Source organism: Citrobacter freundii complex sp. CFNIH9 (genome assembly GCF_002903305.1).
Classification (GTDB): domain Bacteria; phylum Pseudomonadota; class Gammaproteobacteria; order Enterobacterales; family Enterobacteriaceae; genus Citrobacter; species Citrobacter portucalensis.
On sequence record NZ_CP026238.1, the window covers coordinates 4,417,255 to 4,474,925 of the forward strand.

Below are 57,671 nucleotides of genomic sequence, written 5' to 3' on the forward strand. Positions count from 1 at the left end.
GATCACGCGCGTTGGGTAGCAGGCCCCCGGAAAATCACGTCGATTCAATGTCTTCATCACATTTCCCCTCTCAGAACGTGATCACGCCTTTAATCAGTTCACGGTTGTTAATCACATCCCGTTCGTAGATTTCTGCCAGTGTGGCAAACGCGTAACGGTGCGTGAGCATCATGTCGGCGGTAAGTTTGCCTTCCGACATCAGACGGCCCACTTTGGCGAAATCTTCCGGCGTGGCGTTGCGACTGCCCATCATGGTGGTCTCTTTCTTGTGGAACTCAGGGTCAGAGAACTGCAAATCGCCTTTGAACAGCCCAACGAAAACGATGCTGCCGCCATGACGAATCAAATTCACCGTGTTGTTCATCGCATGCTGATTCCCCGTGGCATCAATAACCTTTTGCGCCAACGAACCGCCAAACTGAGCGCGCAGATGCGCATCAAAATCTTCAGCGGATGGGTCGATAACCGGGAGTCCCAACCGGGAAGACACGTGCTCCCGGCGTGCTGGACTGGTATCGGCGACCACCACCTGTGCGCCATCGGCTTTGGCAATCGCTGCCGCCCCCAGACCAATCGGACCCGCGCCGACCACCAGCACCTGCTCACCCGGAGCCACCGCCGCCCGGCGTACCGCATGAGCGCTGATAGCGTAAGGCTCAATCAGCGCCGCCGCCTGCGGGTCAATCCCCTGCGCGTCCAACAGGTTGGTCACCGGAACGGACAGATATTCACTGAAACCGCCATCCTGGTGCACGCCAATCACTGAAATCTTCTCGCAGCAGTTGGTGCGCCCGCTCAGGCATGCCGGACACTGCTGGCAGGCCACGTAAGGAATAACCGCCACCTGCTGACCATTTTTCAGATTCTGTATATTCTTACCCAGACCGACAATTTCCCCACATATTTCATGCCCTAATACACGCGGGTAGCTGAAAAAAGGTTGATTGCCACCCCAGGCATGAATATCAGTACCACAAATTCCTAACGACTTAATTTTAATTAATGCTTCACCCTCACCCGGAATAGGTATTTCGCGCTCTTTCCAGACTAATTTTTTAGGTTCCTGGCAAATCAACGTATTCATCGTAGACATGATTCTGCTCTCCTGTTTTTTTGTTGCCTCAGATATCAACGAAAATAAAAAGGACGGAGAAAGCAGAAACACAATCTGTGAATTCCAGCGCATAAAAATGTTTTAAATCGGGTTTTAATAGATAAAAAGGAGAAGCCATGAGCCGTTCGCAGAACTTACGCCACAATGTGATTAACCAGATAATCGATGATATGGCGCGTGGTCATATCCCTTCCCCACTCCCCTCACAAAGCGCACTGGCGGAGATGTACAACATCAGCCGCACCACCGTGCGCCATATGCTGAGCCACTTAGGCGAGTGCGGCGTGCTGACCCAGGTCGGCAGCCACTATGTCATCGTGCGAAAACCCGACCATGACGACGGTTTTGCCTGCACCACTGCCTCCATGACCGAGCAAAACCGGATTTTTGAGCAGGCGTTTTTCACCATGATCAACCAGCGACAGCTGCGCGCAGGCGAGAGCTTCTCCGAACTACAGCTTGCCAGAGCCGCAGGCGTCAGCCCGGTGGTAGTGCGGGAATATCTTTTAAAATTCGAACGTTACAACCTGATTAAAAACGAAAAACGCGGTCAGTGGAGCATGAAGCAGTTCGATCAGGCCTATGCTGAACAGCTGTTTGAACTCAGAGAGATGCTGGAAACGCATTCTCTGCAGCATTTCCTCAATCTGCCTGACGATGACCCGCGTTGGTTGCAGGCTAAAACGCTACTGGAGCGCCATCGGATCCTGCGCGACAGCATTGGCAGCAGCTTTCGCATGTTCTCGCAGTTAGATCGTGAGTTCCATGCTTTGCTACTCTCTGCTGCCGATAATGTATTTTTTAATCAATCACTTGAAATCATCTCCGTGATTTTCCACTTCCACTATCAGTGGGATGAGAGCGACCTCAAGCAGCGTAACATCATTGCCATTGATGAGCATATGACCATCCTCAGCGCGCTGATATGTCGCAGCGACCTGGATGCCACCCTCGCGCTCTGTAACCATTTGAATTCAGCCAAACAATCGATGATTCGCTCCATCAACCAGGGTTGTAACGTCGCTCATTAAGTACCGATAAAAAACAGCAAATCATTACCGGGAGCACGATTTTATAAAAATAAAAACGCCTGAAAAATACCTCTTGCCTATGCTCACGCTAAGTCGACTGCATTAAAAACTTTTGTGAGCGGTGATGAGCAAATTGATTCATCACTGGTATTTTTTCAATACTGCACAGTCCTGCTGTGTGAAAAATAAATTATTGAGGTTCAGGAGTCCGGCGTGGAAAAAAATAATATTACCCTCGACCCAAGTTCTTCGTTTGGCACGTCGTCATCTGCGGATATTAATGTTCCGCCTGAGGGCATGGTGCAACGCAGTAGCCGAATTAAACGTATCCAGACCACAGCAATGATTTTATTATTTTTTGCTGCGGTGATTAATTACCTCGACCGCAGCTCACTGTCGGTCGCCAACTTAACGATTCGTGAAGAACTGGGGCTGAGCGCCACGCAAATCGGCGTGCTGCTGTCGGTATTCTCTCTCGCTTACGGTATTGCGCAACTGCCCTGTGGTCCGCTGCTGGACCGCAAAGGTCCGCGCATTATGCTGGGACTGGGGATGTTCTTCTGGTCGCTGTTTCAGGCGATGTCCGGCATGGTGCACAGCTTCACCCAGTTTGTGTTGGTGCGTATCGGGATGGGGATCGGCGAAGCGCCAATGAACCCGTGCGGCGTAAAGGTCATCAACGACTGGTTTAACATCAAAGAGCGCGGCCGCCCGATGGGATTATTCAACGCCGCCTCCACCATCGGGGTTGCCATTAGCCCGCCGATTCTGGCTGCCATGATGCTGGTAATGGGCTGGCGCTGGATGTTCATCACCATTGGCGTGCTGGGTATTTTCCTCGCCATCGGCTGGTACATGCTGTATCGCAACCGCGAGCAAATTGAGCTGAGCGCCACGGAACAAGCGTACCTGAACGCCGGTAGCGTCAATGCCCGCCGCGATCCGCTGAGCTTTGCCGAATGGCGCAGCCTGTTCCGCAACCGTACCATGTGGGGCATGATGCTGGGCTTTAGCGGCATCAACTACACTGCATGGTTATACCTGGCCTGGCTGCCGGGCTACCTGCAAACCTCCTACAACCTGGATTTAAAAAGCACCGGATTAATGGCGGCGATCCCATTCCTGTTTGGCGCAGCCGGCATGCTGATTAACGGTTTTGTCACCGACTGGCTGGTGAAAGGCGGTATGGCGCCGATTAAGAGCCGTAAGATTTGTATTATCGCCGGGATGTTCTGCTCCGCGGCCTTCACCTTCGTCGTGCCGCAGGCCACAACTTCAATGGCCGCCGTGTTACTGATCGGTATGGCGCTGTTCTGTATCCACTTCGCAGGTACCTCGTGCTGGGGTCTGATCCACGTCGCCGTCGCCTCACGTATGACCGCTTCCGTGGGCAGTATCCAGAACTTTGCCAGCTTTATCTGCGCCTCGTTCGCACCGATCGTCACCGGTTTTATTGTTGATACCACCAACTCTTTCCGCCTGGCGTTGATCATCTGCGGCTGCGTCACCATGGTGGGTGCCCTCGCCTACATCTTCCTGGTTCGCCAACCCATCAGCGATCCGCGTAAAGATTAATCCTCCAGATGCCCGATAACACCGCGTTTATCGGGCATGTTATGCTCCTCGTATGAACATCACCTTGCGCGCTACTACTCTGGCAGACACTGCCGCTCTTCCCGCCATCGAACGATCTGCGGGACAACGTTTTTTACGCATCCCCGAACTGGCGTGGATTGCTGAAGACCAGATGTTATCCGCTGCTCAGCATCAGGCTTTTGCCGCCGCTGGCATGAGCTGGCTGGCGCAGGTCGATGCGCTTCCGGTCGGTTTTTTGGTTGCCGAAAAGCTGGGGTCATCGCTGTTTATTGCTGAACTGTCGCTGCATCTGGAGTGGCAGGGAAAAGGAATTGGCCGCAGATTGATTGAGTATGTTGCCGAACAGGCGCACGCGAAAGGTTATACGTCGCTCACGCTGACCACCTTCCGCGATGTGCCGTGGAATGCGCCATGGTACGCGCGACTGGGATTTGAAATGCTGGCTGACGAGACGCTACCTGCAAAGTTGCGCCAGAAAAGAGAAGAGGAAGCTGCGCATGGACTGGCATTTGAATCGCGCTGCGCCATGCGCCTGATGTTGCGCTAATTGCCCGATGGCGGCTACGCCTTATCGGGCCTACGTAACATTTCCGGCAACCACGTAACTTTCCCGTAGGCCGGATAAGCGATAGCGCCATCCGGCATCACAGGCTTAGAACGTTTCCCAGTTGTCCCCGGCATCCGTTACCGCGGCTTTGCGCGGCTGGACCGTTGAAACCGGTTTAGCGGCCGCAACGTCACGCGCACGCTGTTGGTCATGCTGAATACGGAACACGGCAACGGCCTGAGTCAGGCGGCTGGCCTGCTCTTCCAGCGCCGCAGCGGCGGCGGCGGATTCTTCCACCAGCGAGGCGTTCTGCTGCGTCACGCGATCCATCTCGGCAACGGCCAGACCCACCTGGTCAATACCGCGGCTCTGTTCATCAGAAGCAGAGGCGATCTCACCCATGATATCGGTCACGCGGGTTACCGCATTGACGATCTCATCCATGGTTTCACCGGCGCTTTCTACCAGCGTTGAACCAACATCCACGCGGCTGACCGAGTCTTCAATCAGGCTCTTAATCTCGCGCGCGGCCTGCGCACTACGCTGGGCCAGGTTACGCACTTCACCCGCAACCACCGCAAATCCACGGCCCTGCTCGCCTGCACGTGCTGCTTCTACCGCGGCGTTGAGCGCCAGAATGTTAGTCTGGAAAGCAATGCCGTCGATGACGCTGATAATGTCGGCGATTTTCTGCGAACTGGACGCGATGTCACGCATGGTTTGCACCACGTTATCCACCACTTTGCCGCCTTTCTGCGCGGTTTCAGAAGCACTCAACGCCAGATGGCTGGCCTGACGCGCGTTTTCGGCGTTCTGCTTCACGGTCGCCGTCAGCTGTTCCATGCTGGCTGCGGTTTCTTCCAGAGATGCAGCCTGCTGCTCGGTACGGGAGGAGAGATCGTTATTGCCCATCGCAATCTCGCTGGCCCCGCTGTAAATCGCGTTGGCGCCGTTACGCACATCACCCACGGTGTTCATCAGCTCACCCTGCATATGGCGCAGGCTTTCCGCCAGCTGTCCAATCTCGTTGGAACCTTCCACCTCAATACGCTTCACCAAATCACCGCTGGCGATATGACGAATGCTGTCGATCAGACGGTTCATTGGGGAGATAAGGGTCAGTTTGATACCAAACCAGACCGCAATAATCGCCGCCAGTACGGTAATCAGCACGCAGATCAGCACCCACATCGCCTGGCTGTAAGAGCTGTTGTTATCTTCCACCGCGATGTCATACAAGCGATCATTCTGCTGCATGTAACTCATGTACTGCTTCTCAAAGCCATCCTGATAGCTCTGCGTCGGTTGATCAAAGAACGCGTTGATCTTCCCGTCACCCAGTAACTGGATCAGCTCCGCCAGCGCGCCGTGGTAGATGTCATAGGTGCGATTGATCTCCTGGAACGCGGCTTCGCTTTGACGCGGATCGCGTGGGAGCGACTCGTAAATCGCCCAGTTTTTTTCCGTCAGCTTCAGCGCCGTACTCGCGACCTGCATCAGCTCGGCAACAGTCGCGCCGCTGCCGATATTGCTCTGATCCATCATGTAGCGAATGCCTGCCCGGTTCAGGGTGTTACGCGTTTGCAGCAGCTCAACCCAGGTGGCGTTCAGCGCAGACTGTTGCTGGCGAATGGTTTGCAGAACGGTAAAGTTCTCTTTGTCATTCTTAAGTGAGTTAAAAAACAAGCCGCCAGAGGCGAGCTGTAAAAGGCCAAATAGCGCCAATACCAGCAGTAAGCTGGTAACAATCTTCATTCGTTTTAACATGTTTTCTCTTTCCGCTAGACAGATGTCAGAATTTTCGGCCTGGAAAGGGAAAACTTTATGAAATTTGTGCTAGTTGAATCGATCTCAGCATCGACGATTCGTCGATCCACGCCGTCTGCCAAAGCGCTAAGCGGGTTTATTAGTGATCTCAATCACATAAATTTCCCCGTTCCCCCCGCAGTTTACCGCTCACTGACACTTGGGACCGCTTAAGCTGACATACAACCGCTCACTTATTTACCTTACTTTACGCGCGTAATTCTCTGGCAAGATCCCCCCAACATAGCAGTCAATTTACCTCCTCAAACACAAGATCAAACCCACGCGGCTTCGGCCAATTATTAATAGGTACCCTAGATAATTCGAGTTGTAAGAAGGCGGCAAATGAGGGAATCGTCAGGAGCTTACAAAAGTAAGTGACTGAGGTGAGCGAATGAAGCCAACGCACATACAACTTGAAGTATGACGGGTAAAAAACCAGGTTTTACTATGGATACGAAAAAGATATTCAAGCACATACCCTGGGTGATTCTCGGAATCATCGGTGCATTCTGCCTCTCGGTAGTGGCATTACGTCGGGGTGAACACATTAGTGCCCTGTGGATCGTGGTCGCCTCAGTTTCTGTTTATCTGGTGGCCTATCGTTACTACAGCCTTTACATCGCCCAAAAGGTGATGAAACTTGACCCAACGCGTGCCACGCCGGCGGTCATCAATAATGACGGTCTGAACTACGTTCCAACCAACCGTAACGTCTTGTTTGGTCACCACTTTGCCGCTATCGCAGGTGCTGGTCCGCTGGTTGGGCCGGTACTGGCTGCTCAGATGGGCTACCTGCCTGGTACGCTGTGGCTGCTGGCAGGCGTCGTGCTGGCCGGTGCGGTGCAGGACTTCATGGTGCTGTTTATCTCTTCCCGCCGTAACGGTGCATCTCTGGGTGAGATGATCAAAGAAGAGATGGGCCCGATCCCGGGAACCATTGCGCTGTTCGGCTGCTTCTTAATCATGATCATCATCCTCGCAGTACTGGCGTTGATCGTGGTAAAAGCGCTGGCAGAAAGCCCGTGGGGTGTGTTCACCGTCTGCTCAACCGTACCTATCGCGTTGTTCATGGGGATCTATATGCGATTCCTGCGACCGGGACGCGTGGGCGAAGTGTCGGTGATTGGTATTGTGCTGCTGGTTGCCTCTATCTACTTCGGCGGCGTGATTGCGCACGACCCGTACTGGGGCCCGGCGCTGACCTTTAAAGACACCACCATTACCTTTACCCTGATCGGCTACGCATTTATCTCTGCGCTGCTGCCGGTATGGCTGATCCTCGCCCCGCGCGACTATCTGGCTACCTTCCTGAAAATCGGCGTTATCGTCGGTCTGGCGGTGGGGATTGTTATCCTCAACCCGGAACTGAAAATGCCGGCAATGACGCAGTACGTTGATGGTACTGGCCCGCTGTGGAAAGGCGCTCTGTTCCCGTTCCTGTTCATCACCATCGCGTGTGGTGCAGTATCTGGCTTCCACGCGCTGATTGCTTCCGGCACCACACCGAAGCTGCTGGCCTGTGAAACCGACGCGCGCTTTATCGGTTACGGCGCGATGCTGATGGAATCCTTTGTCGCAATTATGGCGCTGGTTGCCGCGTCTATCATCGAACCAGGTCTGTACTTCGCGATGAACACCCCGCCTGCGGGCCTTGGCATCACCATGCCGAACCTGCATGAAATGAGCGGCGAAAACGCACCGCTGATTATGGCGCAGTTGAAAGACGTCACCGCACATGCGGCAGCGACCGTCAGCTCCTGGGGCTTCGTCATTTCGCCTGAGCAGATCCTGCAAACCGCGAAAGATATCGGTGAACCGTCCGTTCTGAACCGCGCAGGTGGCGCACCGACGCTGGCTGTTGGTATCGCTCACGTGTTCCACAAAGTGCTGCCGATGGCCGATATGGGCTTCTGGTACCACTTCGGTATTCTGTTCGAAGCGCTGTTCATCCTGACCGCACTGGATGCCGGTACCCGTTCTGGCCGCTTTATGCTGCAGGATTTACTGGGTAACTTCGTGCCGTTCCTGAAGAAAACCGACTCCCTGGTTGCGGGTATCATCGGTACTGCGGGCTGCGTAGGCCTGTGGGGTTACCTGCTGTATCAAGGCGTTGTTGACCCGCTGGGCGGCGTTAAGAGCCTGTGGCCGCTGTTCGGTATCTCTAACCAGATGCTGGCTGCCGTGGCACTGGTTCTCGGCACCGTGGTGCTGGTTAAAATGCAGCGCACCAAATACATCTGGGTTACCGTTGTTCCGGCAGTATGGCTGCTTATCTGCACCACCTGGGCGCTGGGTCTGAAACTGTTCAGCACCAACCCACAGATGGAAGGCTTCTTCTTCATGGCGAATCAGTACAAAGAGAAGATTGCTAACGGCGGCGAACTGACCGCTCAGCAGATTGCCAACATGAACCACATCGTCGTCAACAACTACACCAACGCAGGTCTGAGTATTCTGTTCCTGGTGGTGGTGTACAGCATCATCTTCTACGGGTTCCGTACCTGGCAGAAAGCCCGCGCCATCAACGGTCGCTCTGATAAAGAGACGCCGTATGTACCGGTGCCGGAAGGCGGCGTGAAGACCTCTTCACATCACTAAGATGTATTCAGCCCCGCTCCGGCGGGGCTTTTCGCTTATCAGGATTGTTTATGTTTGGTACTTTAGGGCAAGCTAAAAAATATCTCGGTCAGGCGGCGAAGATGCTGATTGGCATTCCGGACTACGACAACTACGTCGAGCACATGAAGACCAACCATCCCGATAAGCCGTACATGACCTACGAAGAATTCTTCCGCGAGCGCCAGGAAGCCCGCTACGGTAGCGGCGGAAGCAGTTGCTGTTAGAAGGAGAAGTGAATGACCCCGATTGCAGTTACCCTACTCACCGGTTTTCTTGGCGCGGGTAAAACCACCCTGCTGCGCCATATTCTCAACGAGCAGCACGGTTACAAGATTGCCGTTATCGAAAACGAATTCGGCGAAGTCTCGGTGGACGATCAGCTGATTGGCGATCGCGCCACGCAGATCAAAACCCTGACCAACGGCTGTATTTGCTGTACCCGCTCCAGTGAACTGGAAGACGCATTGTTAGATCTGCTCGACAACCTCGACAAAGGCGCCATCAATTTCGACCGTCTGGTGATCGAGTGCACCGGCATGGCCGACCCCGGCCCGATTATTCAGACCTTTTTCTCCCATGAAGTGATTTGCGAACGCTACCTGCTGGACGGCGTAATTGCGCTGGTTGACGCGGTACATGCCGACGAGCAGATGAACCAGTTCACCATCGCCCAGTCGCAGGTAGGCTACGCAGACCGGATCCTGCTGACCAAAACCGACGTCGCAGGTGAAAGCGAAAAACTGCGTGAGCGCCTGGCACGCATCAACGCCCGTGCGCCGATTTACACCGTGACACATGGTGATATCGACCTCTCCCTGCTGTTCGATACCAACGGTTTTATGCTGGAAGAGAACGTAGTCAGCGCCAAACCGCGCTTCCACTTTATCGCCGACAAGCAAAACGATATCTCCTCGATCGTCGTCGAGCTGGATTACCCGGTCAACATTAGCGACGTGTCGCGAGTGATGGAAAACCTGCTGCTGGAATCCGCCGAGAAGCTGCTGCGCTACAAAGGTATGCTGTGGATTGAAGGCGAGCCAAACCGCCTGCTGTTCCAGGGCGTCCAGCGCCTGTACAGCGCCGACTGGGACCGCCCGTGGGGCGACGAAACACCGCACAGCCTGCTGGTGTTTATCGGCATTAACCTGCCGGAAGACGAGATCAGAGCTGCGTTTGCGGGATTGAAGAAGTAATCCCCTGCTGAATTGCCCGGTGGCGCTACGCTTACCGGGCCTGGAAATAGCACTTTCCCGTAGGCTGGATAAGGCGCAGCCGCCATCCGGCACTTGCCCCCACTCATTCGGTAATCACAAACCGCGTCGCGGCAAAGCAGTTCAAAACCCGGTGCACCAGAAATACCATGGTGAGCGTTACCACCAGCGCGACGGTGACGGAGGTGATACGGTACAGATCGCTGAATACCAGGTCCTGATCCGGGTGCAGGTTCTGGCCAAACATAATGCCGATGGTAGTGATACTGGCAAACCCCACGCCTGCCCCGACTTTTTCCATTACGTGCAGGCGGGCACTGAACGCCAGCCCGAGGCCAATCAGCGGCATCATCAGCAGCATATGGTTGCTGAAATCATAGATAAGCAGCTGCACCAGCAGAATATACAGGCAGGCCAGCACCACGCCGACCACGCGCCAAATCGAGCTGATCACCGCGCCGCGGTAGTGCATCGGAAACAGGATCAAAATGCCGGCCATCAGCGCCGACAGCGAATCACTCAAATCGCAGATCTGGAAGACCACAAAAATCATCGTCGCCACCGTGCCGGAAAGCAGCGATTCATGGCGCACCCGGGCGGCATCTTTCTCAATGCGCGGCGGTGGCTGGCGGGGTTCCACGTCCGGAATCAGATAATGCAGCAGCGCGCTCAGCGCCACCGCCATTACGCAGGCTTCCATATTGGAGAACATCAGCGTATGCCAATTGGTGGTGGAATAGCTCATAAAGTTGAGCATCGTACTCTGGCACACCACGCCCATCGAACCGAGCAGAAACAGCGGTCCTTTGCTCATAAAACGAAAACGCATTACATACAGGCCGAACACCACCAGTGTCATAACCAGCGGCCACTGTGAAAGATAACCGACGATCAGCACCATTTCAACGCAGTTCACCGCCGCGCTGAACACGAACTGTGTTGCCACATGGCGGTTGAATACCGGTACCAGCGACAGCAGCATCAGCGGATAAACCACAAAGAACACGCCGTACTGCACGTTGTAGAAGGTCGAAATACTCAGCGCGATTGTCCCGGCAACGGAGATACGCAGGGTCTGGCGAAAATCATTGGCGGTGTAGACAATATTCCCGTGCGGCGTAAAGACGTGGGCCAGTGTGTTAATAGACATAATGCAGCCAGCTAACGAGGTGGATCTGCGCCCCGGCAAAAGTGCGAGCGAACATCCCCTCGCTGTTATACAGCTGTACCGTGGCGCGCGCCCCGGTCGGTAACGGCGTGTCGAGCGGTTCGTTCAGCGCGACGTGAATACGCATACGCTGGGCATCGCGCACCCAGCGGGTGGACTGTTCCGGTTGCGACAACTGGCCATTAACCTGTTCTTGGCCCGCCAGAATACCGGCATCGCTGCTGGTGACGCGGGCAGAGAAAACCTTGCCCGGCAAGGCATCGAACACCACGGCGGCATCGGTATTCACGCGAGTGTGGCGCAGACTTTTCTCGCGAAAGTCGGCCACGATATCGGTCTGATGGCTGACCAGCGCCAGCAGCGGCGTGGCCGCGGTGGCGTAAAGCCCTGGGCTAAGCTGGAGATTACTCACCGTACCGTCGGTCTGGGCATATACTTTGCTCCAGCCGAGGTTCAGTTGCGCCTCTTCCAGCGCGTTACGGTATTTTTGCAGCGTTACGTTACGTTTGTCATCGCGCTCTCCGCGCTGGATCAGGAGGTTCTGAATACTGGCATTCAGCGCCGCCACCGACTGCTCGCTGGTCTGCCAGGCAGTACGCACCTTGTCGAGATCGGATTGCGACACATTTTGCATTGCGCTCAGGCGCTGATAGCGGTCTAAGGTGGTCTTATCGTTGCGGGCGTTGAATTGCGCGGTGCGCAGGTTGGCGCGGGCAGAGACGATCTGCGCATCCAGCTGTTGGTTACTCAGCTTCGCCTGCTCAAGGGCAATTTGCGCAGCCTCGACCTTATTGATAAATGGCGTCGGATCCAGTTCGTACAGCAAATCGCCCTTCTTCACCTGGCTATTATTGTGTACATGCACCTGCGAGACGTAGCCGGAAACGCGTGAGGAAACAGGCGTTACCACGCGCATCACCGTGGAGTCCGGCGTCAGCGGGATCCAGATATCGGCAACGATAAACCAGGCGAATATTACCAGGAAAGCGGCAATACTCACCCTTACCCAACGGGCAAATTTTTGTTCTGGGGTCATCATAGTTTTTTAGATCTTGTTATCTTCTTCGCGGATTGTCCGCAGATTGCAGGCGATTTGATTGAGCGTGGCGCTGAAGGAAGCGAGTTCCGCCTCAGGGATGGTGCAGGTGACGCGATGTTGGTATGTCTCTATCACTCGGTTGAGTTCGTCCAGCCTTGCACGGCCTTGCGCGGTCAGCGCCAGCAGGCGGATGCGTTTGTCATAGGGCGATGTGGAACGCAGCAGATAGCCCTGCTTTTCCAGCTGCGAGAGGGTGCGCATCAGCGGCGGCAGTTCGATGCCCTGCATTTGTGCCAGTTCACTGACTGAGACGTTGTCTCCCAGTTGATACAGTTGCATCAGTACCGTCCAACTGGACTGCGTCAGGCCAGTATCGGTGATGGCAGCATCAATAATGGCCCGCCACTGGCGCACCACCATTGCCATGCGCATCCCCATCGGGCGGCGGGCAAACAGTTCATCTTCAGTCATCTTACTTTCCTCTCATCGCTGAAGAGAAAATAATACTTATCAGGATAAGTATCAAGAAACGGACTAACCAGAAGCATGAATTGATAAATATCGTGAATGTAAAAGAGGCTGGGGCGATAACCCCCAGCCTCTGTCGATGAAAGAAAATCACTCCACCTGATCGCGTCGCAGCCCGACGTCCCGCAGCCGCTCATCGCTCATCTGTTGCAATAGGCGCCGCGTTTGCGCTCGCAGCCGCCACGCCTTGTATGCCCGCCAGATCAGTACAAACCCAATAAACGGCTGTTTTGCTTTATTCTCGTGAAATTCCATACCTTGCCTCCCCACCTTGCCAGAGGCTTTATCTTCACGGATCTGGCCTAAAACAATACAGACTCACAAAGTACTTTTATTTAACATACAGATTGGTTAAAAAGAGTTCTGCATCGCTTTTTTCACGCCAATCTGTACTGATTTTTTAATCTGTATGGTACCCATGAGGGATACAGCATGACGCGTTACCAACATCTGGCCAATCTGCTGGCCGAACGCATTGAGCAAGGGCTGTATCGCCATGGCGAAAAACTGCCCTCGGTTCGCAGCCTGAGCCAGGAGCATGGGGTCAGCATCAGCACCGTCCAGCAGGCGTATCAGACGCTGGAACAGCGCCAGCTGATCACGCCCCAGCCACGTTCCGGTTATTTTGTCGCGCCACAAAAAGCGCAGCCACCCGTGCCACCGATGTCGCGTCCGGTACAGCGTCCGGTCGAAATCACACAGTGGGATCAGGTGCTGGATATGCTAAAGGGCAACGCGGACAAATCGATAATCCCGTTTAGCAGCGGCGTGCCCGATATTAATCAACCCAGCCTGAAGCCGCTGTGGCGCGAACTCAGCCGCGTGGCACAACATAATCTGCGCGCGATACTGGGCTACGATGAAATCTCCGGATGCCGTGAACTTCGTCAGCAGATTGCGCGGCTGATGCTGGACGGCGGTTCGGTGGTCAATGCAGATGATATTGTGATCACCAGCGGCAGTCAGAGCGGAATGTCGCTGGCGCTGCTGACGGTCTGCCAGCCCGGAGATATTGTCGCCGTTGAATCACCGGCCTACTACGGCACGATGCAGCTACTGCGCGGCTTAGGGATCAAGGTGATTGAGATCCCAACCGATCCGGATACCGGGATCAGCATTGAAGCGCTGGAGCTGGCGCTGGATCAGTGGCCGATCAAAGGTGTGCTGCTGGTTCCCAACTGCAACAACCCGCTCGGATTCATTATGCCGGATGCGCGTAAACGGGCGGTGCTCGCCCTCGCCCAGCGTCACGACATCGTCATTTTTGAAGACGATGTGTATGGCGAACTGGCCACAGAGTACCCGCGCCCGCGCACGATCCACTCCTGGGACAGCGACGGCCGCGTAATACTCTGCAGTTCGTTTACCAAATCCGTCGCCCCCGGTCTGCGCGTGGGTTGGGTGGTGCCCGGTCGCTATTACAACAAACTGCTGCACATGAAGTACGCCGTCATTGGAACTAACGTTCCCGCTACGCAACTGGCAGCGGCTTCCTTTGTGCGCGAAGGTCATTATCATCGACATATTCGTCGTATGCGCCAGATTTATCAGCGCAATATGGAGATCTACACCTGCTGGGTACGGGAATACTTCCCCTGCGGGATCTGCGTCACCCGACCGAAAGGCGGCTTTATGCTGTGGGTCGAGCTGCCGCTCCAGGTTGATATGGTCTGTGTCGCTAAGCAGCTCTGTCGCCTCAAAATCCAGGTTGCACCGGGTTCTCTGTTCTCCGCATCGGGTAAGTATCGCAACTGTGTGCGCATCAACTGCGCATTGCCGCCAAACGATAAGCATCGGGAAGTAATGCAGAAGCTCGGAGAGGCGGTAAAAACGGCAATAGAGTAGATCGAGCTGCCCGGCGCTTCCGGGCAGGCAATTAGGCAGTTTAAGCTATATCTAATGGCTTAAACCCTGAATATCTTCAGCGGAAAGTCGGGTGATTTTTTGTACCGTGCTGATATCGATGCCATCTGCCAGCATGGTGCGGGCAATACGCAGTGCCTCATCACGTCGCCCCTCTCGAAGCCCTTCCAGCCTGCCTTTTTGTAGTCCTGCCTCATGTAATCTGTCTGCGATCGTCATCAAATGCTCCTTGTGCTGCGGTGAACGTTCGGCAACCCCGCGAATAAACTCACTGAATCGAGGTGCATCGCCAGTTCGTAAAATATAATTAAACAGCGTCTTTATCTGAGTGTCATTAGTCAGTCCGGTAAGTAGCAGGGAAACAATTTGCTCGATCAATCCCATAAGATCGCGTTGACGGATATGTTTTTGGATTAACTCCAGCAGCGCCATACGTCGATGCTGCACAATTTCGTCATCCGGAATAACCGTAATATCCACCAGCGGAAACGCCGCAGCATACAGCTGACGAGCCAGCTTCGGGTTGGCAAACTCATCCAGCCAGCACAGCGAATAAGGGTACGGGCTTTTAGCGCCGTGATAAAACAGCATCGGCACCACCAGCGGCAACTGCTGATGCCCGGCATCTAAATGTTTCTGCATGGCCGCTACCGCATAGCGCATCAGTCTGAATGCCATATGCGCATCCGGTGTGCTTTGGTGTTCAATCACTACATAAATATATCCATCCCCATCCGTCGTTTTCACCGACCACAGCACATCGGAATAGTACGCACGTAAATTCTCTTCGATAAAACTGTCTGACTCGAGTTTAAGCGTCCGAAGATCGCAAAGCTCGCGCAGCGAAGCGGGAAGATGTATTTGTAGGAAATCCCGTGCAGTCTCAGGGTGACGTAAAAATGTTTTAAAAACCGCATCATGCGGTGTTGAAGTGGAAGCTTTGTTCATGGCGATCCTTCACCTGAAAATAAGATGCCATGACTGTAGCGCCGGAAAACCACATCCTCACCTGCAACTTTCTCTCTTTGCGAGGCGATTTCCGGGATAACAACGCCCTTATGTAACGTCTGCATTTGTCTGGAACACGTCACGCAGAATCGCCATCTCAATGCGCATTCCCACTTTATCACCGCCCGGCCTGTGCTATAACAAATCATCACTTTCATGGAGGACACGATGTGACGCATACCCGAGATATTCCACAATCGTTCTGGCGTGATGAGCAGTTGCCGTGGCTGGAACTGCGCAGCACCTGGCAGAGCCAGCAGGCCTATAAGCGGCATCACCACTCTCAGCTCTCGATTGGGGCAATTCTCGAGGGGGAAACGTGCTGTCTGTGCGATGGCGAGGAATACCATCTGCAGGTGGGCGATCTGATTGTGATACCGCCGCTGGCACCTCACAGCTGTAATCCTGTTAACGGACAGTTTCGCAGCTATCATATGCTTTATCTTGATGCCCAGTGGTGTCTTGCTAATCTGCCTGCACAGAACACCCATCAGCGGCTTTGCACGCCTGCTCCCATTATCCGCGATGCGCAATTATTCCAGCGTTATATGCACCTTGTGACGATCATGCCGCAACGCCAAACCGCGCAAATAACGGATGCCGCACAAGCATTGCTGCACACGCTGCCGTTGCAGTCGGTCACACCAGAAAACCTAAGCGCCACCAGCCAGTATCTGCGCGAACGGTTGCAGTCCAGCCTGCTCGCGCCGCCCTCACTCGATGAGCTGGCACATGAGTGTCATATGCGTAAAGAGACGCTGATCCGTACCTTTAAGCAGGACACCGGGCTGACGCCAGGAAGTTATCTGAACATCATACGGATTGACTATGCTCGCCAGCGGCTGCGGGCCGGAGACGAAATTGCCGATGTCGGCTACCAGAGCGGGTTTGCCGACCAGAGCCATTTCCATCGCACCTTTGTTCGCTACACCGCCGCCACACCGCGCCAGTACGCGTTGGGACGATCAATATCAGACAATAATTAGCGCTGCGTCAGGCGTACGGTGATCTCAGATTCATTCTCTGAGGTCGCTATGTCGCTGCTTTCTGTACTTTTTCCTTCTGCTTTTCCCGCGCTGGCACTGGCGCATTTCGTCGCATTGCTTAGCCCCGGGCCGGACTTCTTTTTACTGGTCGGTTACGCCGCACGATACCGGATGCGCGGCAGCGCCGGGTTGTGCGTGGGGATCGCTTTCGGCAACGGGCTGTATGTTCTGCTGGCAATTATCGGTTGGGGGATCCTGCGCCAGCTTCCCCTGTTGTTTACGGTTATTGAGCTGCTGGGCGCGCTTTATTTATTGTGGATTGGCAGCCTGCTGGTACGCAGCCGCCCGCAAACGCTGACCGGAACAGACGCCCAGTCTACCTGTCCAGGATTTGGCAAACAGCTACTGCTGGGATTGGGTTCGTCACTGCTCAACCCAAAAAATGCGCTGTTCTATCTGGCGCTAATGACCGCCCTGCTCGGCCCGTCGGTGACGCTGCTGCAACAAACCATGAGCGGGATCTGGATGACCAGCGTAGTGCTGTGCTGGGATCTGCTGATCGTGATGTTCATCGGTTTACCGCAGATCCAGAGACGGTTATCCAGAGGGATATTATGGGTAGAACGTATCGCTGGCGGTGTATTGATTATCTTCGGTTGTGCCATCGCTCTGCGGTTTTTGCAGAGCATCGTAGTCTGATTTCCAGGGCGATTTTCTGCACATAAACAGGATAAACTCGTTTAATTATTATCCAATCCGCATTAAACTGCGGATGGTTATTACCCGTTCAACTTACTCTTCCTGAGGTGCGATGTGCTGATTGTTACCTGTAATCGTTACGTTTTCTGACCCCGCGTCAGTGAGCGTATTTTCTGTTTGCGCTTCGCGCAGACAGCGTTTTTGATTACATGAAATTCAGTACATTTGCAGTCTGCTTTTTTTCTGTCATCGGTCTGACGTCTCAAAGACGGTATTGAATTTCGCTATTCCCGTTGAGGGTTTTCTCCCGACAAGGAGCTGTTTTATGCAACGGATTTTCGCGTTTTTCTCCCAACGCGCCACAACGCTATTTTTTCCTGTCGCGTTAATTTTATATGACTTCGCCGCCTATCTGTCGACGGACCTGATCCAGCCTGGCATCATCAATGTGGTACGTGATTTCAACGCCGATGTTAGCCTGGCACCCGCTGCGGTGAGCCTCTATCTGGCGGGCGGCATGGCGCTGCAATGGCTGCTGGGGCCGCTTTCCGACCGAATTGGCCGTCGACCCGTGCTGATTGCGGGGGCGTTAATCTTTACCCTCGCCTGCGCTGCCACGCTGTTCACTACCTCAATGACGCAGTTTCTGGTAGCCCGATTTGTGCAGGGCACCAGCATCTGCTTTATCGCGACCGTTGGCTATGTCACGGTGCAGGAGGCATTTGGGCAAACAAAGGCCATCAAGCTAATGGCGGTAATCACCTCTATTGTGCTGGTGGCACCGGTTATCGGCCCGCTCTCCGGAGCGGCGCTAATGCACTTTGTACACTGGAAGATCCTGTTTGCCATCATTGCCGTCATGGGGTTTATCGCCCTGATTGGGTTAATGTTAGCCATGCCGGAAACCGTCCAGCGCGGCGCGGTGCCGTTCAGTGCCCGCGGCGTAGTGCGTGATTTCCGCGACGTTTTCCGTAACCGGGTGTTCCTGTTTGGCGCAGCCACGCTGTCGTTAAGTTATATCCCGATGATGAGCTGGGTAGCGGTCTCGCCGGTTATTCTGATCGATGCTGGCGGCATGACCACATCGGAGTTTGCCTGGGCACAGGCCCCGGTGTTCGGCGCAGTGATCGTCGCCAATATGGTGGTGGTTCGTTTCGTGAAAGATCCGACCCGACCGCGCTTCATCTGGCGGGCCGCACCTATACAGCTGAGCGGGCTGGCGGTGCTGATTGTCGGCAATTTACTGTGGCCGCACGTCTGGCTGTGGTCGGTGCTGGGGACCAGCCTGTATGCGTTTGGTATTGGGATGATCTTCCCGACGCTGTTCCGCTTTACGCTGTTTTCCAACAACTTACCTAAAGGAACGGTCTCGGCATCGCTGAATATGGTGATCCTGACGGTGATGGCGGTTTCTGTCGAAATTGGGCGTTGGTTATGGTTTAACGGCGGCAGGATTTCGTTTCATCTGCTGGCGGTTGCGGCAGGGATAGCTGTCGTGTTCACGCTGGCAGGCTTACTCAAACGGGTACGCCAGCATGAGGCAACGACGTTAGCCACTGAAAACTAACCTGCCCGCTTATCCGGCCTACGACAACTATGTAGGCCGGATAAGGCGCTTGCGCCGCATCCGGCTACGGTCACCTCACCTTACGCAATGCGTGCAAATCCCGCGTCCAGATCGGCAATCAGGTCGTCGATATCCTCAAGGCCGATATGCACCCTGACCAGCGTGCCGCTGAAATCTACCTCTCCGGCCGGGCGAATGCTGTTCAGCTCTTCCGGCTGGTTCGCCAGAATGAGCGACTCAAATCCGCCCCACGAATAGGCCATATGGAACAGCGAGAAGTTATCGAGGAAATTCGCCATCTGTTCGTCGGTCAGTCTCTTTTTCAGCACAAACGAGAACAGGCCTGAGCTTCCGATAAAATCACGCTGAAAATACTCATGGCCCGGACATTCCGGTAATGCCGGATGATTCACCCGTGCCACTTCCGGCCTTGCCGACAGCCAGCGGGCAATATGGATGCTGCTCTCCTGATGCTGCTTAAGGCGTACCGCCAGGGTGCGCAATCCGCGGCTGCCGTTGTAGGCCGTATCGGCATCCAGCGTTTGCCCCATCAGATAGGAGTTCTCGCGTAAACGATCCCAACAACGGGCGTTCGACACCGCCGTGCCCAGCATGGCGTCCGAATGGCCGATGGTGTACTTCGTTCCCGCCTGAATGGAAATATCCACGCCATAATCCAGCGCTTTGAACAGCACGCCCGCCGCCCAGGTGTTGTCGATCATAATGACAATCTCCGGATTCACCGCGCGGATAGCCTTCACCATCCCCGGCACGTCCTGGACTTCCATGGTGATAGAACTTGGTGACTCAAGGAATACAACCTTTGTTTCCGGACGCAGAAGATCGACGATACCTGCACCAATCAGCGGATCGTAATACGTTGTTTCCACGTTGAATTTACTCAGGATCTTATTGCAAAAATCCTGGGTTGGTTCATAGGCCGCACCCGTCATCAGAATATGATCGCCACCCTGAACAAACGCCAGAATCGCATTGGTCACCGCCGCAGCACCACATGGGTACAGCGCGCAGCCAACGCCGCCCTCCAGTTCGCTCATTGCCTTCTGGAAGGCAAAGTGGGTATAGGTTCCGCGACGACCATAAAACAGCTCGCCGTTCGCGCGATTGGCGGTGGCAAATTTCTTGTCCTTCACGGTATCAAATACCAGTGAAGAGGCGCGTTGGATAACCGGATTCACCGCTCCCTGGGTATAGCGTTTGTCGCGACCAGCAACAACCAGGTGCGTTTCAAGCTTCATTGCGTCTTTCATAACATCTCCTGTTCTTAATCCGTGTGAAACCTATACCACCGCAGCAGTAGAGTTTATTTCAGTGTTGGTCTGCTTTTTTCCAGCGAACCGTTCAACAATCTGCGCCGCATTCAAATCATGGATAACGTTAATCAGTGTGGCCGGCGCATCGGTAATGGTGCCCAGCACCACCAGCATCGGGATTGCTTCCATCGGCAGGTCGAGCGTTGTGACGATAAAGATTTCACCCAGGAACGCCCCGCCCGGCACGCCACCAACGATAATGGCGGAGAGCACCGCAATCAGCATCGTCAGGAAGAAGGTTTCGGTGGTGAATTCTATGCCCAATACGGAATAGATAAAGACAATTTTTAGCGCGGCAATCATCGCCACGCCGCCCTTGTTGAGGTTAACCAGCAGCGGAATGGAGACATCAACGATTTCCGGGTTGATCCCCATCGCCTTACCGGCACGCAGCGTCACCGGGAGCGTCCCCAGTGAAGAGCAGGTACCCAGCGCGGTCGCAGACGGTTCAATTGCGTTACGCCAGAAAGCTTTGACCGCCGGAATACCGCCGCCAATATACGAATAGAGAATCGAGCCAAAGACAAAGTAGACCAGCGTGGCAACCATAAACAGGCCGATGGCGCGGGCAAAGGTTAACAGTAGTGCAGAGTCCTGACTGGCCATGGTGGCGGCGAAGTAGCAGCCCAGACCAATCGGCGCGACCTTCATAATGATCGAAACGATCTTCATGATCACGGTATTGGCGTCTTCCAGCAGCGACGCAATACGTTTACCGGCCTGATCCGACTGGCCAATTGCGACACCGGCGATGATCGCCATTACGATCAGCGCCAGAATATTGGACTTAGAAAACAGCCCGATAAAGTCGCTGGTGGTGATCATACTGACAAAATCCATCTTACCGCTGCCCGCCTGTACCGACTGCGAGAGATCGATAGTGACGCCCTGCGCCGGGTTATACCAGAGCGCCAGCGCGACGATCCCGGCGGCTGGAATAAAGGCCATGGCGATCGAAACAATAAAGATAATCGCCATAATGCGTCCCAGCCTTTTCAGGTCGGTCATACTGGCGATCGAAGACATGACGCTGATACCCACCAGCGGCACAATAATCATAAATAGCAGGTTTAAGAATATCTGACCTATTGGCTGGAGTTTACTTGCAAACGATGGGGCATAAATACCTAATAAGCCGCCAATCACCAGAGCAACTAATAAAATAATCGACGATTTGTAGGGTTCGAGTCGTGACCACATAATCGGTACCTTTAGAATAATAATTAATGAGATTAAATTCACAATGTGATGAGTTTCCGTTTCGCCTCCTTTTATTTTGTGACGTAACTCACCTAAGTTGTTATTTTTTCATTTTGCCAGCAAGTTGTTTCCTGTGATTCAATAGTTGCATGTTTAAAACGCGAATGTAACGGCCTATTCGTACCGTTTTTGCAAATCACTTGTGAATTAAAGGAAACTATGAGTACGCCGATTTCACTCAAGCATCTGGAGTTTTTTACTAAAATCGTCGACTGCGGAGGATTGTCAGAAGCCGCGGCGCAACTCAACGTATCGCCGTCTGCGGTCAGCAAAAGTCTGGCCGCGATGGAAGACACGCTGGGCACGACATTAATTAAACGCACCACACGCAGTATTACCCTGACCGACGCCGGGCAATATCTCTTCAACCGCGCTAATAAGCTTTTGAAAGAATTCGATGAAACGCTGAATACCACTTCCGGTTATTACCACAGCCCGCAGGGTGAATTACGCATAACCTGCTCAATTGCGTTTGGTTATTCCCGGCTGGTGAACCTGGTGGATAAATATCGCTCCCAGTTCCCGGATGTGAATCTGTATATCGATCTCAACGATAACTTTGTGAATCTGAACGAAACAGATTTCGACATCGCCCTGCGCATCTCCACCGCACCGCCGCAAAACTATGCGATGCGCAAGCTGGTGCCTGTTCGCTGGGCGTACTGTGCCTCACCCGGCTACCTCGCCAAAAAAGGCATGCCCCAGCGTCGAAGCGATCTGGTGGATCATGATTGTCTGGTTTATCCCGGCCTCACACCGGTGCTCAAGGTGGCGGATGAACAGGATCGTCTGCATCAGTTGAAACTGCATATGCCGATCCAGGCCAACAGCAGTCTGGTATTGCTGAAGTCAGTGTTAGAAGATCAGGGAGTGGCGTATTTGCCCACCTATCTGATTGGCGATCATATTCAAAAAGAAGAGATAACGCCGCTGATGCTCGACGGCACTATCACCTGTGAAACTCACGCCCTGTATGCGCTGTACTTTCCCAGCAAGTACAGCAATCCGAAGGTGCGATCGTTTATCGATTTTCTGGTGGCGGAACTCGGCCCCTTGCCCGCCTGGGACAACTGGATCCCTGAGTAAGCCCAGCCCAACTGAAAATGGGAGGCGCTCCACATTTTTTGCGCGATCCCCCCGTCTGGCTCTATCCTTAAGCCTATGAATAAAATTGCTGAACTCAAACGCGCCAAGCGACTGGCGCTCTCATTGCTGCTGATTGCCGCTGCCACCTTCGTCATCACGCTTTTTCTGCCGCCTAATTTCTGGGTACTGGGGATCAAAGCGATCGCCGAAGCGGCGATGGTGGGCGCGCTGGCGGACTGGTTTGCCGTGGTGGCGCTTTTTCGCCGGGTGCCGATCCCGTTTATCTCGCAGCACACGGCGATTATCCCGCGCAATAAGGATCGGATCGGCGAAAATCTCGGGCAATTTGTCCAGGAAAAATTTCTCGATACCCAGTCGCTGGTCGCGCTGATCCGCCGCCATGAACCGGCGCTGTTGATCGGCAACTGGTTCAGCCAGCCGGAAAACGCCCAGCGTATTGGCCAGCATCTGCTGCAGATCATGAGCGGTTTTCTCGAACTGACCGACGACTCGCGCATTCAGCGGCTGATCAAGCGGGCGGTGCACAAAGCCATCGACAAGGTCGATCTCTCAGGTACCAGTGCGCTGATGCTGGAAAGCATGACCAAAAACAATCGCCATCAGGTGCTACTCGACACGCTGATCGCCCAACTGATCGCCCTGCTCCAGCGCGACAGCTCGCGAGCGTTTATCGCCAGACAGGTCGTGCACTGGCTGGAAACCGAGCATCCGCTGAAAGCGAAGATCCTGCCAACAGAATGGCTGGGCGAGCACAGCGCCGAGCTGGTGTCTGATGCCGTTAACTCCTTGCTGGATGACATCAGCCACAATCGCGCACATCAGATCCGCCATGCCTTCGATCGCGCCACGTTTAAGCTCATCGATAAGCTCAAACACGATCCGGAGATGGCCGTGCGGGCCGAAAGCCTGAAAAGCTATCTGAAGGAAGATGAAGCCTTCAACCGTTATCTTGGCGAGCTGTGGGCAGATCTGCGTCAGTGGGTGAAAACCGACATTAACGCCGATGATTCCCGCGTGAAGCAGCGCATCGCCAGCGCCGGGCAGTGGTTCGGCGAAACGCTGGTAGCCGACAGCGCCCTGCGCGCCTCACTGAATGGGCATCTGGAGCAGGCCGCACATAAAGTAGCGCCAGAGTTCGCCACCTTCCTGACGCGCCACATTAGCGACACGGTGAAAAGCTGGGATGCACGCGATATGTCGCAGCAAATCGAGCTGAACATCGGTAAAGATTTGCAGTTTATCCGCGTCAACGGCACGTTGGTTGGCGGTTCTATTGGGCTGGTGTTATATCTGTTGTCGCAAATTCCTTCCCTGCTGACGCTGGCGAATTTTTAAGGAGAAAAATTCAATGACGATGAACATCCGCATTTTTTCCCTGCGCGAAACACCGGAAAAACTGCACGAGGTCACCGCTTACTTTCAGCAACAATGGGCCTCAGAAGACTCCATGAGAGTTTACGAGGATGCACTGCATCGTTGTATTGGCGCAAAGAACCCGCTACCGCAGTGGTACTGGATGCAGGACGGCGACAGCATTGTTGGCTGCGCCGGATTGATCACCAATGATTTTATCAGTCGCGGCGAACTGTGGCCGTGGCTATGCGCACTCTATATCGATCCTCGCTATCGTGGTCACGGTCTGGCGTTTCGCCTGATTGAACATATTGCGCAGCAGGCCAGACAGTTAGGCTTTATGCAGCTCCATTTGTGTACTGACCTGGAAGGTTTATACGAGAAAGCGGGATTTTACTTTGACGGGCCGGGCTATCATCCGTGGGGGGAAGTCTCACGGGTCTACAGTCGTAATCTTTGACAGCATTAGGCCTTGCGTTATTTTACTTTTCATTATCATTTGCGCATGTAATATAACAATTATCAACTAACAGCGCGAAATGAGAGTCCGTATGTCCCAGGGAAGCCCAGATTCAAATCGTCATGCCATCAGCGTCGCGCTTTTTGGCATGCTGGTCTTAACACTGGGTATGGGAATTGGGCGCTTTCTGTATACGCCAATGCTGCCGGTGCTGCTGTCGGAAGGTCAATTTACGTTTGACCAACTCTCCTGGATTGCCAGCGCCAACTACGCCGGGTATCTGGCAGGAAGCCTGCTCTTCTCCTTCGGGCTCTTCCATCTTCCCTCTCGCTTACGCCCGATGTTGCTAACGTCCGCGCTCGCTACCGCAGGACTGATACTGGCGATGGCCAGCTTTACGCAGCCCGCGCTGGTGATGCTGATCCGCTTTCTGGCGGGCGTCGCCAGTGCCGGTATGATGATCTTTGGCTCAATGATCGTTCTGCATCATACCCGGCATCCCTTCGTGATCGCGGCGTTGTTCTCCGGCGTTGGTGCAGGTATTTTGCTGGGCAATGAATATGTCATTAGCGGTCTGCATTTTGCGCTTTCATCGCACACGCTCTGGCTGGGCGCAGCGGCAGCCTCGGCTCTGTTCTTTGTGCTACTGGTTATACTCCTGCCATCTCGCGATCACGTGCTCCCCGCTGCGGCCCCGGTAAAAACAGAGCATCAGCCTATGTCCTGGTGGCTGCTGGCTCTACTGTACGGGCTGGCCGGATTTGGCTACATCATTGTCGCCACCTACCTGCCGCTAATGGCGAAAAGTGCCGGTTCGCCGCTGTTGACTGCCCATCTCTGGTCGCTGGTCGGCATATCGATAATTCCGGGGTGTTTCGCCTGGCTGTGGGCCGCCCGACGCTGGGGAGTATTGCAATGCCTGACGGCGAATTTGCTGATTCAAAGCGCCTGCGTGGTCATGACGCTCGCCAGCGGCTCCTTGCCGCTGCTGGTGATAAGCAGCATGGGGTTTGGCGCAACGTTTATGGGAACTACTTCACTGGTGATGCCGCTTGCCCGTCAACTAAGCGTACCGCGCAATATTAATCTGCTGGGCCTGGTCACTCTGACTTACGGCATTGGGCAAATACTTGGTCCGCTATTAACCAGCCTGCTGGGAAGCGGCGCACAGGCAATCTTTAACGCCACGGTGTGCGGCGCGGTCGCGTTGTTTATTGCGGCACTTATCAGCCTCACGCAATTATACAAACAGCGTTTCGCCTCGCCCAAAAGGGTATAACCAGTTAACGTCTAAAGAAGATATATTCGGATTAGTCCGTAATTAAATGTCAGCATTTAATAAACCGCAAATAATCGGCAATTACCCGTCAGACAATTTATAATTCCCGGCTGTTCATTTATAAACTCAATTTAAAATGCGTAAAAATGGACATATTAATTCAACATCAACACCATCTTCGGGAAAGGCACATGTCGTGGTTTAAAAAAATACTACTGGGGTTAATTATTTTGGCGGGTTTAATTGGCACGCTAAAGGATTATAAAGACTTTGGCCTGTTTGGCGCACTGGGATTGTTTATTATCTTCCTGTTATCAACAACATTCTTATGGCAATGGGCCTCTGGCAAGTTACCAGAGATAACAAAGTTACATGCCATACTTATTTTACTGGCCAGCGCGGTAGCCTCTATTTTTGTTATCAATATGGCAATTGCCGGAAATTTGCATGTGGATTTAATGGAAGTCATGCGCATTACCATTACCCATAATCCACTTTTTTATCTGATCCTCTGCGTGGTCGCATGGGTAAAAGTGGGCATCTGGCAATGGCTGTTTAGCGGTGTACAGATGAAAGAAAGTCAGCCGGTTTAAACTCCAACAGATGTAAAAAAGGCGTCTTAACCAAGACGCCTTTTTCGTACTAGTATAACTACTTAGAACTGATAGGTCAGACCCGCAACAACCTGATTGTCGCCGTCTTTGCCATCGAGCAGGTTAATTTTGTAACCCACATCAGCAACCATGTTTTTGTTGAAGTAGTAGTCTGTGCCCAGCGCAACGTATTCGGTCAGATCGTTATTGTTGTTGTCACGCGTATGGACGTAGCCCACGTTCGGACGCAGACCAAAATCAAACACATAGGCCGCCATCGCTTCAAAGTGTTGCGCTTTGTCCGCATCCTGAATCAGGTTGTGAGACTCACCGTACATGGTTGCAACGTAGATAGCGTTAGCATCATATTTCAGGCCAGCACCCCAGAATTCTGCGTTTTCGCCATCCCATTTACCGTCTGTATTGCCTTTCTTTTGGGCCGCTGTAATTGAGCTATTTGTATAGGCCGCAATGGCAGATACGCCAGAATCCGCGATATTGTCATAACCCAGGGAGAAGCCGTAGCCGTTACCGTGCTGTTTGGTCGGATCCGTATTGGTATCATCCTGACCCTGATATTGCGCGCCAACGTTCAGGCCATCAACGGCACCAAACAGATTTTTGGTACGGAGTGTTGCAACGCCAGAAGTGCGTGAAGTAAGGAAGCGGTCAGCATCTTCAAAGGAGTCACCGCCGAACTCTGAGAGAGTGTCAGTGTAAGCTCCCACGTCGTAAGCGATACCGTAGTTACGACCGTAGTCAAAACTAACGTCATGGCCGTAATCCAGGCCAGCAAACGCCAGACGTGTGTTAACGCCATTCTGAGAACCTTCTGCTTTAGAGGCATCAAACTGACTCTCAAAGTGGCCATAACCGGTCAGTTGATCGTTGATTTGTGTCTCACCGCGAAACCCCAGACGCGCATAAGTCTCATCGGCATTAGTGCCGTCAGTCCAGGAATGGACCGCTTTGACTTTGCCGTACAGATCCAGTTTGTTGCCATCTTTATTATAAATTTCCGCTGCCTGAGCGGAGGTTACCCCTAATGCCATTACAGCTAATGCCACTACTGACTTTTTCATATTATTACTCACTTTTAATTGTGAATTTTGCTATCAACTTTGTTATGAAGGCGGAATGCCCACATAAAAAAGTCCCCTCCAGATAAGGGGAAACACCAATAACACACCGAAAAAATATACCAATAAAGGCAATAATGAAGTGGCAAGACCTATTTCAATTTTGGGTTTTAAATAAAACCCGAACAGAGAGTAATTACTTAGATTCTTCGCTTGTGCTCTCATTAATAGAGCGATGCAACATTAATGCCTCGGCAATAATGTCTTGTTTACTTTTACGGGTCTCAAATGCCAGCGTCCGAACATATTCCCATAGAGAAGTATCGACACGGGCACTTAATAGAACCATATCTTTTGATCGGGTTCCCCTGGCTTTTCGGATATCAGGGTAATCTCGAGAGGGCATAGTCATCTCCTGAACGCAAACACGCTTATGGCGATGAAATATGCAGTCAGTGTAAAAACATGTCAACGGCAAAATACAGTCACAATAGTAATGAAACTGTTAATAAACAAAGAAAAACTGGAACGCTATTTCAAATGAAAGATAACTTGATTATAGAATAATGTGTAATGTTAGCTTTACATATATTCGTTTTTATTCATTTGATTAAAAAGGCATGAATCATTCACATGAAAAATGATATGCAGTCAAAACATCATTACAGCCAATAGGTTACATGTCATTATTAATGTCTACTTTTACGCAAACCACGTGTTTTTATACGCTGTTATGCCAGGCGGCCTTGCCCTAACCGCAGCGGAAATCACTTTGATTCTCACTTAATACAGACCCGTTTTGTCTAAAAATACGCACGAAAAGGTAAAAATAAGGTAAATAGCGCATTTTTTCGCAAGCAAAAATAAGTTGTTTTTAATTGATGAAAATCAATTTACATCACACAGGGGCAGCGAAAAAAATGATCATTGAAGACTATGGAAACCATTTTTTACATAAGGTTTAAGACGTAAAAAGAAAGGTTGCTATGCAATGCCGAGCGGGCCGGAACAGCCCGCATGAGAGGTGGTAAAATCAGGCGTTAACTTTATCCAGCGGCCAGGAGTCAAACAGATAGCCATCGAAGTCGATGTCATCAACATTTGAAAACTCCAGCAGGCGCTGTTTGACGTTTTCCAGATGCTGCCACATCGCCAGCTTGGCCGCGCGGGCATCCTTTTTGATTAACGCTGCCAGGATCTGTTTGTGGTCACCCATCCACTCTTTACGATAGTGGGTATCATCGAGATGGCTATGAAGCTGGATCCACATCGGGTTGTTCTCGCGCCACTGCCATGACTGGCGGAACAGCTCCACCAGCATGCTGTTATGCGTGGCCTCGGCGATAGCGAGATGGAACTGCATGTCACCGCTTTCAGAACCGTTCGGTTCGTTGGAGGCCAGCTCCCGCTCTTCCAGTTGCAACGCCTGGCGCATTTTGACGATATCTTCGCGGGTGGCCTGCAGCGCGGCAAATTCGGCGATGTTGCTTTCCAGCAGCTGTCGCGCCTGGAGCAGCTCAAACGGGCCTGCATCATTGCAATGATTCACATCCGAACTGTCGATGGTCTGAGCTTCTGCATTGTCGAGTACGTAGATCCCGGCGCCACGACGCACGTCCACCAGACCTTTAATTTCCAGCATGATTAACGCTTCGCGCACCACCGTGCGAGTGACATTGAGTCTCTCGGCGATTTCACGCTCCGGCGGCAAGCGCTCACCAGGCTGGTACGGCGTCTGGACAATCAGATCGCGGATCATTGCACCCACTTCCTGGTAGGGTCTTTGCTGAGAAGTGTTTGATTTCATCGTGTTATGTCCGTCAGATGCGTCAATTCAGAATCCGGAGGCTGGATGACTGCGCACACCTTATCCGGCCTACCAATAACGTTTTTTCGCCTGAACTATAGCATTTGCGGGAAGCCAAAAACAGAAAACGGGTCAACCAAATTAGTATTTTGATTGACCCGTCATACCTGGGAGGTTATGCGTCAGCGCTTAACGCTGCAACGCACTCGCGTGCGCCGTGTTCACACAACTGTTGATACGCTGCGGTAACCGTCGCAACAAAGTCGGCGTTTTCCGCCAGATCATGACCAAAAATGCCGCTCAACCCCAGCAGCGCCGTCACGCGTTCGGCTCCCTGGAACTGTTGGTTAATGCGCTGGAATTCGGCCTGCATTGGGTCGACAACATCAATGACCTGCCCCTGTTCATCCACACCGTGGGTGTAGCGCATCCAGCCCGCGATGCCCAGTGCCAGATGACGCCAGCCGCTGCCGTTTTGCAGATGCAGACGCACCGGATCCAGCAGGCGCTGCGGCAGCTTCTGGCTGCCGTCCATCGCAATCTGCCAGGTACGGTGGCGCAGAGATGGGTTGCTGAAACGCTCGATCAGCAGCGTCGCGTAGGCGTTGAGATCGGTACCTTCCGGCATCGAAAGCGTCGGCGCTTGCTCCTGCATCATCAGTGCAAACGCCGCTTTGCGGTATGCTGGATTGGTCATGGTGTCAGCGATGGTTTCATAACCGCCGAGATAGCCCAGATAAGCGAGGAAAGAGTGGCTGCCGTTGAGCATGCGCAGTTTCATCATTTCAAACGGTACTACGTCGGCAACAAACTGTGCGCCGACTTTGTCCCAGTCAGGGCGACCGTTAACAAAGTTGTCTTCAATCACCCACTGGCGGAACGGTTCGCAGGCGATAGCGCACGGATCGTAAACGCCCAACTGGTCGGCAATCTCCTGCAACGTTTCTGGCGTTGCCGCCGGAACAATGCGGTCTACCATGGTGCACGGGAAAGTGGCGTTTGCTTCAATCCACTGCGCCAGCTGCGGGTCACGCGCCTGCGCCAGGCCCAGCACCGCGACTTTCGCCACATGCCCATTTTCACGCACGTTATCGCAGGACATCACGGTAAAGGCCGCCAGCCCCTGCTCACGACGCAGATGCAGCGCCTGTACGATGTAACCAATCGCCGATTTCGGCGCGGATGGATTTGCCAGATCGTGTTTAATCAGCGGGTTATTGAGATCTAACTGGCCGCTGGCAGCATCGGTGCAGTAGCCTTTTTCCGTGACCGTCAGCGAGACAATTGCCGTCTGCGGGCGTGCCATTGCCTGTAAAATACCATCACAGCCGTCAAGCTCTGGGTGCAGCGCTTCTTTCATCGAGCCGATCACTTTCAGCACGGTGTTGTCCGCGCCTTTTTCCGCCACGGTATACAGCAATTGTTGCTTGCGCAGGTTTTCAATCAGTATGCAGTCATTACCCGGCATCAGGTTAACTTCACAGATACCCCAGTCGCTGTCGGTGGTTTCCAGCAGATGGTGGGTGTACAGCGCCTGATGCGCGCGGTGAAAAGCGCCGCATCCCAGGTGAACAATGCGGGATTGCAGACGAGAGCTGTCCCATGCGGGGCGCGCAACCGGCAGGTTGCTATTGGCAATTGTCGTTGTCATCGTGAACTCCAGATCCCGTCGGAAAGACCAACGGAGAGAAAAGAAAAAAGCCGGCCAGACAGGCGACCGGCAACACTGCTTTAGCGGCTAAAGAAAGCGCGCTGGATAGCCATCTCAACGCCACGCACTTCCGCCAGGCCTTTCAGGCGACCAATCGCGGAGTAACCTGGGTTGGTTTTCTTTTTCAGGTCGTCAAGCATCTGGTGACCGTGGTCCGGGCGCATAGGGATCAGATCCTCTTTGCCCTCGGCTTTACGGCGCTGTTCTTCCTCAACGATCGCTTTCACCACTTCGTACATGTCAACGTCGCCATTTAGATGCGCCGCTTCATGGAAGGTTTTCGGGTTATCTTCACGCAGCGTGGAGCGCAAATGGGTGAAGTAAATGCGCGGGCCAAACTGTTTGATCATGTCGACCAGGTCGTTATCCGCACGAACGCCGTAGGAGCCGGTACACATGGTGAAACCGTTCGCCATGCTGTTGACCGTATCGACCATCCACTGCATATCTTCCACGGTGGAAACAATGCGTGGCAGGCCAAGGATTGGGCGCGGCGGATCGTCAGGATGTACCGCCATACGCACACCGACCTCTTCTGCTACCGGAATAATCGCCTTCAGGAAGACGGCAAAATTCTCACGCAGCGCAGCTTTATCGATATCCTTATAGCGTTCAAGATGCTGGCGGAACTGGTCGAGCGTGTAGCCCTCTTCCGCGCCCGGCAAACCGGCGATGATATTGCGGGTCAGACGTGCTTTGTCTTCTTCGCTCATGGTGGTGAAGCGTTCATGCGCCTGCGCAATCTCTTCGGCGGAGTAGTCCGCTTCCGCGCCCGGGCGTTTAAGGATATGCAGCTCAAAGGCGGCAAATTCAATTTGATCGAAACGCAGCGCTTTGGAGCCGTCCGGCAGAACGTATTCCAGGTCGGTACGGGTCCAGTCGAGAACCGGCATAAAGTTGTAGCACACGGTACGAATGCCGCACTCGGCCAGGTTACGCAGGCTTTGCTGGTAGTTGGCAATCCACTGCTGATAGTTGCCGGAACGGGTTTTAATGTCTTCGTGGATCGGTACGCTTTCGACGACCGACCATACCAGGCCCGCCTGCTCAATAATGGCTTTGCGTTTTAGGATCTCATCAACCGTCCACACTTCCCCGTTCGGGATATGGTGCAAGGCAGTGACAACGCCCGTTGCACCCGCCTGACGCACATCCGCTAAGGTGACCGGATCGTTAGGACCATACCAGCGCCATGTCTGTTCCATGTTTTATTCCTCGTTTACGTTATGGACTCGACGATATGGCACATAAATTCCTCCTTTTGGTATTACATGTCAACCTGAAGCGATAAATTGGTTAACCAAATCACGATATCTGCTGACCATACCGCTAATGAACGGCCATACAACCCAGTATTAATGTAAACATGTAACGCAATGTGACATCCATCGCATCATGGGTTGACCAATATATGTAACATCTCAACCAAAATCATAATAGTTCAACCAAAGTAAGGTAGACGTTATATGCACGTTCTCAATATTCTGTGGGTTGTATTCGGCATCGGCCTGATGCTGGTGCTCAATTTAAGATTCAAAATAAACTCGATGGTCGCTCTGCTGCTGGCGGCACTCTCGGTCGGTATGCTGGCGGGAATGGATTTAATGGAATTGCTGCATACCATGAAATCCGGCTTTGGCAGCACGCTAGGTGAGCTGGCGATTATCGTGGTATTCGGGGCAGTCATCGGTAAGCTGATGGTTGACTCCGGCGCGGCGCATCAGATTGCCCATACGCTGCTGGCGCGACTCGGTCTACGTTACGTGCAGCTGTCGGTGATCATTATTGGTCTGATCTTCGGCCTGGCGATGTTCTATGAAGTGGCGTTTATTATGCTGGCACCGCTGGTGATCGTCATTGCCGCGGAAGCGAAGATCCCGTTCCTTAAGTTGGCGATTCCTGCGGTTGCCGCCGCCACCACCGCTCACTCACTGTTCCCACCGCAGCCGGGTCCGGTCGCGCTGGTTAACGCCTACGGCGCTGACATGGGCATGGTTTACATCTACGGTATCCTGGTGACCATTCCGAGCGTGATCTGCGCCGGACTTATCCTGCCGAAATTCCTCGGCAACCTCGATCGTCCAACGCCGTCATTCATGAAGGCCGACGTACCGGTTGACCAGAACAACCTGCCGTCCTTCGGCGTGTCTATTCTGGTGCCGCTGATCCCGGCGATCATCATGATCTCCACCACCATCGCCAACATCTGGCTGGTGAAAGGGACGCAGGCGTGGGAAGTGGTCAACTTCTTAGGCTCCTCGCCGATTGCGATGTTTATCGCCATGGTTGTCGCCTTCGTGCTGTTTGGTACCGCGCGCGGTCACGACATGCAGTGGGTAATGAACGCCTTTGAAAACGCGGTGAAAAGCATCGCCATGGTGATCCTGATCATCGGCGCGGGCGGCGTACTGAAGCAAACCATTATCGATACCGGCATCGGCGATACCATCGGCATGCTGATGTCGCACGGCAATATTTCTCCCTACATCATGGCGTGGTTGATAACCGTGCTGATTCGTCTGGCAACGGGTCAGGGCGTGGTCTCAGCCATGACGGCGGCGGGGATTATTAGCGCAGCGATCCTCGACCCGGCAACCGGTCAACTGGTGGGCGTCGACCCGGCGTTGCTGGTGCTGGCAACAGCGGCCGGCTCCAACACCCTGACCCATATCAACGATGCTTCGTTCTGGCTGTTCAAAGGCTACTTTGACCTGTCGGTGAAGGATACGCTGAAAACCTGGGGTCTGCTGGAGCTGGTAAACTCCGTGGTTGGCCTGATTATCGTGTTGATCATCAGCATGATTGCATAACGTCGATACCGCTCTGGCCTATAGCGCCAGAGCGGTTTTCCATCCTGCCTCAACAATCCTCAATAATCAGATACACCGCTTTCACCGGGCCATGCACCCCAACCACCTTGATAAGCTCAATATCCGCCGTCGAGCTGGGTCCACTGATGATATTAATGCACGATGGCATACGCTCACCGGCCTGCGCTTTCTGATGCAGTTTTTCTGCCAGCTGCGCCACGCGCGGCAGAATGGTGCTTTTACGCAGCACGAAAATCGAGGACTCCGGCAACAGGCTCAGGGAGCGCCCGCGCTCTGGTGCGGAAAACAGTACCACGCCGCCGGACTCGGTCAGGCCATACTCGGCATACACCACGCCGACTTTCGCCTGCTCGGCCTGGGTAATATTTTCGCTACCACGCGCCGGATCCCAGACCACGGCGTTGCATTCCTGCTGTAAGCGTTCGGTGATACCCAGATCCACCAGCCGGCTGTCGCCGCTCAGCACCACCGGCTGCTGACCCAATTCTTCGCACAGGCGCAGCGCCGCGTCTGCGGCCTGGTCCTCGCTGGTCAGTTCGCAGCGGGCCAGCATCACTTCGCTGGCAAACTGGATAAACGCAGAGCAGCGCTGCTCGAGGCTAAGCTCGGTCAGGCGCTCGTTGGCATAGTTGTTAACCGGCGCGGCATCTGCTTGCGGCTCGAAGCGCAGCGGGCGACCCAGCGCCTGGGCGATGGTGTTTAAAAACGCGGTACGGTTATCCATTCTTTTTCTCCTGCGCCTGATGTTTCTTAAACCAGCTACGGAAGCTCTCGCCGTCAGCATCAGGCAGATCGCGCGCCTCCATCCAGTCACCAATCGCGCCAACCTTGAGCGGGGTTTTGCCGCCATTGATAAACCAACTCGCCGCATGCGCGCCCGCCATCATCCCGACTTTCCACAGCCCCGGATGGCTATTGGCATAGGCGAACATTTTGATCGCCCGTCGCTCGGCTTTCGGCGTAATGCCCTCCTCGGCCATCACCCGGCGATGACGCAGGATCAGTTTTGAAAGCGGAATACGCACCGGGCAGACGCTGTCACAGGCCGTGCATAAAGAACAGGCGTACGGCAGGTCTTTAAAATCTTTATAGCCGCCGAGCAGCGGAGAAATCACCGCGCCGATAGGTCCAGGATAGATAGAGCCATAGCCATGTCCGCCGATGTGGCGGTACGCCGGACAGGTGTTCATACAGGCTCCGCAGCGGATGCAGCGCAGCACATCGCGAAACTCTGAGCCCAGCACTTGCGAGCGACCGTTATCGACAATCACCAGATGGAACTCTTCCGGTCCGTCAACGTTGTCCGCCTCACGCGGGCCGGTCAGCCAGGTGTTGTAGCCCGTCAGACGTGCGCCCACGGCGCTGCGCGCCAGCATGGTGATCAGCACATCCACCTCGGCAAAGGTCGGCGCGATACGCTCCATGCCCATCACCGCAATGTGCGTTTTCGGCAGCGTGGTGCACATGCGCGCGTTGCCTTCGTTAGTCACCAGACACACCGAGCCGGTTTCCGCCACGGCAAAGTTACAGCCAGTAATACCGATTTCGGCACTGAGGAAATCCTCGCGGATCTTCTGACGAATGAACAAGGTCATAGCTTCCGGGGTTTCCGGGCCGTCGTACCCCAGACGTTCGTTCAGCACGCGGCGGATCTGGTAGCGATCTTTATGAATCGCCGGAACCACGACGTGCGAAGGCGGATCCTGATCCAACTGCAGGATATATTCCCCGAGATCGGTTTCGATCACCTGGATTCCGGCATCCTGCAGCACATGGTTGACGCCGATTTCTTCGGTCACCATCGACTTGGACTTCACCACCTTCTTCGCATTTTTACTCTGCGCGACCTGCAAAATGTAGCGAGTAGCGTCTTCTTTGGTTTTGGCGAAATAGACGTGTCCGCCGTTTTCCGTCACTTTCTCGGAGAGTTGGTACAGGTAAGCGTCGAGATTGCTCAGAACGTGATCGCGGATCTGGCTGGCACGATCGCGCCAGTCTTCCCAGTGGCCTAACTCATCGACCATTTTTTGCCGATTCGCGCCGATACGCTCCTGCGCATTAGCCACGGCTTTGCGCATGATCGGATCTTCTATCTGCTGACGAATACGCAGTTTAAATTCTACATCGCTGGTTTTTATCGACATCTCTTTCCCCTCAGCGGCTCATCAGCACTTCAGCAATATGCATCACTTTGACCGGCTGGCCTTCCCGTTGCAGTCGGCCGCCAATGTTCAGCAGGCAGCTAACGTCTGCGCCAATCAAATATTCCGGCTTTGCATCCATCAGATGTAAGACTTTCTCTTTCACCATCTCACCGGATATCTCGGCCATCTTGACCGAGAACGTCCCGCCAAAGCCGCAACAGGTATCCTGATCGGCAAACGTCAACAGCTCCAGTCCGCGCACGTTTTTCAGCAGCGTAAGCGGCTCTTCCTTCACTCCCAGTTTGCGGGTCAAGCTACAGGAAGGATGATACACAGCGCGGCCCTGCAGGCTGGCACCAACGTCCACCACGCCCAGTTTGTTGACGATAAAGGAGGTGAGATCCTGCATACGCGCGGAAACTTTTTCAGCACGCAGCGCCCATTCCGGTTCATCGGCCAGATACGTCGGGTAGCTTTTTACCGCGTAGGTGCAGGAGCCTGCCGGGGAGATAATCGGGTAGTCGTTGTCTTCCAGCGCGGCGATCAGGTTTTTCATCCCGGGGATCGCCTCTTTGATGTATCCGCTGTTGATGGCTGGCTGACCGCAACACCCTTGCTTCTCGGGGAAATTCACGCGACAACCCAGTTTTTCCAGCAGCAATACGGAGTCTCGTGCCATCCGTGATTTCAGTGCGTCACCAATGCAGGTAACAAAGAAATTTACATTCACAATAACTACTCCATTGCTTCATTTCTGTTTATTGCGCTTGATATCGCGATATCAAGCAAAGATTCAGCTGTATTTCACGCCCAGTTTTTGTATTTGCTTGTTTTACTAATGTCTGGGTTCATTATGATGCACGGATCGTTTTCCTTTGATAGCGACTCTCCTCTTCTTATATCAGGACAATCGCAAATGTCTGTATTTTCATTTGTATGACAAAACCGAATAATCCCCTAATCAACATGCATATGCAATACCCATGTTTATTTATTTCGGACTTGCTCACATTTTTATATTGAAAACGACAGTGTTATTAACACCTTATAAAATAGTTTCGAATGATTACTACCTTCGTCACTACCATTATTAAAAATGTTATTAAATAACCACTTATGGGTATTTACCTTGCTCTTAAGTATATTTATCTGGCATTGAATTTTAATTAAAAGATTACAATAGTTACAAAACCATAAATCATAATTACTTTATTCACTGAAGCGATTCAGTTTACATATTTTATTTACACAGCAATGTAGCCTTCCCGCCATAAATATAAATCAGGTTTAATGAACCAATCAGGAATAGCAATGAACGAATATTTTATGTTTGCCCTGGCACTCTCTCCTTTACTACTTATGGTATTTTTAATACTGAAATTAAAAATGCCCATCCATTATTCCGTACTGATTTCTTTGGTATTCACCGCTGCATTATCGGCAATATTCTGGGAAATGCCCGTACAAAATCTGAAAGCCGCGATAGGCTATGGCGCACTGAAGGGGTTATGGCCGATTGTGATTGTGATCCTCGGCGCTATCTTCAGTTATAACGTCATGCAGGCGACCAAAGCGCTGGATATTTTGCGCGATATTCTCGCCAGCATTAGCGAAGATAAGCGTATTCAGGTGTTGCTGATTTCATGGTGCTTTGGTGGATTTCTTGAAGCCGCAGCGGGTTATGGTACGGCGGTCGCTATTCCGATCGGCATTCTTATTGCGCTGGGATTCAACCCGCTGAAAGCAGCGATTGCTTCTCTCGTGGCGAATACCGTTCCCACCGCATTCGGCGCGGTCGGGATCCCGGTTTCTATTCTGGCTGAACAGGTTAATCTGCCGGTTTATACCTTAGGCGGAACCATTATTTTGCAGCTTGCGCTGTTTAATATTCTGCTGCCGTTTGTGATTGTCTGCATTATTGGCGGTGGCCTGAAAGCCATTCGTGGCGTATTTCTGATCACGTTGATTTGCGGCATCACCACGCTGGTTCCGCAATATTTTGTCGCCATCCATCTTGGCGCGGAATTACCCGCTTTTGCCGGTAGCCTGGTCAGCCTGTTTGCCGTGGCGATGGTCAGTCGCCTGCGCAAAGGGAAAACCGATCCAGAGTGGCGCATTGAGGTCAGCCATACCCGCGAAACCACGCCGCGCTCGGCAAAAGTGCTGTTCCGCGTGGGCTCTATCTATCTGTTTATTTTTGTGTTTATCCTGCTGTGTTCGCCGCTGTTCCCGACAATAAAAGGCGCGGCGTCCCAACTGGCTTCGGTGCTGCATTTCACGTTGGCTGACGGTAAAACGATGGCACTGAAAGTTGAATGGGTGACCACACCAGGGATGCTGATCATCTTTGCGACCATTATCGGCGGTTTTATTCAGGGGGCGTCCGCACGCGGGATGCTGGAAGTATTTATCAAAACGATTTTCCAGCTTAAAAACTCTATCGTCGCAATTATGGCGATCGTCGCGCTGGCCACGGTGATGGATCTCAGCGGGATTATCTCCACGCTGGCGCAGTCGATTGTCGATCTGACCGGCAGTTCGTACGTCTTCCTCGCCCCGGTGATTGGCGCGCTGGGCACGTTCGTTACCGGCAGCGATACTAACTCGAACATTCTGTTCGGCAAGCTGCAAACCATTGCTGCCAGCAAGTTGCATATCGATCCTAACTGGCTGGCGGCGGCCAATACCTCTGGCGCTACGGGGGGGAAAATGATTTCGCCGCAAAGCATCGCCATCGCGGTTTCTGCCACCAAAATGGACGGTCAGGCCAACCAGATTATGTCTGGCACCATGAAATACTGCTGCGCCTACATTGTGATCCTCGGCCTGAAAGTCGGTCTCTTTTATTACTGGTTTATGGCGTAAGCCATTGTCAACCCCGTCAAATTCGCGGCAATCGTATTTGACGACACAGTGACCAAAAAGGTTTACACCGTCCCAGGAACGGAACAAGGCGACAGGCTTTACGATTTGTCGGCGCTGACTAAAATAGCGCCGATGTTTCAAATCGAGGATTGTTGTTATGTTGTTCTGGAAAAAGATGGTGAAGAAGTTCGACGCCTTTTCCGCGTTGATTCCACCACGCTACTTCCGCGTGTAATACCTGGCACTTATGCCTGATGGCGCTTCGCTTATCAGGCCTACATTTCACACTCATTTGTAGGCCTGCGTTTCACGCTCATTTGTAGGCCGGATAAGGCGCGAGCCGCATCCGGCAGCAGCGTAAAATGCTCACCCCTTTCTCTTACGCAGTCCGCATGCTCTTAACACCGCCACCCACAGACGAAGCCACGCGAAACGGTAGACCAGAGGATGCTGAAGCCGCAGCAATGTCAGAAACATAGAGCCCCCTCGTGGCGCTACAGTACCGCTGCCCGATAGCGAATTTGCGGATCCATTATCTGGTGACGCGCATCTATCAGCCGCAGTTCATACGAATCATGCTCTTTCGTCAGTCGCATCACCGCATCGACGACACTGGTGGTCCGCTCCAGCGCCTGCTTGTCCTCATAACCATTGAGCAGTGAGGCCAGCATCACGCTGCAAATCAGATCCCCAACGCCCACCGGCATTTTGGCAAAGGTATACAGCGGCCGGGCAATGTGTAACGTCTGTTCCGGCGTCACCAGCAGCATTTCAAACGCCTGTTTGTCCCGCGAACAGTCACCGAGATGCTTCACCAGCACCTTCTTCACACCCCACGACACCAGTTGCCGCGCCGCTTCCACTACCTCGTCAAAACCACGCAGTTGTCTGCCCGTCAGCACGCCCAGCTCATAGAGATTCGGTCCCATGATGTCGGCCAGTTGAATGGCATCATCGACAAAAAAGGACTCTACGCCCTGCGCGACAATGCAGCCTTTTTGCGGATCGCCCATCACCGGATCGCAAAAATAGAGCGCCTGCGGATTACGCTGACGAATGGTGGTGACCGCGTGCTTCACCTCTTCACAATGACGTTTATCCCCGAGATACCCGGACAGCACGGCGTCGCATTGCGCCAGCTTTTGCAGGTCATCCAGCCCGCTGATGATGGCGCTCAGCTCGCCGTGCGGCATCGCCATGCCCTGCCACATCCCGTACTGGGTGTGGTTGGAAAACTGTACGGTGTAAAACGGCCAGACATCGATCCCCGAAAGCTGCATCGGCAACACAGCGGCTTTATTTCCGGCATAGCCATAAACGACTGACGACTGAACAGACAACACGTTTTTCATTTTGACTCCGTCTAACGAAACGTTGGCAGCAGACCAAATACGTCCAGAACAACCGTCAGATAGACAACCGCTCCACAGACAATCACCAGGTTAAGCACGGTGTTATTACAGGGCGCGGTATAGCTGGCGGTCGGAAAACGTTTCCGCGCGGCTTTCACCAGGAACGGCGGCAGGATCACGCTCCAGATGGTAAAGGCCAGACCGGCGTAGCCAATCGCGTGCACAAAACCGTTCGGGAAGAAGAAGCACACGGCGGCTGGCGGGAAGTAGGTCACCAGCGCGGTTTTCAGGCGGCCCATGCCGTCATCCGGGAAGTGAAACAGGTCGGCGATATAATCGAACAAGCCAAGCGTCGCCGCCAGCAGTGAACTGGCTACTGCGAAGTTGCCGAAGAAGGTCAGGATCAAATCCATATACCGGCTGGTGAACAGCTCGCTGATGGCCTCAACAAACACGTCGATATTGCCGCCTTTGGCGATAATTGGCGGGAACGCGGAACGGCTGATGTTACCCATCGTGACGCCCAGCCAGAAGATGTACAGCAGCAGGGCAAACAGCGTACCGATGATAATCGAACGCGTGATATTCGGGACCCCACTCTTGCCATACAGCTTGACCAGGCTCGGCACGTTACCGTGAAAACCAAACGAGATAATACAGAACGGCAGCGTCATCAGAATGTAAGGCAGGTACTGTGAGTTGGGCAGCGCCACCGCCACGCTGTCGACAAGTTTCGCCACTTCAATATGACCAACCAGCCCGGAGAAAGTAGCAAAGAACGCGATAAACTTACCGATAATCAACACGGTAGTGATGCGTCCGACCAGCAAGGAGCTGTACCAGGCAATCGCGCCGACCAGCATACTGACGATCACCACCGAGATATTCGCCGGAAAGCGTACACCGCTGTATTTGAACACGGTTTGTGCCATCACCGCTGACGATCCGGAAATATAGGCATAAGTCAGAATATACAGCACAAAGCCGAAAGCGATACCGACAACGATATTCCACTTACGGCCTAATAAATCCTGAGTAAAGGTATTAAAACTGGCACCGGCGCCATAATGCAGGTTGACTTCAACCAGCATCAGACCGGTTAATAACATCATGATGGCGATAAACAGAAGAATAACAGACGCACCGGGGAACCATACGCCGGCCATCGCAATCGGCAGGGAGAACATCCCGCCACCCACTACGGTCGCGATAACCAACATGGTTCCGCTAATCAGTCCGGGGGTACTACTCTGTCGCTCAATGGCATTAATATCCATGATAAATGTTCCTGTAGACTATTCGTTATAATTACAGCTGTCATTTGTACATCATGCGGATAATAAAAATGTCGGAGTCAGGGTTTACTTTTTTTAATTATGTCACGGTAACGGGCACCGCAAAGGCTTCCTGTTCATGGAAAAGGAATACAAAAAAGCCCCATCACGTGATGGGGCCATAACTATTTTTTAGATGTAATCAAAGCGTGCAGTAAAGAAACGCAACTGCTTCGGCTCGTAAATAAACTTCAGCCCGCGAATATCTTCTTTGTGCTGGTAAAGTTTAATAATACCGTCAGCCACGACATCCATATGTGCGTAGGTATAAACACGGCGTGGAATAGTCAGACGCACGGTTTCCAGTTTCGGTCTGTGGTGTTCACCAGTCACGTTATTACGGCCCGCAGAGATAATTCCACGTTCCATACTACGTACGCCGGTTTCCACATAGATGCTGGCGGCCAGACTTTGTGCCGGGAACTCGTCCTGCGTCAGATGCTCGCAGAAGCGGCGCGCATCGAGGAATACCGCGTGACCACCCACCGGTTCAACAATCGGTACGCCAGCGGCTTTCAGCTTATCGCCCAGGTAGCGAACCTGCTTCACGCGGTGCTCGATGTACTCATACTGCATGGCTTCGCGCAGACCAATCGCCATGGCTTCCATGTCGCGTCCGGCCAGGCCGCCGTAAGATGGCATACCTTCGTAAACCACGACTAACTCTTTGGCAGAAGAGAACATTTCGTCATCGTTCATGCACAGGAAGCCGCCGATGTTCACCAGACAGTCTTTTTTACCACTCATGGTACAACCGTCGGCGTAGCTGAACATCTCATGCACGATCTCGGCGATGCTCTTGTTCTCAAATCCCTGCTCTTGCTCTTTGATAAAGTAGGCGTTTTCTACGCAGCGGGTAGCATCGTAGAACACTTTAATGCCGTGCGCTGCCGTCAGTTCACGCACCGCACGCATGTTCGCCATCGAGACCGGCTGCCCGCCTGCGAGGTTAACCGTCACCGCCAGGCAGATATACGCAATATTCTCTGCGCCTTTTTCATCAATCAGTTTTTGTAATTTTTTAAGATCGATATCACCTTTAAACGCAATATTCAGACCGGCATCGTGCGCTTCGTCACGAACGATATCGACAAACACCGCACCATTTTTTTCCTGGTGATAACGAGTGGTAGTGAAATACATATTCCCGGCAACATATTGCCCTGGTTTAATAGCCAGTTGTGATAATAAGTTTTCTGCGCCGCGGCCCTGGTGAGTCGGAACAATATGTTTAAAGCCGAACAGTTCCTGCACGGTTCTTTCCAGATGATAGAAGTTTTCGCTGCCCGCGTAAGCTTCATCACCCATCATCATTCCGGCCCACTGCTTGTCGCTCATTGCGTTGGTGCCACTGTCGGTCAGCAGGTCAATATAAATATCTTTCGAATTTAACAGGAAAGTATTGTAACCCGCTTCCTGCATTTTCTTAAGGCGCTCATCACGCGGGATCATAGATACAGTTTCAACGCTTTTAATACGGAAGGGTTCTGCCGGATAATTCATTTTGTTTCTCCAGTAACAGTGGTCATGTACGTATTAATGTGAAGTAAATCATACCTGGTTCATCAATAAAGTCTGATGAAATATAACTATTCGCCTCCTGAGCCAGGGGGAGAAATAATGTGGAGGCACTATGCAAGATTTGATTGATTATGGAAATAGCCCGGTCAACATTAATCACTGGCAATAATTTAAAAAGCTGTAAATGTGAGTGATGCAAATCACACGTCATTTTTTACCCGTTCATATTCAACGAGTTTTTTTTGCGTGTTGAATTGCCCTTCACCGTTGCATGTCACTGGAGAGGGAAAATACTGAAAACTTAACTTTCCAGGCTGTTCTCATAATGTATTGCTCAATGAGTACACCCCAATTTGTGAGAGTCGGATCACTTCACGGGTTTATATTTGTGATTCACATCACTAAAAGTGTAAAGCAAAGTGTACAATTAAGCGTTGTTTCAGAGTTTGCTATTTGCTTCAGTGAGTTAGATCGCATTTTTGGCCTGATGCCGACAGGCGTTGTTTTCTGGAGCATGGGGATATTCAGGCGCGTGAAAGATAATGAATAAATGCGATGAATAATACCGGATTTATTGGGATGAAGGCGTTTTCTATTTATTCCGAAAGCGTGCTATTCGCGCTTATTTCATCTTATTTACATCTGGGCTTACCGAAGATCACTGGGGGAATTTACAGGGGTTTTATTAGCGCGATACGAAGGTGCGCCAACACCTGCGCATCGCTAATCACAGTAACTATTCATATAAACGTATAACAGGAGGGACATCATCCCTCCTGTTCTCGCGATAATTATTTCACTAACGCGGATATATCCTTGAACAGCGAATGGGTTATTTCTACACCGTCACGAGTTGTACGCATACGGGAATGATAGCGACGCTCGCCCGGCAAACGCGCTCCTTGCCGCTGCATATCGGCAAAGAGTCTCTCGGCACGTGCCAGATGCTGCGGAGCCTCCCGTCCCAGAAAGCGGGCCGGGTCCAGGGCCAGAATCAGCTCGCCACCATAGGGCAACCCGCCAGCCCCCTTATCCCACGCCAGCGATTCCGCGCTGGTCATATCGCCGATGAGCGGTCCGGCAAGCAGTTCCACCATTGCCGCCAGTGCCGACCCTTTATGCCCGCCAAACGTCAACATCGCGCCGTCGAGGATCGCCTGCGCGTCGGTAGTAGCCTGACCGTCACCGTCAATCCCCCACCCTTCCGGCACCGCTTTTCCCGCCCGTTGATGGAGTTGGATCTCTCCCCGTGCCGCCGCACTGGTGGCCATGTCGAAGATAAACGGGGGTTTTTCTTCACGCGGCCAGCCAAATGCTATCGGGTTAGTGCCCAAAAGCGGCTGCGTCCCGCCTGCGGGAGCAACCCACGCATGGCTGGGCGTCGTCGCCAGCGCCACCAGCCCCGCCTCCGTGAGCGGCTCAACGTCGGCAAACAGCGCCGAAAAGTGCACACAGCGGTTAATCGCCAGGGCTGCAATACCGCTGTGGCGCGCCTTTTCTATCAGCAGTGGAAGCGCGCGCTCGAATGCCAGCAGGGAAAATGCCCCACCGGCGTCCACCTTCACAACGGCCGGCGCGGTATCGGTGATAACCGGCTCAGCGTCAGGTGACACCTTTCCTTTACGTCGCGTCTCCACAATCCCCAGCAACCGCCACAAACCATGCGAGGCACAGCCATCACGCTCACCGTGGGTCACGTTTGTCGCGATCGCCACGGCATGCGCTTCACTGAATCCGTTCCCGCGCAGCACCTTATATGCCAGCGCATAAGCCTCTGTTAACGAGAGGTTTACCATCTCCATGACCGACTCCTTTACTCTTCTTCATCACCGGTAAAGTTAGCCCGCGGCAGACAGGTTCGCTCACCCCAGTAGTAAATTCCCAGCGACATCACCGCTACCACCACCGTATCCCACGGATGACCAATCACCCCTGTGCCCCCAAAACTACCCAGCCAGGAGAAGAGCATAATCAGCGCGTAGAAGGCGATAAGCCAGAGAGACGATTTCACCTGCTGCGCCAGACTTACGGTGTGTACCGGCACTTTTGATTTGCAAAGCACATAGACGACAAACATCACAATCTGCAGACCCAGCAGCCATGACAGCGTGCCCCAGCCAGACCAGAATACAATCAGCGCCGAAATCACAAACGACACCGGACCGATAATCCCGAAGGCACGCACGCGGAATGGGCGCGGCAAATCCGGTGCATTACGGCGTAGCCCCGCCGCCGTGACCGGGGCAATGGCGTAGCTCAGTACCAGCGCCGCCGACACCACGCTTATCAGCTGTTCCCATGACGGGAACGGCAATGTCCAGAAGATAGACAATGCAAAGGTCAGCCACAGCGCCGGACGCGGAATGCCAGACTCTTTATCGATGTGGGTAAACGTCTTAAAGAAGGTGCCTGCTTTCGCCCAACCATAAATCACGCGCGGCGTGGCGTTCATGTAGATATTGCCGGTACCACTTGGGGAGACAATCGCGTCGCACACCACCATAAACGCCAGCCAGCCCATACCGAGCGTAATGGCGATATCCCGGTACGGCAGCGAGAATTGCTTGCTGATCTCTGCCCAGCCGCCACCCAGCATTTCGGTCGGAATACTGCCAAGAAATGCCAACTGCAACAGCACGTAAATAATCGTCGACAGCACCACGGATAAAATAAGCGCCACCGGGATGGTACGCTGCGGATTCTTTACTTCACTCGCCACAGAAATAATTGGCGTCAACCCCAGGTAGGCGAAGATGATCCCACCGGCGCTAATCGCAGCCTCAACGCCCGACATACCAAAGGGTGCAATTCCCTGAATGTGCAGGTTCTCAGGTTTGAAAAAGGTAAATAGCGTCACAACGACCGCCAACGGCACCAAAAATTTCAGAATACTGATGATGTTATTGGAACGGGCAAACGTTTTTACACTGTAGTAATTCAGCCCGAAGAACAAACACAGCAGCAAAAACTGCACTATCCATCCCAGCAGCGTTGGGTCGCTTGAGCCAGTTTGAGTCAGCATCGGGAACCATGCTGCCGCATACTGCCGCGCGGCAACAATCTCTATGGAGATGAGGCTTGAAAACGCAATCAGCGTAATAAATCCAAGCAGATACCCCATCAACTCACCGTGGGAAAAGACCGGATAACGGATAATCCCCCCGGCACGGGGCAGTGCCGCGCCCAGCTCACAATAGACAATCCCCAACAGCAAAACGGCAATTCCGCCGATGACCCACGAGGCAATGCCCGCAGGTCCGGCAATCGATGCCACATGGCTTGCGGCAAACAGCCAGCCGGAACCGAAGATAGCCCCAAGCCCAATAAACGTCAGGTCGGTTAGCGTTAGCTGCTTTTTAAATTTACCCACCTCAGCAACGCGGGCCTGTGTTTGGTGCGTAGAGTGAATCGTCATGGTCATGCCCTTCAGTCAACAGAGGGGGAAATGGCTTCCCGGGTCCACTGCCCGTTAATCAGGCGCAGCAGGTTCAGAGGGTTGTCATCCTGGACAGCAGGCGGAAGCTGCGCGGCAGGCACATTTTGCAGGCATACCGGGCGTAAAAAACGGTCGATGGATTGCGTCCCTACCGAGGTACCGCGAGCATCGGTGGTGGCAGGCCACGGACCACCGTGCACCATGGCATCACAAACCTCGACACCGGTTGGATAACCGTTAAACAAAACGCGTCCCGCTTTTTCAGTGAGAGCTGGCAGCAGGCGCTGCGCCAGCGGCCCATCATCAGATTCAGCGTGCACGGTTGCCGTCAGTTGGCCCGGAATCACGCGCAAAATGGACTGCAACTCCGCCTCATCGGCCACCTCGACCAACACCGCCAGCGGGCCAAACACCTCCTGCTGTAGCAGCGGATCCTGTGCCAGCAGCAGCGAAGCCGGAGCCTGATACAACCGGGCCTGCGCGCGGCCGATAACCGATTCATCAGACCCAGCCAGACGCTGAATATGCGGATGTGCCTCAAGCGCGCTGACACCCTCTTCATAATGGGCAAGCGTCGGGGCATTCAGCATGATCTGTGCCGGTGCCTGGTCAACCGCGACCTTCAGCGCCTGCGTGAAGCGGGACATACCCTCGCCGCGTAAGACAAGGATCAGCCCCGGCTTGGTACAAAACTGCCCACATCCCAAAGTGAAAGAGGACACCAGCTCATTGGCCAGCGTTTCTGCCCGCGTGGCGACGGCCTGCGGCAGAATAATCAGCGGGTTAATGGCCGACATTTCCGCAAAGACGGGGATCGGCTGCGGACGCTGCTGCGCCAGCTGCCAGAGCGCCTTACCGCCGCGCAGCGAACCGGTAAAACCCACCGCCTGAATCGCCGGATGGCGAACCAGATCCGCGCCAATATCGGTGCCGAAAATCATGTTAAAAACACCCGCAGGCAGGCCAGATGCCGCGACCGCACGCACAATCGCCTGGGCAGTCAATTCCGCCGTCGCCATATGTCCGGGATGGGCTTTCACCACCACCGGACAACCCGCCGCCAGCGCGGATGCGGTATCGCCTCCTGCCGTAGAAAAGGCCAGCGGAAAATTGCTGGCCCCGAACACCGCCACCGGGCCAAGCGCGGTCAGATACTGACGCAGATCCGGACGCGGCAGGGGCTGGCGGTCAGGGAGTGCGGTATCAATACGTACGCCAAAGGCATCGCCCCGACGTAGCACCCCGGCAAACATGCGCAGCTGATTACTGGTACGGGTGCGCTCTCCCTGTAACCGCGCCAGCGGCAGTGCCGTTTCCTGGTGGGCTATGGCGAAAAAATCCTCGCCGAGCAAATCCAGCTCGCCGGCAAGGGTGTCGAGAAAGCGGGCACGCACGTCCGGCGCGGTCTGTGAATAGACAGGAAACGCCTGGTCAGCCGCCTCCGCCGCGGCGGCGGCCTCCTCACGAGAGGCCGGGTAAAAATGGTACCCGGTCAGCTTGCCGTCAGCGGCACGCAGGCTTGGCAGCGTCGCCTCACCGCTTGCCACGCGGCGTCCGGCGATAAACTGCTGACCCAAAACAGAGAGAGGTAGCGTCATCATCACTCCTTTACTTAAAGGCCGACATCCGGCAGCTGTGGACGGGTCGCCAGCGCCTTCTCAACAATCGCCACCACTTGCGCACGGGTATCCCCTTCCAGCGCCAGACGCGGTGGACGGGTAATGGCGCTGCCACGCCCCAGCAATTCTTCACAGAGCTTGATGCACTGCACCAGATCCGGGCGCGCATCCAGATGCAGCAACGGCATAAACCAGCGGTAAAGCGCCATCGCTTCCTCATAACGCTGTTGTTTCGCCAGGCGGAACAACGTCTCCCCTTCACGCGGGAAGGCGTTCGACATTCCGGAGATCCAGCCTTCCGCCCCAACGGCAATGCTCTCGACCACCACATCATCCAGCCCAGCGAACAGCACAAAGCGGTCGCCAACAGAATTACGCAGGTCGATAAAACGGCGGGTATCGCCGGAGGAGTCTTTGAAACAGACGATGTTGTCGCAGTCGGCAAGCGTCGCCAGGATGTCCGGCGTCACGTCGTTTTTGTAAATCGGCGGGTTGTTGTACACCATGATAGGCAGGTCGGTAGCCGTAGCCACACTGCGGAAGTGGGCCGCTGTTTCATGCGGTTTTGAGGAATACACCAGCGCAGGCATCACCATAATACCGTCGACGCCCACGCGCTCTGCCTCTTTCGCCATCTTCTGTGCAAACGCGGTGGTGAATTCGGCCACCCCCGCAATAACCGGGATCTGACCGCCCGCAGCATCTTTCGCTACTTCGATGATCTGTAGCTTTTCCTGCGTTGTCAGAGAGGTGTTCTCCCCCACGCTGCCGCACACCACCAGGCCAGAAACACCATCCTTGACCAGGTTTTTCATCACCGTATGGGTGGCATCCAGATCCAGGGAATAATCGCTACGAAACTGGGTGCTGACTGCCGGGAATACACCGCTCCAGTGAATGGCTTTCTTGCTCATGTTCGGTTCCTTGTCGTCAATTTGTTAATTGAAAGTGAATGAATGGTGAATATTCACTGACAGATTGACGTTTCAGGCGACCGACTGCTTGGTGGTTTTCTTCCTCTTTGATGACGAAATTAGCACAGTGAGTGTGTCTTACCCGGCAAGCGTAATACGAAAATCACGCGGCGTAGAGCCCGTCATCGCCTTAAACTGGCGGCTAAACGCGCTGTGATCGGTATAACCGCACTGCAACGCAATATCGGTAATCGGCGTATCGCCCGCCAGCAGTTCGGTGGCTTTTTCCAGCCGAACTTTGTGGATCATCTGGCGCGGAGTGAGATGAAAAATACGCTTACAGTAGCGCTCAATTTGCGCCACCGACATGCCGCTCAGGGCAGTTAGCTCTTCCATCGCGATGGGACGGTGATAATGGTTGCGGATATGATCGTCGACGATCGCCAGCCGCTGCCACGCCGGGTGACGCGCCTGCGCTTCCTGCAGATCGTGTGAAATCCCCGCCATACCGATGACCTGGCCCTGCGCATCCCGCAGCGCCAGCTTCTGGGTCAAACACCAGCCGCGTTCACGACCGTTGTAGAGATGCATTTCCAGCTGATCGCGCAGCGTTACCCCTTCGCGCAGCACCCGCATATCCTGCTCGGTATAGCCCAGCCCAAGCGCTGAAGGGAAAACATCAGCAGAGGTTTTACCCAGCAGAGAAACGACCGTCTTAAACCCGCAGCGTCGTGCCAGGGTCATATTGACCATCAAATAGCGGGCCTGCACATCTTTGATAAAAAAAACCACATTCGGAATAGCATTGAGCAGCGGCGCAATCAATGCCATCGCATGGAGCAACGTCTGGATATTGTCCGGACGCTGACGCGCCAACCCCTCACATATCTGGCTAAGTTCAGCCACTTCAGGCACCGGCGACGGGGCCCGCACATCATTAATCACACAGGACATCACGCTTCCTCCCGATTAGTGATTTGAATATTTATTAACTTTTTGTTAACTCAGCAAGCATCCTTACTGCGTTTTGCGATCCTACCGTAGATTTAAAATTTCCCCTTTTCCAGCCACTGGCGCGGTTGCCTTTTTTGGTTTACCACACCACTAACAAAATGATTAATAACAAATAAATATGATATCACCTTAACGATGACAGCGGCCATTATGCTGATTTCGTCATTTACAGTGACGAAAGCGATCAAGCCGGGACGCAAAGCTTGCGCCAGCATTTAGCAACAAAACATTAACTTTCCGGAGATCCTATGACAGCACAGTACAGTGAACTGAGAGTGATTGATTCTCACACCGGCGGTGAACCCACTCGCCTGGTCATCGACGGCTTTCCGGATCTGGGAACGGGGAACATGAGCGAGCGTCGCGAGCGCTTTTCCCGCGACTACGACGACTGGCGTAAAGCCATTATTCTTGAGCCACGCGGTAACGACGTTCTGGTCGGTGCATTGCTCTGTGAACCGGTTTCGCCACAGGCCACGGCGGGAGTCATCTTCTTTAATAACTGCGGCTTTCTGAACATGTGCGGTCACGGCACCATCGGGCTGATTGCCTCGCTGGCATGGCTTGGGCGCATTCAACCCGGTAAACATCTGATTGAAACGCCGGTGGGCGATGTGACCGCCACGCTGCACGAAGACGGCAGCGTCTCGGTCGAAAACGTACCGGCCTACCGCTGGCGTAAGCAGGTACAGGTTGAAACCGTCCACGGTACGGTAACGGGTGATATCGCCTGGGGCGGCAACTGGTTCTTCCTCGTCAACGATCACCCGTTCGCGGTCTCGCCGGAAAAGATCCCTGAATTGACGGAGTACGCATGGGCAATCCGTGAAGGGTTAGATCGTGCAGGCATCCGTGGAGAACATAACGGCATTATCGATCATATCGAACTGTTTGCAGAAGATGATCGCGCGGACAGCCGCAGCTTTGTACTCTGCCCCGGAAAAGCCTGGGATCGATCGCCCTGCGGCACCGGCACCAGCGCTAAGCTGGCCTGTCTGGCAGAGGACGGAAAACTCAAATCCGGAGAATCCTGGCGGCAGGCGAGCATCATCGGCAGCGAATTTACGGCGCATTTCGTGCCGCATGGCGACAAGATCGTCCCGACGATCCGCGGGGAGGCATGGGTCTGTGGTGATAACAAGCTGATCCTCAATCCTGAAGATCCGTTCTGCTGGGGGATCTCGCTGTGATCGAAAGTGACGTCATCGTTATCGGTGCCGGGATTATCGGGGCCGCCTGCGCCTGGCAACTGGCCGCTCGCGGACAGCGAGTCACGCTGGTCGATGACGGCAATGCGGGCGCGACGGCGGCGGGTATGGGTCACCTGGTGTGCATGGATGACGATCCTGCGGAGCTCGCACTCTCCGCCTGGTCTCTGGAGAGCTGGCGCAAACTGACGCCCCGGATGCCGGAAAGCTGTGCCTGGCGCGGATGCGGCACGCTGTGGCTGGCGGAAACGCCGCAAGAGCTTGCGCTGGCAGAAGAAAAGAAACAGCGGATGGCACAATACCAGGTTGTCAGCGAAATGCAGACCCGCGATCGGCTTGCCGCGCGCGAACCGCTGCTCACCACCGGACTAGCTGGCGGGCTGTGGGTCCCCGGCGACGGGATAGTTTACGCCCCAAACGTCGCCCGCTGGTTTATTAACGATGCCGATTTAACGCACCTTCGGGATAGCGCTCTCACTGTTGATGCCCCTTACGTCACCCTACACAGCGGTAAACGACTGCGCGCACGCGCCATCGTCATCGCCAGCGGTCTGGGGGCCAATATGCTGCTGGACGAAAACTGGCTCAGACCCAAAAAAGGCCAGTTGGCGATTACCGACCGCTACGGCCCCTTGCTCAGCCACCAGCTGGTAGAGTTGGGATACGGTGCCAGCGCCCATGCAGGCGGCACCTCAGTGGCATTTAACATTCAGCCACGCCCCACCGGACAGTTGCTGATTGGCTCCTCCCGCCAGTTTGATAACACCTACCGCGAGGTTGATCTCCCCCTGTTGGCACAGATGCTGGCGCGCGCGCGCCATTTTTTACCCTCCCTGGAAACGCTAAATATCATCCGTTGCTGGAGCGGTTTTCGCGCGGCATCGGCTGACGGTAACCCGCTGATTGGCCCACATCCTGCGCGTCCGGGTATCTGGCTGGCGCTGGGACATGAAGGACTCGGCGTCACAACCGCGCCAGCAACCGCCGAGTTACTTTGCGCCCAGATCCTTGGCGAGCGCCCGGCGGTGTCCCCGGACGCCTGGCTCCCCGCACGTCTGCACAAGCAGGAGGCCATCGCATGACGACCCTGAACGTAATTATCGACGGCCAGACCTGTGAGGTTCCCGTCGGAATGAGTATTGCAGCAGCACTGGCCCTGGTGGGCAACGGCGTGACCCGTCGTTCAGTGAGTGGTCAACTGCGCGCGCCCTTCTGCGGAATGGGGGTGTGCCAGGAGTGCCGCGTCACGGTGAACGGACATCGGGTGCTGGCCTGCCAGACGGAATGCCAGCCCGAAATGGTGATTGAAAGGAGCCATCATGCAAAGCGTTGACTGTGAGATCCTGATCCTTGGCGCAGGGCCTGCCGGATTGTCGGCGGCACTGGCTGCCGCACGCTGTGGAAAATCAGTGATAATCCTTGATGACAACCCGCGCCCCGGCGGGCAAATCTGGCGCGACGGGCCGCAGGTCTCACTCCCCCGGGACGCCAGACGGCTTCGTCAGGCGGTAGCTGAACATCCCCACATTACGCTGCTGAGCGGTGCCCGGCTGATTGCCCGCCCCAACCCACATTCCGTAGTCTTCGAAACCGCAGACGACTGCGGCGAAATCCGCTGGCAGCGGCTGATTTTATGCTGCGGCGCCAGAGAACTCTCGCTGCCTTTTCCCGGCTGGACACTCCCCAATGTGACGGGGGCCGGAGGCCTGCAGGCGCAGATAAAACATGGCCTGCAACTCAAGGGGGAACGCGTGGTCATTGCAGGCAGCGGTCCTCTTCTGCTGGCGGTCGCCAGTACGGTGAAACGCGCTGGCGGAAATATCGTCGCCATCATCGAACAGGCCCCGATAACCGCACTGGCCCGTTTCGCAACCGGTCTATGGCGCTGGCCTGAAAAATTGCGTCAGTTCGGCGAGCTCTTTCCAGCCCGATATCATCCGGCAAGCCAGGTCATCCAAGCGCAGGGTGATACCTGTCTGCAGTCAGTGACCGTGCGCCACCAGGGACAAACCCGAGAGATCGCCTGCGACAGGCTGGCCATTGGCTATGGGCTGGTACCGAATATAGAACCTGGCGCAATCTTTGGCTGCAAAACAGAAAATCAGGCTATTTGGGTCGATGCGGATCAACGCACCAGCGTGCAGGACATCTATGCGGCAGGAGAATGCACCGGCTTTGGCGGCAGCGAGCTGGCGTTAGCCGAGGGAGAAATTGCCGGCTACGCCGCCGCAAATTGTCCGCAAAAGGCCCAAAGCGCCGTCTCTGCGCGCGCCCGCTGGCAGCGTTTTGCCCAGGCGTTGCATACGACGTTTGCGCTGCCGGAGTCGCTAAAAGCCGCGACCACCGCGGATACGCTGCTCTGCCGTTGTGAGGATATTCGTTGTGGCGACGTGCAAAACGCCGAAAGCTGGCAGGCGGCAAAGCTCGCTTCACGCTGTGGAATGGGAGCCTGCCAGGGAAAAGTCTGCGCCACCAGCGCCCGCTGGCTGTACGGCTGGCCGCTGCCGCAGCCGCGCGAACCGCTCTCCCCCGCGCGTGTCGACACGCTTATCCATCTCGCAAAACCAGAGGGATGATGGTCAGGTATAAAGGCGCCCACTGGCGCCTTTTTTGATGTGGTGTATCCGTAGACCGTTTCGTCAAAGGGAATAATTTTCATCTTCACCCATATCTATTTCGCTCTGTGTATTGGGAACCGAGCGTCCTATTTATGCCAAACATTCAAAAATATAAAGGGAATGTAATTCATGGTTAAAATATGATAAACCCAACACTTCAAATTACCAATATTGCTTTTATTAACAAGCAGAAACAAGCATAACACCCCAGTAAATAACCTTTTCTTTTCATATAGTTAGAAAAATAACACTTACTAAAAAAAGGTTTTTTATCCCCCCCTATGAATGAGCATGAATAACTTAAAAATAACATGGCGAAAAAAGTGTTTTATTTAATCTGCGAATTCGATAATGAATATTGTTTTTAGTGTTGGCCGAAATAGACACAGCAACGCTTGATTAAGTGATATTTTGCGAGCATCATCGCAATTATTTACCCGAAAATGAAATCAATGACTTCCAGTAAATCCCTGCAACAGGCAATTGCCGACATCACCATCTGGCGTAAAGGCGAGCAGCGTGCGCCGCACAAGCCTCTGCTGCTGCTTCATGTGCTGGCGGGGTATCAGCAGGGTCACGGTCGCCTGTTTGACTACGGGTCGGAAGTTCGCGACCCGTTGATTTGGGCCACAGCGCGCGCAGTACCGCCCCGATATGCCCTTCTGGCGCTTACAGGGAGATGGGTTCTGGGAGCTACAAAACTCCGAGCATTGCTCAACATCCGGCAGCAGCAAACAGCCCCCTGCCGGAGAACTGGTGGCGCATAACGTTGCCGGAGGCTTTGATGAACAACATTTTGCCCTGCTGAAAAAGAGCAACAACCTCATTAACACCCTGGCACAGCAAATTCTCGAGGCTCACTTCAACGAAAGCATCCAGGAAGAGATCGCGGATGAACTGGGGTTTGATATCCTGCAAATCCGCAAACAGCGGGACCCATTGTTCCGCCAGCAGGTTCTGCGTGCCTATAACTATGAATGCGCCATTTGTGGCTTCAATATGCGCCACGACAGCACTTCGGTTGCCCTGGAAGCCGCCCATATTAAATGGAAACAGCACGGCGGCCCGTGCGAGATTTCAAACGGCCTGGCGCTGTGTGCAATCCACCATAAAGCCTTTGATAAAGGTTCGATTGGGCTGGATGAGAGTATGCGAGTTCAGGTGTCACCCGCAGTAAATGGCAGCGGCATGGTGGGCAGACTATTCTGGGATTTCGACGGGAAGGAGATTGCTCTACCGATGATGCGCGAGAATTATCCAAAAGAAGGTTTTGTGGAGTGGCACAGGAAGGAGGTGTTTAGAGGGTGAGTGCGAAGGCCGGACTCGCCGTTCAATGGTAATCAACTGAATTTTAAGTGATTAACAACCAATGAGTTGCATATGTATACTCAGTTGTATACTCAACTACTTTCTTTTGAAAATCAGCGAATAACAAAGTATCTGGATCAACTCAAAGATGATGCAGCGATTATACTGGGTAGAATCATTTCAGCCAGGGATGTTTTAACTATCGGGAGGATGCCCGCAAGTTTCACATTGCTGCAGTGTGGTTGCAGCCTCGCAACAGCCCCATGTCCCGACGCATTCGCAGAATGTCTACAGCTCGCAAGTATGGGGATGGTTCCAACCAGCCAAACGCCCTGCGGTCGATACGAACCAGCTCGTACTTTTCCACCAAAAAGTTAACAGTATCAACGAGTGTAATACCGGCATCGATATGTTCCTGAATGACGCTTTCATCACCGAACGGTGTGTCGTTCAGCGCCAGCCCGTAGTGTTGTTCCAATAAACGAGTTAGCAACGTTTGCCAGATAGTTACGGGCGATGGGCATAACTGAACAGCCCGCTGGTTTATTGCAGGTAAAGTATTCATGAGTTGTTCTCGTAAAAGTGAGTTCTAAAGTTAATTAGCGTTGAGTAGGATAAATGGAGATATAGACGTGACCACAGGAACCCAGCGTATCAGCTTCGCAGGTCAACCCCTTTGCATAGAGGGTGACGCAATGCTGGTGTCGGGGATTCAGTTCGCCGCTGGTAAGCATGAGCTCCGCCTGCTTCAGCAGAACAGGAAATACCTGGTCAAGACGGAGCAAATCCGCTTTATTGAATAGGCCTATTATGCTGGCGCGGTCAGACAGATAATGTAGGCGGTTACCTTCCTGGACTAGACGTGCACCAAAACAAGGAATGACATTACGATTCAGCCCCCACCAGGGCTCAGCGGTATCATCATTCACTGTCAGTGTCTTACTCGGCATCTGAAGCTCCTTTAATAAGGTTAATTGAGAGTGACGCTGCGCAGAGAGACATACGGTCCGTTCCGGTCCTTGCGTCGCTCGGCAAAGACAGCCAGAACACCCTTGATATCCGGAACTTCACGACCGTAGTAATGGCAGACGCTCCCGGACCAGCAATATTTCCCAGTACAGAATTGAAACAATCGGGATTCAGGATGCAGACGATAAATTGCCATCGCCTGACGCTTACTGATGATTTTCATTAGCCCTTCCTCTTCTTATAGCCATCCATGCTCAGCAAACGACAACGCTTCACCATCACCAATGATGAAATGATCCAGTAGCCGGACATCGACGAGCCCCAGAGCCTCTATAATCCTGAACGTAATGGCTCTATCAGCTTTACTGGCATCGGTAATGCCAGAGGGGTGGTTATGAGAGATGATTACCGCAGCTGCATTATGACGTAGTGCAGATTTCACAATTTCGCGAGGATGAATTTCGGTATGGTTAATCGTGCCGAGGAAGAGCGTTTCATGCTCCAGCAGACGATGTTGATTATCGAGATAGATAACAACAAAGACTTCGCGCTCCTGCTTTGCCAAATAGAGCTGTAACCATTTTTTCGCGAAACTAGCGGCTAGGAACGACTCACAGGGCTGCCGCTGATATTTCTCCAGTAATCGCAGGGCACGACGGATGATTCGTTGCTCATTCATCGGGAAGACCGAAGGTAAAATCAGTTCGGACATGGTGGCTCCTTAAAAGAAAAAGCCCCGTAACAACCAGCTACAGGGCTATAAACAAACACGGAGATATCGTTCATGAGGCGAGTTGCAGCATATTTTCTGCCATCACCCACAGAGCTCGATTCAGCTTCACATCACCATCAATACCTTTAATTGCACGTGTATGTGTGCGTCCTCCTTTTGCATTGTGACCGTTCAAACCACCTTTGATTAGGTTCTCCTGAATACGCTGATAAGTTGTCCAGAGATCTCCGGACTCATCCTGCCAGCGACGAGGGGCCAATAGCTGTGATTCCGTCACAGGCTGATGCTCCTCGCCAAAGCGATATGTCAGTGCAGCTTTTGCCAGTGCCTGTTGTGCTGGTGGCGGAAGCATTAGTGACTGCATGGCGTCGCGTTTTTCCTCCACCCTGTCAAACACCCCAAGCACCTCGTAAGCCCCTTCGATAACCTTTTCCACCACGTTGCCCTTATGGGGCACTCGCACCTCTCCAAAGCTCTCGCCGCAAATCAGTCCGTTCTGACAGACCGCTCGGAACAGTCCCGGCAGCATCTGGTATGAACTAGAACCGTCATGGCTGTTAAGCAGGATAATTTCCGGCACCTGTTTACCGGTAATCTGCCCTTCGCGGCGCAGACGTAGCATATGTTTGGTGTGTTCCCGCTTGTCGGGGTTACGCACACGGGTCTGGCAGGCAAAGAACGGCTGAAAACCTTCGCGCTGGAGGTTATCCAACAGAGTGATGGTCGGTATGCAGGTATAGCGCTCACTGCGCGATTCATGCTTTTCCTCACTAAACACGCTGGGAACATAGTGAGCAAGTTCATCACGGGTTAAGGGACGGTCACGGCGAACAAGGTTCACCGCACCAAAGCGGGATGCTAATCGCATGTTCCACTCCTTTGTGTGTTTATCGGTATAAAAAGAAAAGGCCACGCTCCCGAAGGAACATGGCCTTTAACATTAAAAATGGCGTGGCGGATAAGACGTTATTGCCCCATGTATTCAACCCTGGCACCGGTGGCCTTACCATCAGCACCAACGGTCACCACCACCTTAT

52 protein-coding genes and 1 pseudogene (2 of these 53 only partly in view) are annotated in these 57,671 nt (G+C 53.6%); 22 read left to right on the forward strand and 31 right to left on the reverse strand.

Annotation, left to right across the window (positions count from 1 at the left end; all coding sequences use genetic code 11):
* Both C2U43_RS22345 and C2U43_RS22350 read right to left on the reverse strand, forming a co-directional pair.
* Window positions 1–57, reverse strand: partial view of a tagaturonate reductase gene (locus tag C2U43_RS22345; protein ID WP_103285801.1) — the start only. It extends 1,389 nt beyond the left edge of the window; the window shows 57 of its 1,446 coding nt (coding positions 1–57); its start codon is at window positions 55–57; the stop codon falls past the left edge of the window.
* Window positions 58–70: 13 nt separating this feature from the next.
* The gene (locus tag C2U43_RS22350; protein WP_103285802.1) at window positions 71–1,093 is read right to left on the reverse strand and encodes a zinc-binding alcohol dehydrogenase family protein; all 1,023 of its coding nucleotides are present in this window, start codon (window positions 1,091–1,093) and stop codon (window positions 71–73) included.
* Window positions 1,094–1,230: 137 nt separating this feature from the next.
* Between C2U43_RS22350 and C2U43_RS22355 the strand changes: the two genes are divergently transcribed.
* The 3 genes from C2U43_RS22355 (at window position 1,231) to C2U43_RS22365 (ending at window position 4,288) form a co-directional block, all read left to right on the forward strand.
* The gene (locus tag C2U43_RS22355; protein WP_003830023.1) at window positions 1,231–2,145 is read left to right on the forward strand and encodes a GntR family transcriptional regulator; all 915 of its coding nucleotides are present in this window, start codon (window positions 1,231–1,233) and stop codon (window positions 2,143–2,145) included.
* Between the two features lie 213 nt (window positions 2,146–2,358).
* Window positions 2,359–3,720, forward strand: coding sequence for an MFS transporter (locus C2U43_RS22360; RefSeq protein WP_003845612.1), 1,362 nt, complete (start codon window positions 2,359–2,361; stop codon window positions 3,718–3,720).
* A 52-nt stretch (window positions 3,721–3,772) separates the two neighbouring features.
* Window positions 3,773–4,288 (forward strand): GNAT family N-acetyltransferase, encoded by a 516-nt coding sequence (locus tag C2U43_RS22365; RefSeq protein WP_103285803.1) that lies wholly within the window; start codon window positions 3,773–3,775, stop codon window positions 4,286–4,288.
* Between the two features lie 105 nt (window positions 4,289–4,393).
* On the opposite strand, the gene tsr is transcribed toward C2U43_RS22365, so the two are convergent.
* Window positions 4,394–6,055: a methyl-accepting chemotaxis protein gene (gene tsr, locus C2U43_RS22370; protein WP_048227144.1), complete on the reverse strand. Its 1,662-nt coding sequence runs from the start codon at window positions 6,053–6,055 to the stop codon at window positions 4,394–4,396.
* A 489-nt stretch (window positions 6,056–6,544) separates the two neighbouring features.
* Between tsr and btsT the strand changes: the two genes are divergently transcribed.
* The 3 genes from btsT to yjiA are packed head-to-tail and all read left to right on the forward strand — an operon-like array spanning window position 6,545 to window position 9,909.
* Entirely contained in the window at window positions 6,545–8,695 is a 2,151-nt protein-coding gene (gene btsT / locus C2U43_RS22375; protein WP_003830033.1) for a pyruvate/proton symporter BtsT, read from the forward strand.
* 50 nt (window positions 8,696–8,745) lie between these two features.
* Window positions 8,746–8,940, forward strand: a complete 195-nt coding sequence (locus C2U43_RS22380) for a YbdD/YjiX family protein (protein WP_003830038.1) — start codon at window positions 8,746–8,748, stop codon at window positions 8,938–8,940.
* Window positions 8,941–8,952: 12 nt separating this feature from the next.
* The gene (gene yjiA, locus C2U43_RS22385) at window positions 8,953–9,909 is read left to right on the forward strand and encodes a GTPase (protein ID WP_060682792.1); all 957 of its coding nucleotides are present in this window, start codon (window positions 8,953–8,955) and stop codon (window positions 9,907–9,909) included.
* Between the two features lie 103 nt (window positions 9,910–10,012).
* On the opposite strand, the gene C2U43_RS22390 is transcribed toward yjiA, so the two are convergent.
* The 4 genes from C2U43_RS22390 to C2U43_RS22405 all read right to left on the reverse strand — a co-directional run bounded on the left by C2U43_RS22390 (window position 10,013) and on the right by C2U43_RS22405 (window position 12,917).
* Complete coding sequence (locus C2U43_RS22390) at window positions 10,013–11,077, reverse strand: DUF2955 domain-containing protein (protein ID WP_103285804.1); 1,065 nt, start codon at window positions 11,075–11,077, stop codon at window positions 10,013–10,015.
* Window positions 11,067–12,134 (reverse strand): HlyD family secretion protein, encoded by a 1,068-nt coding sequence (locus C2U43_RS22395; protein WP_103285805.1) that lies wholly within the window; start codon window positions 12,132–12,134, stop codon window positions 11,067–11,069. The genes C2U43_RS22390 and C2U43_RS22395 overlap by 11 nt, the downstream gene beginning before the upstream one ends.
* A gap of 6 nt (window positions 12,135–12,140) precedes the next feature.
* Window positions 12,141–12,605 (reverse strand): MarR family winged helix-turn-helix transcriptional regulator, encoded by a 465-nt coding sequence (locus tag C2U43_RS22400; protein WP_008786106.1) that lies wholly within the window; start codon window positions 12,603–12,605, stop codon window positions 12,141–12,143.
* A gap of 147 nt (window positions 12,606–12,752) precedes the next feature.
* A complete protein-coding gene (locus C2U43_RS22405) occupies window positions 12,753–12,917 on the reverse strand; it encodes a DUF1127 domain-containing protein (protein WP_003019180.1) in 165 nt (54 codons plus the stop codon).
* Window positions 12,918–13,094: 177 nt separating this feature from the next.
* On the opposite strand from C2U43_RS22405, the gene C2U43_RS22410 reads away from it, so the two are divergent.
* Complete coding sequence (locus C2U43_RS22410; RefSeq protein ID WP_103285806.1) at window positions 13,095–14,507, forward strand: aminotransferase-like domain-containing protein; 1,413 nt, start codon at window positions 13,095–13,097, stop codon at window positions 14,505–14,507.
* Window positions 14,508–14,558: 51 nt separating this feature from the next.
* Here C2U43_RS22410 and C2U43_RS22415 read toward each other — a convergent pair whose 3' ends face one another.
* Complete coding sequence (locus C2U43_RS22415; RefSeq protein WP_103285807.1) at window positions 14,559–15,473, reverse strand: Rpn family recombination-promoting nuclease/putative transposase; 915 nt, start codon at window positions 15,471–15,473, stop codon at window positions 14,559–14,561.
* 230 nt (window positions 15,474–15,703) lie between these two features.
* On the opposite strand from C2U43_RS22415, the gene C2U43_RS22425 reads away from it, so the two are divergent.
* From C2U43_RS22425 to mdtM, 3 genes are all read left to right on the forward strand, one after another.
* Complete coding sequence (locus C2U43_RS22425) at window positions 15,704–16,519, forward strand: helix-turn-helix transcriptional regulator (protein ID WP_103285808.1); 816 nt, start codon at window positions 15,704–15,706, stop codon at window positions 16,517–16,519.
* Window positions 16,520–16,567: 48 nt separating this feature from the next.
* Window positions 16,568–17,218, forward strand: coding sequence for a LysE family translocator (locus C2U43_RS22430; RefSeq protein ID WP_103285809.1), 651 nt, complete (start codon window positions 16,568–16,570; stop codon window positions 17,216–17,218).
* Between the two features lie 325 nt (window positions 17,219–17,543).
* A complete protein-coding gene (gene mdtM / locus C2U43_RS22435; protein WP_103285810.1) occupies window positions 17,544–18,785 on the forward strand; it encodes a multidrug efflux MFS transporter MdtM in 1,242 nt (413 codons plus the stop codon).
* Between the two features lie 80 nt (window positions 18,786–18,865).
* Here mdtM and metC read toward each other — a convergent pair whose 3' ends face one another.
* A complete protein-coding gene (metC, locus tag C2U43_RS22440) occupies window positions 18,866–20,056 on the reverse strand; it encodes a cystathionine beta-lyase (RefSeq protein WP_032942294.1) in 1,191 nt (396 codons plus the stop codon).
* Between the two features lie 30 nt (window positions 20,057–20,086).
* Window positions 20,087–21,319, reverse strand: coding sequence for a dicarboxylate/amino acid:cation symporter (locus tag C2U43_RS22445; protein ID WP_103285811.1), 1,233 nt, complete (start codon window positions 21,317–21,319; stop codon window positions 20,087–20,089).
* A gap of 219 nt (window positions 21,320–21,538) precedes the next feature.
* On the opposite strand from C2U43_RS22445, the gene C2U43_RS22450 reads away from it, so the two are divergent.
* The 5 genes from C2U43_RS22450 (at window position 21,539) to C2U43_RS22470 (ending at window position 26,171) form a co-directional block, all read left to right on the forward strand.
* Window positions 21,539–22,465: a LysR family transcriptional regulator gene (locus C2U43_RS22450; protein ID WP_003845596.1), complete on the forward strand. Its 927-nt coding sequence runs from the start codon at window positions 21,539–21,541 to the stop codon at window positions 22,463–22,465.
* 75 nt (window positions 22,466–22,540) lie between these two features.
* Window positions 22,541–23,821, forward strand: coding sequence for a DUF445 domain-containing protein (locus C2U43_RS22455; protein WP_103285812.1), 1,281 nt, complete (start codon window positions 22,541–22,543; stop codon window positions 23,819–23,821).
* A gap of 13 nt (window positions 23,822–23,834) precedes the next feature.
* Window positions 23,835–24,299, forward strand: coding sequence for a GNAT family N-acetyltransferase (locus tag C2U43_RS22460; RefSeq protein WP_103285813.1), 465 nt, complete (start codon window positions 23,835–23,837; stop codon window positions 24,297–24,299).
* Window positions 24,300–24,390: 91 nt separating this feature from the next.
* Window positions 24,391–25,578 carry an MFS transporter gene (locus C2U43_RS22465; RefSeq protein ID WP_103285814.1) on the forward strand — a complete coding sequence of 396 codons (1,188 nt, stop codon included), beginning with the start codon at window positions 24,391–24,393 and terminating at the stop codon, window positions 25,576–25,578.
* A gap of 191 nt (window positions 25,579–25,769) precedes the next feature.
* The gene (locus tag C2U43_RS22470) at window positions 25,770–26,171 is read left to right on the forward strand and encodes a hypothetical protein (RefSeq protein WP_103285815.1); all 402 of its coding nucleotides are present in this window, start codon (window positions 25,770–25,772) and stop codon (window positions 26,169–26,171) included.
* Between the two features lie 62 nt (window positions 26,172–26,233).
* Here the strand turns inward: C2U43_RS22470 and C2U43_RS22475 are convergent, their stop codons facing one another.
* The 4 genes from C2U43_RS22475 to uxuA all read right to left on the reverse strand — a co-directional run bounded on the left by C2U43_RS22475 (window position 26,234) and on the right by uxuA (window position 31,973).
* Window positions 26,234–27,253: a porin gene (locus tag C2U43_RS22475; RefSeq protein WP_103285816.1), complete on the reverse strand. Its 1,020-nt coding sequence runs from the start codon at window positions 27,251–27,253 to the stop codon at window positions 26,234–26,236.
* A gap of 1,030 nt (window positions 27,254–28,283) precedes the next feature.
* The gene (gene uxuR, locus C2U43_RS22485; RefSeq protein ID WP_103285817.1) at window positions 28,284–29,057 is read right to left on the reverse strand and encodes a Uxu operon transcriptional regulator; all 774 of its coding nucleotides are present in this window, start codon (window positions 29,055–29,057) and stop codon (window positions 28,284–28,286) included.
* 175 nt (window positions 29,058–29,232) lie between these two features.
* Window positions 29,233–30,708, reverse strand: a complete 1,476-nt coding sequence (locus C2U43_RS22490; RefSeq protein WP_103285818.1) for a fructuronate reductase — start codon at window positions 30,706–30,708, stop codon at window positions 29,233–29,235.
* Between the two features lie 80 nt (window positions 30,709–30,788).
* Window positions 30,789–31,973: a mannonate dehydratase gene (gene uxuA, locus C2U43_RS22495; protein WP_103285819.1), complete on the reverse strand. Its 1,185-nt coding sequence runs from the start codon at window positions 31,971–31,973 to the stop codon at window positions 30,789–30,791.
* Window positions 31,974–32,234: 261 nt separating this feature from the next.
* Between uxuA and gntP the strand changes: the two genes are divergently transcribed.
* Complete coding sequence (gntP, locus tag C2U43_RS22500; protein WP_003033260.1) at window positions 32,235–33,578, forward strand: gluconate permease GntP; 1,344 nt, start codon at window positions 32,235–32,237, stop codon at window positions 33,576–33,578.
* 49 nt (window positions 33,579–33,627) lie between these two features.
* On the opposite strand, the gene C2U43_RS22505 is transcribed toward gntP, so the two are convergent.
* The 3 genes from C2U43_RS22505 to C2U43_RS22515 are packed head-to-tail and all read right to left on the reverse strand — an operon-like array spanning window position 33,628 to window position 36,473.
* Complete coding sequence (locus C2U43_RS22505) at window positions 33,628–34,323, reverse strand: LutC/YkgG family protein (protein WP_103285820.1); 696 nt, start codon at window positions 34,321–34,323, stop codon at window positions 33,628–33,630.
* Window positions 34,316–35,743 (reverse strand): LutB/LldF family L-lactate oxidation iron-sulfur protein, encoded by a 1,428-nt coding sequence (locus C2U43_RS22510; protein WP_008786085.1) that lies wholly within the window; start codon window positions 35,741–35,743, stop codon window positions 34,316–34,318. Before C2U43_RS22510 ends, C2U43_RS22505 begins: the two co-directional genes overlap by 8 nt.
* Window positions 35,744–35,753: 10 nt before the next feature.
* The gene (locus tag C2U43_RS22515) at window positions 35,754–36,473 is read right to left on the reverse strand and encodes a (Fe-S)-binding protein (protein ID WP_079934440.1); all 720 of its coding nucleotides are present in this window, start codon (window positions 36,471–36,473) and stop codon (window positions 35,754–35,756) included.
* Between the two features lie 581 nt (window positions 36,474–37,054).
* Between C2U43_RS22515 and C2U43_RS22520 the strand changes: the two genes are divergently transcribed.
* The gene (locus C2U43_RS22520) at window positions 37,055–38,608 is read left to right on the forward strand and encodes an L-lactate permease (RefSeq protein ID WP_008786084.1); all 1,554 of its coding nucleotides are present in this window, start codon (window positions 37,055–37,057) and stop codon (window positions 38,606–38,608) included.
* A gap of 494 nt (window positions 38,609–39,102) precedes the next feature.
* On the opposite strand, the gene pdxY is transcribed toward C2U43_RS22520, so the two are convergent.
* The 8 genes from pdxY to C2U43_RS22560 form a co-directional block, all read right to left on the reverse strand.
* Window positions 39,103–39,960, reverse strand: coding sequence for a pyridoxal kinase PdxY (pdxY, locus tag C2U43_RS22525; RefSeq protein ID WP_057068977.1), 858 nt, complete (start codon window positions 39,958–39,960; stop codon window positions 39,103–39,105).
* An 11-nt stretch (window positions 39,961–39,971) separates the two neighbouring features.
* Window positions 39,972–41,237 carry an aromatic amino acid transporter gene (locus tag C2U43_RS22530; RefSeq protein WP_003830097.1) on the reverse strand — a complete coding sequence of 422 codons (1,266 nt, stop codon included), beginning with the start codon at window positions 41,235–41,237 and terminating at the stop codon, window positions 39,972–39,974.
* 189 nt (window positions 41,238–41,426) lie between these two features.
* Window positions 41,427–42,797 carry a tyrosine phenol-lyase gene (locus C2U43_RS22535; RefSeq protein WP_016155590.1) on the reverse strand — a complete coding sequence of 457 codons (1,371 nt, stop codon included), beginning with the start codon at window positions 42,795–42,797 and terminating at the stop codon, window positions 41,427–41,429.
* 809 nt (window positions 42,798–43,606) lie between these two features.
* Window positions 43,607–44,617, reverse strand: coding sequence for an Ldh family oxidoreductase (locus C2U43_RS22540; RefSeq protein WP_103285821.1), 1,011 nt, complete (start codon window positions 44,615–44,617; stop codon window positions 43,607–43,609).
* Window positions 44,618–44,628: 11 nt separating this feature from the next.
* A complete protein-coding gene (locus tag C2U43_RS22545) occupies window positions 44,629–46,230 on the reverse strand; it encodes an APC family permease (RefSeq protein WP_103285822.1) in 1,602 nt (533 codons plus the stop codon).
* An 11-nt stretch (window positions 46,231–46,241) separates the two neighbouring features.
* Window positions 46,242–47,849 (reverse strand): aldehyde dehydrogenase (NADP(+)), encoded by a 1,608-nt coding sequence (locus C2U43_RS22550; protein WP_103285823.1) that lies wholly within the window; start codon window positions 47,847–47,849, stop codon window positions 46,242–46,244.
* 14 nt (window positions 47,850–47,863) lie between these two features.
* Window positions 47,864–48,784 carry a dihydrodipicolinate synthase family protein gene (locus C2U43_RS22555; protein WP_003830108.1) on the reverse strand — a complete coding sequence of 307 codons (921 nt, stop codon included), beginning with the start codon at window positions 48,782–48,784 and terminating at the stop codon, window positions 47,864–47,866.
* 138 nt (window positions 48,785–48,922) lie between these two features.
* The gene (locus C2U43_RS22560) at window positions 48,923–49,738 is read right to left on the reverse strand and encodes an AraC family transcriptional regulator (protein WP_008786078.1); all 816 of its coding nucleotides are present in this window, start codon (window positions 49,736–49,738) and stop codon (window positions 48,923–48,925) included.
* 308 nt (window positions 49,739–50,046) lie between these two features.
* On the opposite strand from C2U43_RS22560, the gene C2U43_RS22570 reads away from it, so the two are divergent.
* The 5 genes and pseudogenes from C2U43_RS22570 to C2U43_RS22590 all read left to right on the forward strand — a co-directional run bounded on the left by C2U43_RS22570 (window position 50,047) and on the right by C2U43_RS22590 (window position 54,932).
* Window positions 50,047–50,988 carry a 4-hydroxyproline epimerase gene (locus C2U43_RS22570; RefSeq protein ID WP_103285825.1) on the forward strand — a complete coding sequence of 314 codons (942 nt, stop codon included), beginning with the start codon at window positions 50,047–50,049 and terminating at the stop codon, window positions 50,986–50,988.
* Window positions 50,985–52,088: an NAD(P)/FAD-dependent oxidoreductase gene (locus tag C2U43_RS22575; protein ID WP_103285826.1), complete on the forward strand. Its 1,104-nt coding sequence runs from the start codon at window positions 50,985–50,987 to the stop codon at window positions 52,086–52,088. The genes C2U43_RS22570 and C2U43_RS22575 overlap by 4 nt, the downstream gene beginning before the upstream one ends.
* Window positions 52,085–52,339 carry a (2Fe-2S)-binding protein gene (locus tag C2U43_RS22580; protein WP_057068533.1) on the forward strand — a complete coding sequence of 85 codons (255 nt, stop codon included), beginning with the start codon at window positions 52,085–52,087 and terminating at the stop codon, window positions 52,337–52,339. The genes C2U43_RS22575 and C2U43_RS22580 overlap by 4 nt, the downstream gene beginning before the upstream one ends.
* The gene (locus C2U43_RS22585) at window positions 52,326–53,582 is read left to right on the forward strand and encodes an NAD(P)/FAD-dependent oxidoreductase (protein ID WP_103285827.1); all 1,257 of its coding nucleotides are present in this window, start codon (window positions 52,326–52,328) and stop codon (window positions 53,580–53,582) included. The genes C2U43_RS22580 and C2U43_RS22585 overlap by 14 nt, the downstream gene beginning before the upstream one ends.
* A 494-nt stretch (window positions 53,583–54,076) precedes the next feature.
* A pseudogene (locus tag C2U43_RS22590) lies at window positions 54,077–54,932 on the forward strand (phosphorothioated DNA-binding restriction endonuclease).
* A 223-nt stretch (window positions 54,933–55,155) separates the two neighbouring features.
* Here C2U43_RS22590 and C2U43_RS22595 read toward each other — a convergent pair.
* From C2U43_RS22595 to C2U43_RS22620, 6 genes are all read right to left on the reverse strand, one after another.
* Entirely contained in the window at window positions 55,156–55,497 is a 342-nt protein-coding gene (locus tag C2U43_RS22595) for a TA system toxin CbtA family protein (RefSeq protein ID WP_023326613.1), read from the reverse strand.
* A 34-nt stretch (window positions 55,498–55,531) separates the two neighbouring features.
* The gene (locus C2U43_RS22600; RefSeq protein ID WP_023326612.1) at window positions 55,532–55,882 is read right to left on the reverse strand and encodes a type IV toxin-antitoxin system YeeU family antitoxin; all 351 of its coding nucleotides are present in this window, start codon (window positions 55,880–55,882) and stop codon (window positions 55,532–55,534) included.
* Window positions 55,883–55,902: 20 nt separating this feature from the next.
* Window positions 55,903–56,124: a DUF987 domain-containing protein gene (locus C2U43_RS22605; RefSeq protein ID WP_004129348.1), complete on the reverse strand. Its 222-nt coding sequence runs from the start codon at window positions 56,122–56,124 to the stop codon at window positions 55,903–55,905.
* 15 nt (window positions 56,125–56,139) lie between these two features.
* The gene (radC, locus tag C2U43_RS22610) at window positions 56,140–56,613 is read right to left on the reverse strand and encodes a RadC family protein (RefSeq protein ID WP_023326611.1); all 474 of its coding nucleotides are present in this window, start codon (window positions 56,611–56,613) and stop codon (window positions 56,140–56,142) included.
* 70 nt (window positions 56,614–56,683) lie between these two features.
* Window positions 56,684–57,502 carry a DUF932 domain-containing protein gene (locus C2U43_RS22615; protein ID WP_023326610.1) on the reverse strand — a complete coding sequence of 273 codons (819 nt, stop codon included), beginning with the start codon at window positions 57,500–57,502 and terminating at the stop codon, window positions 56,684–56,686.
* 98 nt (window positions 57,503–57,600) lie between these two features.
* A protein-coding gene (locus C2U43_RS22620) for a hypothetical protein (protein ID WP_023326609.1) crosses the window boundary here: on the reverse strand, window positions 57,601–57,671 show its 3' portion. 607 nt of this gene lie beyond the right edge of the window; 71 of the gene's 678 nt are visible here — the last part of the coding sequence; its start codon lies beyond the right edge, outside the window; it ends in the stop codon at window positions 57,601–57,603.

Coding starts and splice junctions, on each gene's coding strand:
- C2U43_RS22415 (WP_103285807.1), bottom strand. CDS start 15,473: ATGAACAAAGCTTCCACTTCAACACCGCATGATGCGGTTTTTAAAACA.
- metC (WP_032942294.1), bottom strand. CDS start 20,056: ATGAAAGACGCAATGAAGCTTGAAACGCACCTGGTTGTTGCTGGTCGC.
- C2U43_RS22555 (WP_003830108.1), bottom strand. CDS start 48,784: ATGAGCAAGAAAGCCATTCACTGGAGCGGTGTATTCCCGGCAGTCAGC.
- yjiA (WP_060682792.1), top strand. CDS start 8,953: ATGACCCCGATTGCAGTTACCCTACTCACCGGTTTTCTTGGCGCGGGT.
- C2U43_RS22450 (WP_003845596.1), top strand. CDS start 21,539: ATGAGTACGCCGATTTCACTCAAGCATCTGGAGTTTTTTACTAAAATC.
- gntP (WP_003033260.1), top strand. CDS start 32,235: ATGCACGTTCTCAATATTCTGTGGGTTGTATTCGGCATCGGCCTGATG.
- C2U43_RS22445 (WP_103285811.1), bottom strand. CDS start 21,319: ATGTGGTCACGACTCGAACCCTACAAATCGTCGATTATTTTATTAGTT.
- C2U43_RS22560 (WP_008786078.1), bottom strand. CDS start 49,738: ATGTCCTGTGTGATTAATGATGTGCGGGCCCCGTCGCCGGTGCCTGAA.
- C2U43_RS22545 (WP_103285822.1), bottom strand. CDS start 46,230: ATGACGATTCACTCTACGCACCAAACACAGGCCCGCGTTGCTGAGGTG.
- mdtM (WP_103285810.1), top strand. CDS start 17,544: ATGCAACGGATTTTCGCGTTTTTCTCCCAACGCGCCACAACGCTATTT.
- tsr (WP_048227144.1), bottom strand. CDS start 6,055: ATGTTAAAACGAATGAAGATTGTTACCAGCTTACTGCTGGTATTGGCG.
- C2U43_RS22615 (WP_023326610.1), bottom strand. CDS start 57,502: ATGCGATTAGCATCCCGCTTTGGTGCGGTGAACCTTGTTCGCCGTGAC.
- C2U43_RS22390 (WP_103285804.1), bottom strand. CDS start 11,077: ATGTCTATTAACACACTGGCCCACGTCTTTACGCCGCACGGGAATATT.
- C2U43_RS22475 (WP_103285816.1), bottom strand. CDS start 27,253: ATGAAAAAGTCAGTAGTGGCATTAGCTGTAATGGCATTAGGGGTAACC.
- C2U43_RS22465 (WP_103285814.1), top strand. CDS start 24,391: ATGTCCCAGGGAAGCCCAGATTCAAATCGTCATGCCATCAGCGTCGCG.
- C2U43_RS22535 (WP_016155590.1), bottom strand. CDS start 42,797: ATGAATTATCCGGCAGAACCCTTCCGTATTAAAAGCGTTGAAACTGTA.
- C2U43_RS22580 (WP_057068533.1), top strand. CDS start 52,085: ATGACGACCCTGAACGTAATTATCGACGGCCAGACCTGTGAGGTTCCC.
- radC (WP_023326611.1), bottom strand. CDS start 56,613: ATGTCCGAACTGATTTTACCTTCGGTCTTCCCGATGAATGAGCAACGA.
- uxuA (WP_103285819.1), bottom strand. CDS start 31,973: ATGGAACAGACATGGCGCTGGTATGGTCCTAACGATCCGGTCACCTTA.
- C2U43_RS22350 (WP_103285802.1), bottom strand. CDS start 1,093: ATGTCTACGATGAATACGTTGATTTGCCAGGAACCTAAAAAATTAGTC.
- C2U43_RS22530 (WP_003830097.1), bottom strand. CDS start 41,237: ATGGATATTAATGCCATTGAGCGACAGAGTAGTACCCCCGGACTGATT.
- uxuR (WP_103285817.1), bottom strand. CDS start 29,057: ATGAAATCAAACACTTCTCAGCAAAGACCCTACCAGGAAGTGGGTGCA.
- C2U43_RS22430 (WP_103285809.1), top strand. CDS start 16,568: ATGTCGCTGCTTTCTGTACTTTTTCCTTCTGCTTTTCCCGCGCTGGCA.
- C2U43_RS22410 (WP_103285806.1), top strand. CDS start 13,095: ATGACGCGTTACCAACATCTGGCCAATCTGCTGGCCGAACGCATTGAG.
- C2U43_RS22505 (WP_103285820.1), bottom strand. CDS start 34,323: ATGGATAACCGTACCGCGTTTTTAAACACCATCGCCCAGGCGCTGGGT.
- C2U43_RS22395 (WP_103285805.1), bottom strand. CDS start 12,134: ATGATGACCCCAGAACAAAAATTTGCCCGTTGGGTAAGGGTGAGTATT.
- C2U43_RS22550 (WP_103285823.1), bottom strand. CDS start 47,849: ATGACGCTACCTCTCTCTGTTTTGGGTCAGCAGTTTATCGCCGGACGC.
- btsT (WP_003830033.1), top strand. CDS start 6,545: ATGGATACGAAAAAGATATTCAAGCACATACCCTGGGTGATTCTCGGA.
- C2U43_RS22600 (WP_023326612.1), bottom strand. CDS start 55,882: ATGCCGAGTAAGACACTGACAGTGAATGATGATACCGCTGAGCCCTGG.
- C2U43_RS22605 (WP_004129348.1), bottom strand. CDS start 56,124: ATGAAAATCATCAGTAAGCGTCAGGCGATGGCAATTTATCGTCTGCAT.
- C2U43_RS22595 (WP_023326613.1), bottom strand. CDS start 55,497: ATGAATACTTTACCTGCAATAAACCAGCGGGCTGTTCAGTTATGCCCA.
- C2U43_RS22460 (WP_103285813.1), top strand. CDS start 23,835: ATGACGATGAACATCCGCATTTTTTCCCTGCGCGAAACACCGGAAAAA.
- C2U43_RS22365 (WP_103285803.1), top strand. CDS start 3,773: ATGAACATCACCTTGCGCGCTACTACTCTGGCAGACACTGCCGCTCTT.
- C2U43_RS22570 (WP_103285825.1), top strand. CDS start 50,047: ATGACAGCACAGTACAGTGAACTGAGAGTGATTGATTCTCACACCGGC.
- C2U43_RS22540 (WP_103285821.1), bottom strand. CDS start 44,617: ATGGAGATGGTAAACCTCTCGTTAACAGAGGCTTATGCGCTGGCATAT.
- C2U43_RS22405 (WP_003019180.1), bottom strand. CDS start 12,917: ATGGAATTTCACGAGAATAAAGCAAAACAGCCGTTTATTGGGTTTGTA.
- C2U43_RS22510 (WP_008786085.1), bottom strand. CDS start 35,743: ATGTCGATAAAAACCAGCGATGTAGAATTTAAACTGCGTATTCGTCAG.
- C2U43_RS22355 (WP_003830023.1), top strand. CDS start 1,231: ATGAGCCGTTCGCAGAACTTACGCCACAATGTGATTAACCAGATAATC.
- C2U43_RS22470 (WP_103285815.1), top strand. CDS start 25,770: ATGTCGTGGTTTAAAAAAATACTACTGGGGTTAATTATTTTGGCGGGT.
- C2U43_RS22380 (WP_003830038.1), top strand. CDS start 8,746: ATGTTTGGTACTTTAGGGCAAGCTAAAAAATATCTCGGTCAGGCGGCG.
- pdxY (WP_057068977.1), bottom strand. CDS start 39,960: ATGAAAAACGTGTTGTCTGTTCAGTCGTCAGTCGTTTATGGCTATGCC.
- C2U43_RS22455 (WP_103285812.1), top strand. CDS start 22,541: ATGAATAAAATTGCTGAACTCAAACGCGCCAAGCGACTGGCGCTCTCA.
- C2U43_RS22585 (WP_103285827.1), top strand. CDS start 52,326: ATGCAAAGCGTTGACTGTGAGATCCTGATCCTTGGCGCAGGGCCTGCC.
- C2U43_RS22490 (WP_103285818.1), bottom strand. CDS start 30,708: ATGACAACGACAATTGCCAATAGCAACCTGCCGGTTGCGCGCCCCGCA.
- C2U43_RS22520 (WP_008786084.1), top strand. CDS start 37,055: ATGAACGAATATTTTATGTTTGCCCTGGCACTCTCTCCTTTACTACTT.
- C2U43_RS22400 (WP_008786106.1), bottom strand. CDS start 12,605: ATGACTGAAGATGAACTGTTTGCCCGCCGCCCGATGGGGATGCGCATG.